Below are 57,671 nucleotides of genomic sequence, written 5' to 3' on the forward strand. Positions count from 1 at the left end.
CGCAAAATCTCAGCCCATCGTTTGGAGGCCTCCTTAAAAGCGTCCTTGTCCGCATACTCCGAACCGGTTCCACCGGCATCGTCGATGACCAAAGCCTTGACCCGCTTGGATCCCATGACCGCACCAAGACCGCCGCGGCCTGCAGCACGAGCGGGATTTCCCTTGGGATCGGTGAACTGAATGGAAGCAGCGAGCCGACAGGTCTCTCCAGCTGGACCAATAAGCATGACCCCGGTTTTCTCACCATGGGTCTTGAACAATTGCTCGGAAACAGAGTAGGTACCACCCCCTTCGAAACCAGAGGCATCCTCAAAGCTGACACCATCTTTGGTGATTTTAATGGTACATAGAGGTGCATCCTTGGCTGGCTTGTCCTCCATGACAATCGCCAGCAGATCAAGCTTGGCCATCTTCAGGGCGATCAGCCCCCCTGAATTGGATTCCTTGATACCACCGGTCAAAGGAGACTTGGCGCCAACCGATATGCGCCCGGAATTGGCCGCAATGGTCCCGGCAAGCAGCCCGGTAGCTACGATCAATTTATTGTCCGGCCCGATGGGATTGCAGGTTGGCGGAATCTCGTTCAGAATCATCCTCGATGTCAGTGCCCTGCCTCCAAGACCTGCATACTCTCCGAGTTCCTGATACTCATACGTCCTTTCCCGCGTGTTGATCCTCAGTATCCGTACCATAGACTACTCCTTTACGTGTATCCCGTTGCCATTGCGGGGATTGCTTGAGGGATGGATCCTCGCAACCGTGTTGTGCAAGAGATCATCCTTTTTGATTTACAGATAATCTCATTTTACTCCGATATAAGGGCATGTAAAGATTTTTCAAAAATAACTAGCGGGGTTTATTGACATATGTCATTATTGACACCCACCCGTTAGTGGTCTCTGTCTTTTTTCGATGACTTGACGCGCATATATTGATCAACGGGCGAATTTGGGGCATCAGGGATGAAAAGGTGTTCAGGCTATCAACTCCGGTCCCGCTCCTGTCCACCCCCTTGCCAGTCACCTCCAGCACCTCCAAGGAATTCATGAATCAATCAAGCATCCTTCTCGAATCAGGCACCAACGAACTCGAACTCGTGGAATTTTATCTTGATGAGACCATTCCGGGGCAATCGTCACCCTATCGGGGGCATTATGGGGTCAATATTGCCAAGGTCCTGGAAATCATCAAGGCGCCGGCCAAGGTCATCGAACTCCCCGATGCCCGACACCCGGCCATAAAAGGCGCTTTCAACCTGCGCTCAAAAGTCATTCCTCTCATCGACCTGCACAAATGGCTGCAAAAGATCCCCCCGGAAAACGAAAACTCCAACGCGATTGTCACGGAATTCAATAAAATCGTGAACGCATTTCTCATTTCCGGGGTCAATCGGATCCACCGGATAGGATGGGATGAGGTAAAACCTCCCGATGATTATTTGGGAAGTTTTTCGAACAACCCCTTCACTGGCGTGGTCCAGATCGATGAAAAGATCATTTTTCTGCTCGATCTGGAAAAAATCATCGATGAACTCAATCCAGAAATGAGTCTCAAGAATAAACCCTTACACAAATTCGAACATACCAATCGATACAGGGCCCTGGTTGCCGATGATTCCTCCGTAATCAGAAACATGCTCAAAAGCTATTTGGAACGGGCTGGTTTTGATGTCGAAACAGTCAACAATGGCCAGGAGGCCTGGGACCGGCTCTTGCAGATCAAGCAGCACGCAGAGGCCGATGGTGTCCGGGCCATCGACATCATCCAGGTCGTTGTCTCGGATATTGAAATGCCCACCATCGACGGTCTGAACCTGACCAAAAGGATCAAATCCGATCCCGTGCTCAAACATCTTCCGGTCCTTCTCTTCTCATCTCTGATCACCGAACGGCTCCGTCACAAGGGCGAAGCCGTCGGGGCCGATGACCAGATTTCAAAACCCGAGATCCAGCAGCTGGCCATGCGTGCCGAACAGCTGATTATCGACTATCAGCAGCGAACCTGAACACCCTTACAACATATGGAACATGGGTATCCAGACCCGGCAGTGAAGACAGGCTGGATACCCAGCTGTCCAGCCCTGCGACAGTTTTCACCCGCACATCCCTGCTCCGGGCTCCGGTTCAGGAATCCAGATCCTTTTAGCAACAATTCCAATATATTCAGTACAGACACCCCGCTCCATCCAGCTGTTTGACCTACCCGGTTCTTTCGCGTATTTATTTATGTTATTTAAATACCTATTCAGCATGTTTTACTGGATATTCTTAATTTTCCCCAGTAGGTAAAAAACATATTGAGCAAGCACTTAAAAAATCGGAACGAGCAGTTCCGACCAAGGAGTCACCACATGTCACTGTTTCCAGAACTCAAAATCGGCGACCTGGTCGCCAAAATCCCCATTATCCAGGGCGGTATGGGGGTTGGAATTTCCCTGTCAGGACTTGCCTCGGCCGTGGCCAAGGAAGGCGGTATCGGGGTCATTGCCTCGGCCATGATCGGAATGTGCGAAAAGGATATCGGATCCGATTATCGCCAGGCCAATATCCGGGCGCTGGCCACTGAAATCCGTAAAGCCCGGGAAAAGACATCGGGAATTATCGGGGTCAACATCATGGTCGCTCTGAACAATTTCGGCGACATGGTCACCACGGCGATCAGGGAAAAGGCGGACCTCATCATTTCCGGGGCGGGTCTTCCCCTGGACCTTCCCAAGTATCTTCCCGAGGGCGCCAAGACCAAACTGGTCCCCATTGTTTCCTCGGGCCGGGCGGCCAAGATCATCTGCAAAAAATGGCTCTCCCGTTTCAAATATTTACCCGACGCCATTGTTGTCGAAGGACCCAAGGCCGGTGGACATCTGGGGTATAAGCTCGAAGAAATCGATGACCCGGCCTACAGCCTGGAAAATACGGTTCCCGACGTCGTCAAGGCCGTCGCCCCCTTCAACACCCCTGAGAAACAGATTCCGGTCATTGCCGCAGGTGGTGTGTATGACGGAGCAGACATCCTCAAGTTTCTCAGACTCGGAGCCTCTGGCGTTCAGATGGGCACCCGGTTCGTGGCCACCCACGAATGTGATGCGGACCTGGCTTTCAAGCAGGCCATGGTCGATGCGGGAGAAGATGATCTTGAAATCATCAAGAGCCCCGTGGGCATGCCCGGAAGAGCCATCAAGAATTCCTTTTTGGAAGACGTCAAAAACGGGATGCGCAAACCCTTTAAATGTCCTTTCCACTGCATTCTCACCTGTGATCACACTAAAAGCCCCTATTGCATTGCCATGGCCCTGGTGAACGCAAAAAAAGGACTGCTCAAACACGGTTTTGCCTTTGCCGGGTCCAATGCCCCCCGGGTCAAAAATATCATTTCCGTACATGAGTTGTTCGAAAACCTGAAACTCGAATTCCAGGAGGCCCTGAAAAACTCCCCAGGTTGTCTAACTGCAGCTTCGTAGTTGTGAGAGACCAGGTATCTCAACCCAATGATACAAAATACAAAAAGCCGGCCCCAGATTCTGGGACCGGCTTTTTGTATTGAGCGTGAATCGGCGGAGCTGTCTTACATCATGCCGCCCATGCCACCCATGCCGCCCATGCCACCGGGCATTGCAGGCATGTCGCCCTTTTCCTCGGGCTTCTCGGCAATGGCTGCCTCTGTGGTCAGGAGCAGGGAAGCCACGGAAGCAGCGTTCTGAAGCGCTGTCCTGGTGACCTTTTTGGGATCGATAACCCCAACCTTGACCAGATCTTCAAATTCGCCCGTGGCGGCGTTGAAACCGAAGTCGTCCTTGCCTTCGCGAACGCTATTGACAATCACGGCGCCTTCAAAACCGGCGTTGAGACAAATCTGGCGGATGGGAGATTCCAGAGCGCGGCGAACAACCTCGACACCGGCGGTCTCGTCATCGTCGGCGGCCTTGACACCGTCGAGTACCTTCTGGGCACGAATCAGGGCGACACCACCACCGGGAACGATACCCTCTTCCACAGCAGCGCGGGTTGCGTTCAGGGCGTCTTCGACACGAGCCTTCTTTTCCTTCATCTCGGTTTCAGTGGCTGCACCGACATTGATCACGGCAACACCACCGACGATCTTTGCCAGACGTTCCTGGAGCTTTTCGCGGTCGTAATCGGAAGTGGTGTCCTCGATCTCGTTGCGAATCTGCTTGACCCGGGCCTTGATGTCCTCAGCCTTGCCGGCACCGTCGACAATGGTGGAGGTTTCCTTGTCAATGACCACACGCTTGGCACTACCAAGATCACTCAGGGTGATGTTTTCCAGCTTGATGCCCAGATCATCAGAAACGACCTGGCCGCCGGTGAGCACGGCAATGTCCTGGAGCATGGCCTTTCTTCTCTCACCAAATCCCGGAGCCTTGATGGCCACGACATTCAGGGTGCCACGCAATTTGTTCACGACCAGGGTGGCCAGGGCTTCGCCTTCGATGTCTTCGCCAATGATGACCAGAGGCTTGCTCATCTTGGCAACCTGCTCCAGAACGGGCAGAAGTTCCTTCATGCTGGAAATCTTCTTCTCGTTGATCAGAATCAGAGGCTCTTCCATCTCGCAGACCATCTTGTCCGGATTGGTCACGAAATAGGGAGACAGGTAACCGCGGTCGAACTGCATGCCCTCGACAACGTCCAGGGTGGTGTCAAAACCCTTGGCTTCTTCAACGGTGATGACCCCTTCCTTGCCGACCTTGTCCATGGCCTCGGCAATGATGTTGCCGATGGTGGCGTCATTATTGGCGGAAATGGTACCAACCTGGGCGATTTCCTTGGGGTCGCGGGTCGGCTTGGCAACCTTGTCCAGCTCGGCAACGACGCTTTCAACGGCCTTGTCGATACCGCGCTTGATGGACATGGGATTACGACCTGCAGCAACCAGCTTGACGCCTTCCTTGAAGATGGACTGGGCCAGAATCGTGGCGGTGGTGGTACCGTCACCAGCGACATCAGAGGTCTTGGAAGCGACTTCCTTGACCAGCTGTGCGCCCATGTTCTCGAACTTGTCTTCCAGCTCGATTTCCTTGGCAACGGTTACGCCATCCTTGGTGATGATGGGAGCGCCAAAGGACTTCTCGATGACTACGTTACGACCCTTGGGGCCGAGGGTGACCTTTACGGCATCGGCCAACTGATCAAGACCAAGCTTGAGACTCTCTCTGGCCTTTTCGTCAAATTTGATGATTTTGGAAGCCATTGTATGTATCTCCTTTGTTGCAATCGAAGTGATAAACTAACTATGAAACAGATGTTCCCATACCTTTGTTCAGCGGTACAGGGGCGACCATTTGTTGCTGTTGGTATCTCGGGCCTATGCCTCGATAACAGCCAGGATGTCGTCTTCACGCATGATCAAGAGTTCTTCGCCCTCGATCTTGATTTCAGTGCCGGCATACTTGTTGAAGATGACCTCATCCCCTTCCTTGACGCCCATGGGGATAGTCTTGCCATCGTCAGCCGTCTTGCCGGGACCGGCGGCCGTGACCTTGCCCTTGATGGGTTTTTCCTTGGCACTGTCCGGGATGATGATGCCACCCTTGGTTACTTCTTCTTCCTCTACCCGTTTTACCAGGATACGGTCGTGAAGTGGTCTGAGTTTCATTGTTTGTTCCTCCAATAGTAGGTTGATTGATAACGAGGTTTGTTAGCACTCGACAAAATCAAGTGCTAACAGAGACGGATTGTAAGCATCGCAAAAGAAATTACAAGGACGATTTGAAAAGATTTTTAGATCTTTCAACGTCACCAAGACCTGTTTACAGGGATCAACAAATTATTGCTAACTATTTTTCGAAAAAACTAAAAAAAGCTCCTTTTTTCTCTTTTTTTTGAACACGGTCCATCCCATCCGACTTTTATTTTTATTTTGACAAAACCGCCATACTTGGGCACGTGAAGACGTTTTGTTGCAGCCGTTGATCCTCCATGATTCCGCCATCGCTCTCCCTTTTGTCTGACAAAATTCGTGCTGCCACAACGTAAACCACGTCTTTTCCCGATATAATGTCCTATCAGTCAGGAGTTATCGTTCATGTTCGACGTAAAATTTGTCCGCGGCCATGTTGACCAAATTACCGAGGCCCTGAATAAAAGGCGCGCCTCCATTGACCTGGCATCCTTTCTCGAAACAGATGCCAGACGCAGGCAACTGCTCGGCGAAGTTGAAGAACTCAAGAGCCGAAGAAACAAGGCCTCTGGGGAAGTCGCCAGGAAAAAACGAAACAAGGAAGATGCCTCGGGACTTCTTGCAGAGCTCTCCGAACTTTCGACCCGGATCAAGGTACTCGACGAGGAACTCAAGGAGGTGGATGGAGCGACCACGGCATTTTTGCTGACCCTTCCCAACATCCCTCACGAGGATGTACCCGTGGGCAGGGACGAAAACGAAAATCGGGAAGAAAAGACCTGGGGTGAGAAACCCGGCTTCTCTTTCACCCCCAGGGAGCATTGGGAAATCGGCACCAATCTCGGCGGGTTGGATTTTCCCCGGGCCGCCAAAATAACGGGCAGCAGGTTTGTCGTCCTCAAAGATTGGGCCGCACGCATGGAACGGGCCCTGACGAGCTTCATGATCGATGTGCATACCCAGGAGCATGGGTATACCGAGATCATGCCCCCGGCGATCATCAACAAAGATTCCCTGCTTGGTACCGGTCAGCTGCCAAAATTCGCTGAAGACCTGTTCAAACTGGAAAACAGCGATTATTATCTTATTCCCACGGCCGAAGTTCCACTGACCAATCTTTTTCGGAATGAAATCCTTGATGAGGCAGATCTCCCCACAGCTCTGACCGCATTTACCCCCTGCTTCCGATCAGAGGCCGGCTCCTACGGCAAGGACACCAAGGGCATCATCCGCCAGCACCAGTTTGACAAGGTGGAGATGGTCAGAATAGCCCATCCGGATCATTCCTATGAAGAATTGGAGCTCCTCCTCTCCCATGCCGAAGCCATCCTCCAGAAACTCGGTCTCCATTATCGGGTGGTTACCCTGTGTACCGGCGATCTGGGATTCTCCGCGGCCAAAACCTATGATATAGAGGTATGGCTCCCGGGTCAGGACACATACAGGGAAATTTCATCCTGCTCCAATTGTGAGGATTTTCAGGCCCGAAGGGCTAATATCCGGTTCAAGGCCAAGGGGAGCAAAAAAAACCGTTTCGTGCATACATTAAACGGTTCCGGTCTGGCCGTCGGACGGACCATGGTGGCCATTCTCGAGAACTATCAACAGGAAGACGGTTCCGTCGTCATCCCGGACATTCTCCGCCCGTACATGGGCGGCATCGATGTCATCTATCCAGGATAATCAATTGTCAGACAACGAAGCACCCAATCCGCCCTCATCCGGCGAAACCATGCACACCAAGATGGAAACAGCTCTCGGAAAAATCAAATATCTAAACGGGGTCCGACTGCAGCGGGCCATTGTGGCCGGAGCCGACTGGGTCGTGGCCATGCAGAAACATCTCGACGCGATCAATGTCTTTCCGGTTCCCGACGGGGATACCGGAAGCAATATGGCCGCGACCATGAAGAGTATTGCCGAACGGGCCAAGGAAAACCTCGACAAATCCCTGCACCGGGTCAGCGATGCCTTGGCCGATTCCGCCCTCATGGGTGCCAAGGGGAATTCCGGCGCCATCCTGGCTCAGTTTTTTCAAGGTCTTTCCGAAGGACTCAAAGGCCACGGCAAGGTTACCACCGAACGTTTCGGCCAGGCCGTGCATGTGGCTGCCCAAAAGGCCCAGGAAGCCATCTCCTCCCCCCGGGAAGGAACCATTCTCACGGTCATCAGGGAATGGTCGGAGAGAGTTCGTGAAAATTGCAAAAAAACAGCGGACTTCGACGAACTGCTCCGAGACTCTCTGGACTGGGCCCAGCAGGCTTTGGATCGTACACCGGAACAGCTGGCCTCTCTGAAAAAAGCCGGTGTCGTGGATGCCGGTGCCCAGGGTTTCGTGTACATGCTCGAAGGCATTGTCAGCTTTCTGGAAAAAGGTGACCTGGCAGCCTCGAAGCTGGATGCCCAGCGCAATGCCGAACTCGATGTCGTCCCCCTGATCGGGGAGGATTTTTTCGATGACCATGAAGACTCCCCTTTCAGATATTGCACAGAATGTTTCGTGGCCGGTGAGAACATCGATATCCCGAAACTGCGCAGCGATCTTGCAACGCTGGGAGACTCCCTGATCGTTGCCGGTTCCTCCTCCAAGGCCAAAGTGCACATCCACACAAACATCCCGGCCAAGGTCTTTGAACTCGCTGCCAGGGAAGGTGAGTTTCGGGAACAAAAAATCGACGACATGAATCAGCAAAACCGTGACGCGCATCGCACAGACGCGGCCAGGGTTGCAGTAGTCGCGGACACGGGGTGCGATATCCCCAAAGAATTATGCGAAAAATACAACATTCATTTCATTCATCACAGCATCCTTTTCGGGGACAGCGAGACCTATCTCGATCAGCTGGGCATCGAACGGGAAAATTTCTACTCCCGGCTTCGGGATTTCAAGACTTCTATCCGAACCTCTCAGCCCACACCCACCCAGTTCAAACGGATATATTCCTTTCTGCTTAAATATTTTGATGCCTGTGTATCCATCCATCTCCCCGCAGCCCACAGCGGAACTATTCACGGAGCCCGCAGGGTGGCATCCGAATTCGATGGCAAGGTGGCCATCGTGGACAGCACGTGTAACTCCATGGCCATGGGGTTGGTGGTTCTCGAGGCGGCCAAGGCAGCCAGTCAGGGCAAAGACCAGCAGGAAGTCGTGCGCATCGCAGAAGATGCCGCCGGCAAGGCCCGGGCCTTCTTCTGCTTCGATACCCTCAAATACCATCTCCGGGGCGGCAGATTGAGCAACTCAGCTGGCAAGATCGCTTCCGCTCTGCAACTCCGCCCGATCATCACCTTCAAAGAGGACGGGGTGGTCAAACTCGGTGGTGTTGGATTCTCCAGATACGGGGTTCGCAAAAAAACCTGGGCAAAGACAAAGAAAGCAGCCATGGGGAAAAACAACCTCCGCTTCTCCGTGGCCCATGCCGATAACCCCGAGCTGGCAGCCTGGTTTGTCAAAAAAATCAGAGAGACCTTTGATACTGGAGATATCCCGATTGTCGAGGCCTCCTATACCCTGACCAGTCATGCCGGCCCAGGAGCGGGCGGGATCGGATTTATCGGCGATTGAAAGCCACGCAGCCTCACAAATTAAAAATGTTTTTTATCCTGTTTTCACCTTGACAGTGAGAAGGCGAATCTATAGAAGCTTTTTTTCGCAACACGGGCCGTTAACTCAGTCGGTAGAGTATCTGCCTTTTAAGCAGAGAGTCGCAAGTTCGAGCCTTGCACGGCCCACCACTCAATGTCCCCATCGTCTAGTGGTCTAGGACGCCGGCCTCTCACGCCGGTAACGCGGGTTCAAACCCCGCTGGGGACGCCATACATGTCAAAGGGTTACAGAACAACATTCTGTAACCCTTTTTGCATTCCAACTATCCTCTTGCAACCACCGGCATCGGCTGCAGCCTAATCGCTCAAGGGAACCTTCCTGCAGATCCATTTCAGTGAGCGGTCGCAGGTCGCTTTGCAACCACACACCGGCCAGGACCTTATTGCGTGAAGCATCCCGGTCGACCGAGCCTCCTTCTTTCGGACGGCGTCCTGCCTTCCCTTCCCCCTCGATCAAAACCACTCAAACGACATAGGTCACCTGCACCCGGCCCGCATCATGGGCACGCTGGAAGGATCTGCTGAAGGTACTGGCCTTCCTGGCCGTCTGCCTGCCCAGATAGACCCGGTCGGGGCGATATCGCCTGACCAATTCCAGAGCTGTGCGTTCCGGAACCGCGGTTTCCGCAACCCGCAGACTCCATTGCACATGCTGGAGACGACACCGGATCAGCCCCTGGGCGAGTTTGCGGTATAGATTGCCTGCAAACCGTTCGCGATGTCCACTGGGGAGGTTGCCCGGGATCAGGCCGACGAACAGCAAAAGACACGGCCCTGCAACTGCCCGGCGGATGACGGCATCGAACAGGGGCGCGGCTCGCTCATCATCCGAGATAAAAACCATGAGGTGCTCTCCGCCCTGCCCGTCACGAGAAGGGAGAAAGGCTATCTGCTCGACGTCGCAACCTTCCCCGTATTCCTGCAGAAGGGCTGCCGCTTCACGGGCTGTGGGACGATCAGAGGGATTGTTGGCCAGGCAGGCCATGGTCAGGTCATAGACAGGGCGTGGGAGTTCATGTGCAAAAGGCATGGGGCCTGGTTTGACAGAGCCGGGGAAGGCCCGTCGAAACAGGAGCTTGGGTGCATCAAACGGCAATGTTCCGGTAAAAAGCAGATACAGGAGCGCACCCACCCCGTACATATCCTGCTCGGGACCATAGGGGTCACCCCGCAGGGATTCGGGAGAGGAGCAGGCGGGTGTGTTGCAGGAAAACAGGGAGTCGGCCCAGAAATCATCCCATTCCTGACAGCAGGCCGCTCCAAAGTCACTGAGCTGAAGGATCGTGTCGCTTATCCGAACACAGGAAGGGGTGAGATTTCTGTGCACAATGCCGGAGTCGTGGAGACAGAGAATGCGGGAGGCAAGCCAGGATGCGGCCCGGAGCCGGGCCGCAGGCGGTCGGTATGCGGCTTTGAGCCAGGTGGTCAGGGAAACACCCTCGGGCATGGGAGAGATCAGTCCGCCCCGCCACTCCTCACACGGCCAGACATAGCCGGGATGCGGCGACAGATCGATAAACCGGGCCTCGTTCTGCCAGCGCAGAAAGGCATGGGTGTCCAGGCCGTAGAATTGTTTGAGCAGGTAAGGCCGTGAACGTCTGCGGCCGAGGTAGTACAGATTGCAGCGTCCCTGATCGAGCTGACCAGTGACAAGGATGGACCGGATGGAGTCCCCCGCCTGAAGAGGGGCCGGAAGGCTTTCCCGAAACGCAACATTTTCCAAGGCGCTCCACATGGTTCCTCCGCTCGGCATGGCCCGACAGGCAGGCACGCAACCGCTGCCTGTCCGGACGAGTCTGATGGTTTACTCCCCCATACCCCAACTCATCCGGCGAGCCAACACCCTAACGATGCAGCCGCAGAAAAACACGGAACCCGCAAGAACCTTGAGAAAAACCTAGAATCCCGACTGACTCTGGATTTCGGCTTCTCGATATCCAAGAAAATCGTTGCGCCTGATAACGGCGTACACCAGGGCCGCCAGGGTTGTGCACGCAAAGGTGCCCACAAGGACCGGAGAGGACCAGTCCACATTCAGCCACCAGTCGCCCGAGGCTTCGCGGACCACGGTCAAGAAGACGCCGGGCCAGCCGTTGACCACCCCGAGGTATTGATAGAGCAGGGTGAAGCCCCAGGTGAGATAGGTGATGGCCCCCAGACCCACGATGAAATGACGGAACATGTTTTTGAACAGCCTGGTATTCATCTCTGCCTCCTATGCGCCGTAGTAGAACCAGCCCACGCCGAGAATGACGATGAGCAGACATTCAAGCACGGTCAGTTTGAACATGAATCCGCTGATCCTGCGCTGGGTCGGATTCATGGTCAGCATGACCTTGTCCATGAACAGCCGCCAGATACGATGCTTCAACCCATTGGATTCGTGCAGTCGATAGTATTCACGCAGGCTGGGCAGCCAGTACTGCATGGTCCTGGCTGCATCTTCTGCAGAGAAGGGGCCGTTCTTTTTGTCCATGCTGAACGACAAACAGGTATTCTGCCCATTCTCACAGGAACGGGCGGCCAGGGTCAGACCGATCTCCGGAAAAACCGCCTTAAAGGTTCCTTTATCGACCGTGAATTCGGGGGTGGTCCTGAATTCGGTTTCCACGAGTACGTCTTCCACGGGAAAACCGGTCCCCTTGTCCTTTTCAATGTGCCAATGCGGGTTAAGACGCATCAGGGTCTTGCTTTCGAGTTTTTTCCAAAAGGATTCATTCCACGGCAGGTTGGTTTCCATCCAGACATTGGCCGGGGGAAGTTCCTTGACGGGCGTGCGGGCCCGCTCTCGACGATCTATAGTCTCAGCTGCATAGGTCATGGCGCCACCACCAGAGGGCATGGCATCTGCGGATGCAGACGCCTGTTTTCGAAACGGTCCTTGAAGCCGGGAGCCTGTTCATGCTGCCAGGCACCCATGATCACCACATCGGCATCCACCTCTCTGGCCGCCTCGGCAAGTACCTCTTCGAGCTTGCCGGCCTTGCTCAGAAAATCGATGTCAACACCCTGAAACTCCTGGCGCAGTCGATCCCAGAGCATGCCGATCTCTCTGGATATCTCACCGGCCACATAGGAACCAAAGGTATTGCGCGTGGTGGAGGTGTTCAGCCAGTCGTCACAGGTCATATCACCCCAGGCCTCGTTGATGATGGACAGGATGGTGACCTTTGCGCCATAGCGATCGGCCCATTCACGGGCAAGGACTTCGGCCTTGCGCGCGCCGGGCGTTCCGTGTGTGGTGAGGAGGATATGCTTCATAACGGGATTTCTTCTTTGTTATTCGTTCGGGAGGGGACGCACGTCCCCTCCCGAACGGTCATGTATGGAGTGGGTTAAACCATCCACTTGGTGAACAGCAGGACCAGGAAGGTTACCACAAGGACCAGGCCCAGAGCGGTAAGGTCCTCATTTTTTTCGGAAGCGAACACGGACAGGGCGCGTTCTTCATTCTGTTCCTGATCGGCATTGTTGACTTCACAATTGATATCGGATTGTGCCATTATCTTTCTCCTTTAATGAAGGACGACGTCTTTGACAAAATACATGACGACAATGAAGGACAGGGTTGCCTTGGCCACACCGGAGATGCCCCCCATGACCAGCGGCCATCCCCCGGCCTGGGCAAGGGACTTGCGGGTGATCTGCATGCCCAGACCGATAAGGCCGTAAGCAAAGAACCAGATCATGCAGTCGGTCAGGGTAACAACGGTCTTGGACTTCTTCTGAACCTGCTTGACAGCGTGCTGAACGGCAGACGTAACGTCTGCGGACAGGGTCAGTTCACCCCCCTTGACTCGGGCAAGGATGGATTCCAGACCACGCATCCGTTCACGGGCGGTCTCGTCGAAAGCCTTCTTGTTGTCGCGATCCGCGAAATTTCCCGCGATCTGATGCTGGTTGACCAGATCGTCAAATGCGGCCTGCTCCTCGGCATTGAGCCCGACGACCTGGGCGTTCTGCAGCACGGTCAACTCCTCGGGAGTAACCTCGGTACGCTGGTTATAGCTGAAATCGAGGTACTTGCCCTTGTAGTGATCCGCAGGGGAGAAGACACCGAAAGAGGACATGATGAAAAGCAGCAGAAATCCGAGGATGAAGACGGGAAACTTGTCGATGACCACTTCCTTGAAGGTCAGCTTCTGACCGGATTGCCTGCCGAACCAGGTGGCCAGCAGCAGAACGATGACAGGCAGAAACAGAACGCGGGTGATGTTAAAAATTTCACCGACCTTCAGGGTTTTGATGTCCACGGCATTGAATGCCAGACAGGCGGCCGCGACCTGGGCGGAGTTCAGAATACCGGTGCCGGCCCAGGCACCGAACTGGGTGGCGTTCATACCCGCCAGCTTGCCGATGGTCGGGAAGGCAAACATGCACAGGATGCCAAAACCGAGAATGGTACCAATGGTATAGGCCATCTCGGAACACTTGGCCTTGACAACCGGGGCACAGGCAACCGTGGCAGAAACACCGCACACGCCCATGCCTGCGGAAAGGACACCGGTCATGGACTTGGGCTGTTTGAAGATCTTGCCCAGAAAGAGGACGAAAAATACGGTTCCCAGAACAAAGAATCCGATCATCCAGACGGAAACCATGCCCAGCTTGGCCAGTTCGGCAAAGGAGTACCGCGCACCGAGCAGGATGACCCCCATCTTGAGGACGAAACGGGCTGTTTTAACCCCGGAAGCAGCAAACTTGGGGATGCCCCAGCTGTTGGTGATGATGATTCCGACGATGATACCCAGAACCACATAGTTCAGGTTCAAGACCTTGTGGATCTTGAATCCGAGAACCGGAACCAGGGCGGAACTCATCATGGTGATCAGCGGTTCGGCAAACCAGCGGATCCCCATGGCCAGAGCCAGGATGAATAAAACACCGGGAATGGTCTCCAGCACGAAGACATCGAATTTTCCCATAGGCTTGTTCATGCGCGACTGCCTGAGCAGCGCGGTAATCACGCCGAGACCACCGCCGATAAAGGCGAGGCTCTCCATCAGATCGATGGCCTTGTGGACCTTGAACGTGGTCAAAAGACCGGTAAGTACGCCCGAAGAGACGAGCAGGCCAAAGAACAACAGTATACCACTGATGATCCAGGTGGGTGTGTTGTCGGGACGTCCGACACTAACATTTGACATGATTCAACCTCTCCTTATTTGGGTTTACATGTGTGTTGTCGAACCCCTAAAAGGCAAACCATGTGCCAAAACGATCAAACCACCTATCTATTCGATATAACGACAACTAATTTTTACGCCACCCGTGCAGGCTGCCAACTCCGGTTAGCACCCTGCCATCCGCGGTTGGCATGTCCCTGCCTGGATCCATGATTGGCTTTAACGATAAAAATGCGGTATCCACGTTTTTCCGTTGCCTGCGACGCAGGCTGAAACATTATGCCCGCAAGGGTCTACTCGCCCGGAGTACGCACTGTGTTTGGACCAAAAAATGTACAGGCAAAGTTTGTATGGGGGCTTGGCCTCATTGTCCTGCTTCTCGGCGTGTTTTTCGCCTCGAGCCTTCATTTTCATCTCAGTTCCCTTCTGGAGAGCCAGGTCAGGGATCGGGCGGATCTGGTCTTTCGCCAGGTTTCAAGCGTGCAGCAATACGTACGTGAAACATTGCGTCCCACCCTCTACAAGGAACTGCCCGACGGTGAATTCATCATCGAGGCCATGTCATCGTCCTATATCTCCCGGGCGATCATGGACCGGCTGAACATGCCCCATGCCGAGTATCACTACCGTCGTGTGGCGGAGAACGCACGCAACCCCCTGTTCGAGATCAATGCCGATGAAAAAGAGTTGCTGACCTACTTCCGCACGCAACCCGGCAAAAAATACTGGCAGGGCTATCGCAAGGTTGAAGGCAAGGAGTTTTTCGTCAAGGCCAGACCGGTGATATTCAAGGAATCCTGCCTGACCTGTCATGGAAACCCCGAGGATTCCCCTGCTGTCCTGCTTGAACGCTACGGCACGCAACGGGGCTTTGGTCACATCAAGGATCAGGTGGCCGGGCTCGTTGTCGTCGGGGTTCCTGTCGAAGGGGCCATAGGCAAAATCCGGAATGCAACCAAGGGCTATGTCGCTCTGTACGGCTTAGGCATGCTGTTCTTCTTCGGCCTGATCCAGATATTCTTCAATCGGCTGATAACAACCAACCTGCAGCGACTGACCAATAAATTCCGAACGCTTTTTCAGAAGGATGCGGAACTTGGCACCCTGGAGAAACTCGATAACGTGGATGAAATCGAAGAGATGGTTCAGGGGCTTGAGGAGCTTGGCGATCATATCCATGAGATACACAACCAATTACGGCAGCATTCTGAAAACCTGGAATACATGGTGGAAACCCGCACCAGTGAACTGAAGATCGAGGCCGAGGAGCGACGCGCCGATGTGGGGCTGTTTGTCCAATTGCTCGACGGACTCAACAAGAGCAACACGCGGCGCGAGATGTGGCGTTACTCCCTGCCGATCATCGTCAAGAGATTCAGGGCCAGAAGCGGCAGCTTCATCTGCATGGTGGCCTCCCAGTCCTACTACACGTGGCCCGAAAATACACCCAAACCCGGTCTCCCTGACAACTGGAAGGAAATCCTCACCGAATTCAATCCCTATTTCGAACCGGGCAAGGCGTTTATTCCCGTGGGTGCCTCCCAAACATCGTCCGAAGGCATTCTCTGCCTGACCTGGGATGAAGGTTCTCGAATCTCCTCCCAGGATCGCGATATCCTCCGCGCCCTGGGCCAGCAATTGGGCATTGCCATGGAAAACCTAAACGCCCTGCACAACCTGCTCTGGCAAAAGGACATGCTCCAGGCCGTTGTCGAGGGGATCGGCGATCCTCTCCTGCTCATGGACGGTTCCGGCAACGTTGTCCTGGCCAATGAAGGGGCCCGCAGGCTCTCTGAATCCTTTGGCGGTTCCGTGACCGATGAGGGCTGTGCCGCATTGTTCACACAGAACGGATTCTTTGAGAGCTGCCCGCTTCAACTGGCCCTGGAATCGGGAACTTCCGCAGCCCGCGAGGTGCAAACCGAAGATGGCAGATTCTTTTCCGTCAATGTATTTCCCGTGGCCGAGGGTACGCCCGGCGAGGGTCGTGCCGTTGTGTACATCCGCGATGTGACCCAGGACAAGCAGATGCTCACCTCCATGCAGCAGAGTGAAAAACTGGCCACTGTGGGACAGCTGGCCGCAGGCCTGGCCCATGAGATCAACAATCCCCTCGGGGTGATCAGATGTTACGCCGAACTCCTCAAGGGCAATGCAGCAGACCAGGAGCAGATGCGTGATGTAAATGTGATCATCAAACATGCAGCTCAGGCTGAAAACGTGCTCCAGGATCTGCTCAACTTTGCGCGTCCCAAGAAAACTGTGCCTGTCATGCTCGACATCGGCCAGGCCATGGAAAACGCGCTCAGCGTATTTCGCGTTCAGGCGGAAAAAAAAGGGGTCAAACTGGAGTCGATCATTGATGGCTCTCTTCCCGCCATTCTGGCCAACGAACAGGCCGTGGAACAGATTTTCGCCAACCTGCTCAAAAACGCCCTGGATGCCGTGCCCCAGGACAAGGGACGGATAACCGTATCTGCCCATTTTGAACCCGGTGAGGACAGCATCCGTATCTGTGTGGCCGACAATGGTCCCGGTATTTCAAAAAAGCATAGAAAAAAATTGTTCGACCCCTTTTTTTCCACCAAGGAGGTTGGCATGGGCACCGGCCTCGGACTGGCCGTGGTCTATGGCCTGGTCCAGGAACTGGGCGGAACCATTACCATTGAAAACACCGGCGGGGCCATGTTCGTCATTGTCCTGCCCGTCACCAGGGGTGAGCAGAATGGAGGTACCGTTTGAAAAATCCCGTTGGTATCCTGATTGTCGATGATGAAAAGGATTTCGCCGTGGGCCTTGCCCGTCTGCTTGGCCGCGAATATCCTGATGAACGTATCGTTGCCGCCCTGTCGGGTGATGAGGCCCTGGATTTTCTGCGTAACGGCGGGTTCGGGCTCATGCTCACGGACCTGAACATGCCCGGCAAGGATGGTGTGACCCTGCTGCGGGAAGCCAAGGAGGAATTCCCTGATCTCAGCGTGGTCATGCTCACGGCCTATGGCACGGTCGAGACGGCCGTGGATGCCCTCAAGATCGGCGCCTACGACTTTCTGACCAAGCCGGTCGAGCCCGCCAAGCTGTTTCAGGTGGTGGAACGCGGCCTGGAACGCAGCCGCCTTCTGGTTGAAAACGCACGCCTGCAGGAAGTGATCGCCCAGCAATGCGGCGCCCATGAATTGGTCGGTGAAAGCAAGACCATCCAACGGCTCAAGGAAACCCTGGCTGCTGTAGCCCTGTCCGATTACACCGTGCTCATCCGCGGAGAATCAGGTACCGGCAAGGAGCTGGTGGCCCGGACCATCCACAAATTGAGCAGCCGCAAGAAACGTCCCATGCTCACGGTGAACTGCCCGGCCATACCCGACCAATTGCTCGAAAGCGAATTGTTCGGTCATGTCAAAGGTGCCTTCACCGGCGCCGACCGCGACCGCAAGGGTATTTTTGTAACCGCAGACGGTGGAACCCTCCTGCTGGACGAAATCGGTGATATCTCTCCCGCCATCCAGACAAAACTTCTGCGCGCCCTGCAGGATGGAGAGGTTCGTCCCGTGGGGTCGAGCAAGTCTGTTTCGGTGAATGTCCGCATCCTGGCCTCAACCAACCAACCCCTCGAGGACAAGATCAAGGACAACAGCTTCCGCGAAGACCTCTACTACCGGCTGAACGTACTCAACCTTACGGTGCCGACTCTGCGCGAACGAAAGGAAGATGTCGTCATCCTGGCACATCACTTTCTGGAAACCGCCTGCAAAGAGATGCGGATCGCATCCAAGAAACTCACTCCCGAGGCTGTGGCGTTTCTGACCACCAAGAAGTGGCCGGGTAATGTCCGTGAGCTGCAGAATTTCATCCGCAGGCTGGCAGTCTTTTCTTCTTCCGAGATCATCGATTTGGCCCACATCCGGCTGGTCGAGGGACTCGATGAGCCCCCCGGCGGACAGGCCCAGAGTTTAACGCCGTATAAAGACGCCAAGGAAAAGGTGACCGATACCTTCACCCGGGCCTATGTGGAGGAACTCCTCGTCCTGGCACAGGGCAATGTCTCCGAAGCCGCCCGACTAAGCGGTCTTTCCCGGGTGGCCCTGCAGAAAATCATCAAGCGGTTGAGCATACATGTCCCCGTGTTCCGATAACCGACGCGCACACGGCCACTGCTGAAAATTTGCCGTTGCAGCGCCCCAAAGCAAAACGCCCCGTGACAAAGAACCGTCACGGGGCGTTTTGTTGGAATCCTGCGAAGGATCAACCCAGATCAAAGAGTCTGATCACCTTGACCTCAAAATAATATTCATCCGACGTCCGACGGGACCTGCCTTCCTACCACAGCCTGACCGTACCTTTGTGTCTATGTGGCATCGACTCCCGGCTGTATTCGAATTGCCAATCCGTTTTCATCGCTGTCTATGACCACCTCGCTTCCTTCGAGCAGATGACCTCCGATGATTTCCTTGGCCAGGGGGGTCTCGATATGCGCCTGAAGATAGCGGTGCAGGGGCCGGGCCCCGTAGACCGGATCATAGGCCTCGGTGGCGATGAATTCCCTGGCATGGTCCGTGAGCTCGAGACGGATCTTGCGTTCTTCGAGCCGACCCTGAAGATCCTCCAGGAGCAGGCTGATGATCTGTTTGATCTCCTCCTTGAGAAGCGGCTTGAAAAGCACGATCTCGTCCACCCGGTTCAGGAATTCAGGCCGGAAATGACCACGAAGGGTCGTAAGAACCTGGTCCCTGATCCCGTCGGCCAGTTCCCCTTCCGGGGTGATCCCCTCGAGAAGGATGGTTGATCCCATGTTCGAGGTCATGATGATGATCGTATTCTTGAAATCCACGGTTCGCCCGTGGCTGTCGGTCAACCTCCCATCGTCCAGGATCTGAAGCAGGACGTTGAACACGTCGGGATGGGCCTTTTCGATCTCGTCGAACAGCACCACGCTGTAGGGTTTGCGCCGGACCGCCTCGGCGAGCTGTCCGCCCTCGTCATAGCCCACATAGCCCGGAGGGGCCCCAATGAGCCGGGCCACGGTGTGCTTTTCCATATATTCGGACATATCCAGCCGAACCATGTTCTCCACCGTGTCGAACAGGGTCCGGGCCAGGGTTTTGGAAAGCTCGGTCTTGCCCACCCCGGTGGGGCCGAGAAACATGAACGAGCCGATGGGACGGTTGGGATCCTTGAGTCCCGCCCGGGCGCGAAGCACAGCGTCGGCCACCGCGTCCACGGCCTCGTCCTGCCCGATGACCCGCTTATGCAGGATACCGGGTAGCTTGAGCAGCTTCTCCCGCTCACCCTCGACCAGTTTGTCCACCGGGATATGGGTCCACTTGGCCACGATCTGGGCGATATCGTCGGGCCCGACCTCTTCCTTGAGAAGCCGCGTGCCTTCCTTACCCTGGGCAGCACCGTCGCTCTCCGCAAGCTGCCTGGTCAGCTGGGCGAGCCGGCCGTATTCCAATTCAGCGGCCCGGTTCAAATCGTAATTGCGCTTGGCCTCGTCAATGGCCAGCCGGGTCTGTTCGATTTCACGCTTCAGGTCCTTGAGCCCGTTGATGCTGCTTTTTTCCTTTTCCCACTGGGTCATGAGCACGCTCTGACGCTCGCGAATCTCGGCAAGCTCCTTTTCCAGACGTTCCAACCGCTCCCTGGAAGCCGCGTCGGTCTCCCGTTTCAGGGCTTCGCGCTCGATCTCCAGCTGCATCATCTTCCGGTTGACCTCGTCGAGCTCCGTGGGCAGGGAATCGATCTCCGTGCGGATCATGGCCGCGGCCTCGTCCACCAGATCGATGGCCTTGTCCGGAAGATGGCGGTCGGTAATATACCGGTTGGACAATGCAACCGCATTGACCAGGGCGCTGTCACTGATACGCACCCCGTGATGGACCTCGAACCGCTCCTTGAGCCCGCGCAGAATGGAGACGGCATCTTCCACGGACGGTTCCTCGACCAAAACCGGCTGGAAACGCCGTTCCAGAGCCGGATCCTTTTCAATATATTTGCGGTATTCATCGATGGTTGTCGCGCCGATACAATGCAGTTCGCCCCGGGCGAGCATGGGCTTCAAGAGATTGCCCGCGTCCATGGCCCCTTCGGCCTTGCCCGCCCCGACAATGGTATGGATCTCGTCGATGAACAGAATGATCCTGCCTTCGGATTTCTGGACCTCCTTGAGCACGGCCTTGAGCCGTTCCTCGAACTCTCCCCGGTATTTGGCGCCGGCGATAAGCGACCCCATATCCAGGGCAAACAAGGTCTTGTCCTTGAGTCCCTCGGGAACGTCCTGCTTGAGGATGCGCTGGGCCAGCCCCTCCACGATGGCGGTCTTGCCCACCCCGGCCTCACCGATGAGCACGGGATTGTTCTTGGTCCGCCGGGAGAGAATCCGGATACATCTGCGGATCTCGCCGTCGCGGCCGATGACCGGATCGAGCTTCCCCTGCTTGGCCTCTTCCACAAGATCCCGGCCATACTTCTTAAGGGCATCATAGGTCTCCTCGGGATTGGCCGATGTCACTCGCTGATTGCCCCGTACCTCGGTCATGGTCTGGAGGATCTTGTCCTTGTCGATCTTGAATTGGGCGTTGAGTTTACCAATGGGCGTATGCGTCCCCTCGTCCAAAAGGGCGAGAAAAACATGCTCCACACTGACGTACTCGTCCTTCATCTTCCCGGCCAGATCCAGGGCCTTTAAAAGTACGGCGTTGACCCGCTGGCTGACATAGATGTTCCCGGGCGCCCCTCCGGGAGTCGAAACCTTGGGACGTCGTCCGAGTTCCTGCTCCACCGCCTTGGCATAGGCAGCGGGATCGTATCCCGCCTTTTCCAGAAGCGCGCCCACGAGTCCCTGTTCCTGGGTGACAAGGGAAAGGAGCAGGTGCTCGGCATCCACCTCCTGATGGCCGAAACGGATGGCAATGTTCTGAGCCTGGGAAATGGCTTCCTGGGACTTCTGGGTGAATTTATTCAAATCCATAGTATGTACCTCCCTTGCTGGGGTGCACGGCATATCGTTTTTTTCAGGTTCTCTGTGAACCGATCATACTCAGCGGGTCTGCCTCGCTCGTTGGAGTTCCTGCTCCAGAAATTCGATCCGTTGCAGCAGATCGACGATAATGGTCACCCCCGCAGCGGTCAGGCCGAAATCCCTGTACAACCGGGCGGCCTTGCTGATGCGGGGAATATCCCGGGTCTGGAAAAGATACTCGTTCTGGGCGGTCCGTTCGGCGCAGACCCAATCGCTTTCAACAAATTCCTTCAGGACATCGGGAAGGATGCTGGTCGTTTCCACAAACTCCTCCCAGCAGACCTTGGATGATTGCGCCGGGACCTCGGCCCCGGGACGGGGGGTGATGGTTGTATCAGTCATGTTCTCCCTAACCTCCGGATCATGAAATGGATCGGCAAACCGCAATAAAAAGCATCCGTGCGTCGAGTTGGTTATGTATCGTCATCCTCTGGGAGTGAAACTCGATGTTTCAGCGATCTGTTCCCAGAGGGTGCGTTCCTTTTCTGAAATGGTTTTGGGACTCTTGATGACCACCTGGACCATCTGGTCCCCCTGCGAGGCTCCGCTTCCAAGCCCCTTGCCCTTGATCCGCATCTTCTGCCCGCTGCTGATGCCCGCGGGGATGTTCATTTCCACGGCACCGTCCAGGGTGGGCACCCGCAGTTTCGTGCCCAGCACCGCCTCCCAGGGGGTCAGGGACAATTCATGGATGATGGTTTTTCCATCCACCTTGTAGTGTGGATGACGGGCCAGCCTGATCTTCAGATACAGATCGCCGGCCGGGCCTCCTCCCCTTCCGGGATTGCCCTGACCGGAAAGACGGATCTTGGAACCATCCTTGACGCCCTTGGGAATATTTACATCCAGGGTCTTGGTCCGCATCTGGGGCATTCCGCCGGGGGTTGGAACCTGCTCCTGCAGCGATATGGACTTTCTGCCCCCGTGATAGGCCTCTTCCAGACCGAGCTCGATCTCCACCTCGGCATCGCGTCCCTTGCGGGACATACCACCCCCCGAGCCAAAAGGTCCTCCGGAAAAACCGCCCCCCGGTCCCTGCCGGGTGAACCGGGCGCCCTGACCGGAAAAACCACCTCCTACCCCGCCGAAGATGGTCTCGAAAAAGTCGCTGAACCCGGAATCACCAAACCCCTGGCCGCCGCCGAAATGAACGTTGTCAAATCCCGGAGGCGGTTGAAAATTCTGCCCCTCCTTCCAGTTGGGTCCCAGGGAATCATAGAGTTTCCTTTTTTCAGGATCCTTGAGCACGTCATGGGCCTCATTGATTTCCTTGAACTTTTTTTCAGCTTCGCTGTCGTTGGGATTCAAATCAGGATGATATTTTCGGGCCTGCTTCTTGAAGGCCTTGGAAATCTCCTCCTTGGATGCGGTTTTGGAAACCCCGAGCAGCTTGTAGTAATCTTTATATTCAACACCCATATCCGGTTTCTCCTTGCTGGTTTTCCACGTGCGCCGTCCTGGCCGCAGGGACATCGAACCCGTGCGGTGCGTGAAGGTTATCGGTTACAAACAACCATGGTCATATGGACCACCGCCTGCACGACTGCCCATTGGCAGACGTATGATAGGTAACAATGCTGGAGTCATAGTCAAGATTCTGACAGAAATATTTTCACCAGCATACAGAAATTTTCCCTGCCACCTCCCACATGTGGTGAACGAAAGATTCGCACCCCAGGGCGCATCATATATCGGCGCGATCTCTTGCCCGATCGATGCACTAAAAGGCTACGGACAGGAAAAACAACCCAGAAAATCCTCCGACCCCAACCAGGGATCATACCCCAGAACAGCCTGGTAGAGCGGACGGCCGAAATAACATTCGAGCTCGGTCATCCCTGTTCTGGTCTTTTGGACAAGGGTCTCTCGGAAGCTGAGATCATAGGAACATATATCAAGAATTTCCCGGCGTACAGAGGGAGTGTCCATATCGTTGGTACGAACGACCGCATCGACAAGATGCAATCCGCACCGGGCTTCATGCTCCCTGATCAATTCGGCCAGCCCCGATTTTTCAGGGACCAGATGGGCCCGGGTCAGTCGATCATCCCGGTTCATGAGTTCCTCGATGGGACCCGTATCCCAGCATGTCAGGATACGACATTCCACAGGACGATTTCTGTAGATCTGACACCCCCTGATGGCGGGATCGTAAAAAAGGCATTCCCAGCTTCCTTGTTTGCCCCGGATCTTGAGCAGTTCCTCTTCAAGGGGAACCAGAGATTCTCTGGCCTGATCAAAGACAAACTCCCCTTTGCGAAAACAGACCAGATCCCCTGGATCAAGAACCCCCTCGTCAATCAACCCCTTGTCCTCGAGATGCAGGCCAGGGCCCCCTTTCCTGCAGCAGGTCCCACACCTGACACATTTTTTTTTGATCATCGGCACACGCCCTTCTCCTTGCTCATAACGCACTCTCCACGCTTCTACCGGCAAACGCCCGCTCGCGCACAACCGCAAGACAGACCTGTTCTCATCCAACCGCCTGAAATATCATGGCTGGCCTGCCCCGTTCCGGTCGATTTGACTGTCTGACCGAGCCAGGCATCGTTCATCAAGCCGTTGCCAGACATCGTCGGGAACATCTTGCTTAACGGAGCAACGGCTTGATGGTACGAGGCCGATGAGGGAGTTTCAAACCGACCGGAACGGGGCAGGCCAGCCATGAGAACGAATCACCCCCGCATACAGCGCAAGGCACACTTGTCCGCACGCATCCAACAGCATGAACTATCGAGGCAGGTCTGCTCCGTGTCGGGCGGATCGACTGTTTGACCGAGCCAGGCATCGTTCATCAGGGTGTTGCCAGACATCCTCCGGAACCCCCCAGCCTGTATAAAGCAACACCCTGATGGTACGAGGCCGGCAAGGGAGTTTCGAGCCGCCCGACACGGAGCAGACCTGCCCTGGGAACACCCATCCACCGTGTACAGCGAATCCGACCTTGACGGCCGGGATTTTTTTGCGCACCAAGTAGATCCATTTTCCATCCCATTATATGTACGAGAAAGAGCCATGCCCGCATTCAGTTTTGATCCTATCGGAACGATCCATTCCCCGCATACGAACCTCGAGGGGATGCCCATTCAGCCCACAGGGGCCGCGAATATGGAAGGAACCGTCCATATTCTGGACGAATTTGTCGCCGGACTCAAGGACCTCGAGGGATTTTCCCACATCATCCTGATCTATGCCTTTCATGGAAGCACAGGTTTCAACCTCGAGGTGACCCCGTTCATGGACACGGTTCCCCGGGGCCTTTTCGCCACCCGTGCTCCCCGCCGACCCAATCCCATCGGACTCTCCGTGGTCCAGCTCGTTGGACGGCATGAGGGAATTCTGACCATTCGCGGCGTGGACATCCTCGACGGCACCCCGCTGCTGGACATCAAGCCCTTTGTCCCCAAATTCGACAGTCCCGAGGTGACGGCCACGGGCTGGCTCGAGACCAATGCCCCCAAGGCGGAAAAACTTCGCTCGGATGAAAGGTTCACGTAAGCCCTGCCGCCGCCAGCACGGCACATCTGCTCCCATGCAGGTACCTGAAATATGATGGCCGGCTCACCCCGTTCTGAACGGTTTGACTGTCTGACCGAACCAGGCATCGTTCATCAAACCGTTGCCTGACATCGTCCGGGACATTTTGCGTACATGGAGCAACGACTTGATGGTACGAGGCCGGTGAGGGAATTTCAAACGTCCGGAACGGGGTGAGCCAGCCATGGGAACACCTAAGCCCCGCCGCCGCCAAAGGGATATATTGACTTTGACTGGTGCCGCGGCTATGCATCTACTTTTATCAAAGCGCAAGCATCCTCTGTTGAGGCTGCGCGACCATCACCACTGCAAACACAGGTAGCATTCATGGCCAAAGAAGAAGCAATTGAAGTTGAAGGCGTTGTCGAAGAAGCACTCCCCAATGCCATGTTCCAGATCAAGCTGGACAGCGGGCACAACATCCTGGGACATATTTCCGGTAAAATGCGCAAGTATTATATCCGCATCCTTCCCGGCGACCGGGTCAAGGTGGAGCTCTCCCCCTACGACCTGACCCGCGGCAGGATCACCTACCGGTTCAAATAGCTGTACGGCCTTGTCGTTTTTTGAAGGATAGTCACGATTCGGGACTATCCTTTTTTTGCTTTGCAAGAACGTGGTCGGACAATGATCCGTCCCTGCACCCCTTGCATCCAGCCCGGCTGAAAAGGAGCCCTCCCTATGGCGGAAATCGATCTCCACACACATTCCACGGCCTCGGACGGCACGTTCACCCCGACCGACCTGGTCCGTCATGCCCGTGATCTGGGACTCAAGGCCATCGCCCTGACGGATCACGACACCACCAACGGTCTGAAAGAGGCCGTGGCGGCAGGAGAAAAATACGGTGTGGAGGTCATCCCCGGATGCGAGCTGAGCGTCACCTTTGAGCCGGGATTCATGCACATCGTCGGACTCTGGGTATCCCCGGATGCCGTGCATCTGAACACGGTGCTCAAGAATCTCCGGGACAAGCGGGCCACACGCAATGAACGGATCATTGCCAAGCTGAACCATCTCGGCATCGAGATCACCTACCAGGAGATTCTCGATCTGGCAGGGGATGCCACGGTGGGCCGTCCACATTTTGCCCAGGTGCTGATGCAAAAGGGTATTGTTTCGTCTGTCAAACATGCCTTTGAGCGCTTCCTCGGATCGACCGGATCCGCCTATGTGCCCAAGGACAAGCTGACTCCCGAACAGGCCATCGATGCCTTGCACAAAGAACAGGCCACCATCATCCTGGCCCATCCCTATTCCCTGGAGCTCTCCGGTGAGGCCGAAGCCGCCGAGATCAAGCGCCTTGCCAACCTCGGCATTGACGGGCTCGAGGCGTATTATTCCCTGCACTCTCCCAGCCAGACAAAAAAATATCTCGATCTCTGCAAACGGTTCGACCTGCTGCCGAGCACCTCGTCGGATTTCCACGGCTCGGTCAAACCGGATATCGAATTGGGTGTGGGCAGGGGCAATCTCCAGGGGCCGTATGCCATTCTTCAGGCGTTCAAGGAACGTCGAAAAGATAAAGGATATAGGATATAAAAGGAAGGGCGTAGTCCACAGTGCGCAGGGCACAGTACGCAGTACGCAGTGCGCAGTACGCAGTGCACAGTACGCAGTACGCAGGGCACAGGGAAATACGACCTCTATCGGATCCGGATATAGTAGTATCTTACTCTTGAAAATCTGCCATAAAAAACAAGAAAAAATTCTCTAACCGTTTGAACTTAAAACCTAAAACCTAAAACCTAAAACTTAAAACTGCGGCTTGGCCGCATCAGTATCCTCTGTCTTAAATCATACATCCTCTACCCCATCCTTTCCTCCATGCCGTCATCTCTCCCTCTGCCCGAACTCCTGGCCCCGGCCGGTAATTACGAAAAGCTGGAAACAGCCGTGGCCTATGGGGCCGATGCCGTGTATCTTGGCGGAACATCCCTCAACCTGCGGGCCAAGTCACAGGGATTTTCAGCCCGCAACCTGCCCCGGGCCCTCGACTTCGCCCATGCCAACGGGGTACGGGTTTACTATTGCCTGAATATCCTGGCCTGGGAGAAGCATCTTCCACGAGTGGCAGATACCCTTAAACACCTGGCAGAGCTTCCGGTGGACGGCCTGATCATCGCCGATCCGGGGATCATCCGGCTGGCCCAAAAGATCGCCCCGCACATCCCCATCCATCTGAGCACCCAGGCGAACACCTCCAATAGCGCTTCCGCCCTGTTCTGGAAGGACATCGGGGTGAGCCGGGTCAATCTGGCCCGGGAACTCGGCGCCTCAGCCATTCGCGATGTTGCCGGCCAGGTGGACGGGCTCGAACTGGAGCTCTTTGTCCACGGCGCCATGTGCATGGCCATTTCCGGCCGGTGCCTTTTGAGCGCCCATCTGAACGAACGGTCCGCCAATCTGGGGCTGTGCACCCACCCCTGCCGCTTCGACTACAAGACCGTGGCCATTCGGGTGGACGAACAAACCCGCCCGGGAGAAGGGCTCTGGGAGATCACCCAGGACGAAGAGTATTCCCAGATCCTGAGCGCCCAGGATCTCTGTCTGATCAAATACCTGCCCTGGTTCGTCAAAAACCGGATCACCTCCCTGAAAATCGAGGGACGGATGAAGACCTCGGCCTACCTCTGCCGGGTCGTGGACACCTACCGCACCGGTCTCAACGACCTGGCCGCAAAAAATTTCCGGCCCCATCTCTATCTGGACCACCTCTTCCGCACAGCGACCCGCCCCTTGAGCTCCGGCTTTTTCTGCCCCAGACGCAAAATATTCTTCACCCCCGAGGCTCAACCAGAAAAGACCGTTCTGGCCCGGATCATCCGGCAGATCGGTGCTGATTCCTGGGAGATAGCCGTTAAAAACCAGTGGGATGTCACCCGGCCCGTGGCCATTCTCGCCCCGGGATTGAAGCGGCCTGTTCTCTCCCCGGATCTGTTTCGCGTGGAAAAAGAAACCGGGGAGGCCGTGACCACGGCCAACCCCGGTCTGAACTACGTACTCCGGACCGATCACCCGGACCTCGCCCCCCACCTCTTTCTGGAACAATGCCCCAACGACCGGGCAACAAACTGATCACCCCTTTTGCTTTCTCGCTGCCGTACGCACCCTGTACAGCCGCTCGGTAAACCCGCCGTCCCGGGTAAAGTCCCGGGCCAGCCGCTCGACCTGCCGGTCAAGAAGATAGCAGGCCAGGTTCAGAAGGCTCAGGGCAGCGTTGGCCACCAGACAGGAATAGGGCAACACGGACTCACACGGACTGGCACCGACAGACACGGACTCGGGTCTTGCCATGTCCGTGGCAGTCCGTGTTCGTCCGTGCCTGTCCGTGTTGCCACCAGCCCGCCTTTCCGCCCTCACCCATTGCTGCACGTCATTCAAACTCGCACATCGCCTCGCCTTGAACCGCACCAGCGCCGGGTGCCCTGCCGGCAATTGCGGCAGTCCCCGCTGACGCAAAAAATCCTCGTAATCGAGCCGCAACTCCTCGAGGCTGGCTCGGGCCACATTGGTCAGCTTGAGCTCCATCTTCCTGGATGTTCCCGAAGCCTGGGAGCCTTCAGCGATATTCTGCACCCCGGAGCGGGCCGCCTGAACCATCTGGTCACGGGTCCTGCTGAAGCGATCCACATAGAGCTCACAAAAACGCACCGTGACATCATAGGCCAGCTGGGCAATCTGAAAACTCTTCAGGTTGCGGTACCCACCGTGCTTGGGGATAAGGTCCTCGTGAAAAGGCATGGTTTTGTTCCTTTTTGTAATGGACTGACACGGACTGACAGGGATTACACGGACTCACACGGACAATCACAGACTCACACAAAGCCGTGTCGCCCAAGTGTCCGTGCAGGTCCGTGTCAGTCCGTGTCAGTCCGTGTCAGTCCGTGTAATCATCCTTCCAACCCGGCAAAAAACAGCTCCCAGAAGGGATCCTTGTCCGGCTCCTTAAGCACCTGTCTGGTACCGTTACGGACAAGCGTGTTTTCCTTCAAGCCGGCGTCAAACCTTCCCAGAACCATGCTTTCTATGCCTGCCTTGCGCCACTCGCCTTGCACCGTGGCCACGGCTTTGGGCTCGACAGCGGCCAGCAGGGTTCCCTCGCTGATAGCCTGCCAGGGGTCGAAATCCAGGGCTCTGGCCAGGGCGGCGATGTCTTCGGGCAGTTCAATAGCATCGAAATTCACGTCCACCGGTATCCCCGAGGCGGCAGACATTTCCCAGAGTCCTCCCAGGACCCCGCCCTCGGTGGCATCGTGCATGGCGTGTACGCCCCCGGCCTGAAAGGCCGTAAGGGCGTCCTTGACCACGGTGATCTGATCGACCCGGCCTTTCAGGGAAGCGAGCATGTCTGCGGAAAGCTCCCGGGCCAGCCGATCCTGATACACGATGGCAAGCAGGGCCGCGGCCTCGATGCACGGCCCCTTGGTCATCAGGATCGTATCGCCGTCTCTGGACCCGCCCGGTGAGATCCATGCGTCCCTGTCTGCCGTTCCCCAGACGGTCACCCCGCCGATTGTCGGCACGGTCACGGCCCCGTACCATCCGGTATGACCGCCCACGATGGCGATGCCGAGCTCTTTGGCAGCACGGGAGATGCTGGTGATGATGGTTCGCGCGTCCGGCTCGGGAGTGTTGGGGGGAAGCAGCAGGGTGTAGGTCATGAATTCCGGCCTGATTCCCGTAACCGCCACGTCGCTGGCCCCGATATGCACGGTGAACCACCCCATGATATCCAGGGGCAATCCCGGGGCGGGAAAGATGGGGTCTTCGGCAATGGCCATGACCCGGCCGTCGCCGGTTTGAAGAACGGCCGCGTCCAGCCCCGGACCCGGACCGACCAGCACCCGATCGCTCGGGGCACCCAGGGCACCCTGCACCAGGGCATCCAACCGGGAAGGGTTCGGCTTGCCCACCAGATTACTCACGATGCACCGGCCTGCCGAGTTCGGCCTCCACATCGGCCACCTTGCCCTCCAGCCGATCCACGCTCCCCTTGCGATCGTCGATGGTGATGGAGGTGATCACCCGGCCCGCCTGTTCCATCATCAGATTGTGGCATTGCATGATCACCCGCATGACCTCGTCCTGATCTCCCTCGATGGTCGTCTGCATGGTCCCGAGTTTGTACTTCAGGCCGGATGTGTCGATCACATCGACAACCGCCGCGATATGTTTCCTGAATTCTCCGCCTACCCCCACGGGCAACACTGAAAAACCTGCGAGCATGGCTGACCTCCTTGTTGATTGATACGGTGGGTATACAACACCTTCACGTTTCCTTTCCCTCTTCATGGGACCGCAACGGTTTATCATCCGCAAACAGGGCTGGCAATTGGTTGGTCGCCTGGAACACGCCACAGTCGTTCTCGTCCAAGCACCAGAACTTTCATGGTCGGCTCACCCCGTTCCGGTCGGTTTGACTGTCTGACCGAGCCAGGCCTCGTTCACCAGGCCGTTGCCTGACATCGCCCAGAACGTACTGTTTTCATTGAGCAACGGGCTGGGGTTACGAGGCCGGCGAGGGAGTTTCAAGCCAATCGGAACGGGGTGAGCCGACCGTGAGAACACATCACGCTTGGCGCCTGAAACAGGAAAAGCCCGCCAACAGGGCGGGCTTTTCAATCACCAGGGGAGGTGGGAGGAATTATCGCTTCATCTGAATCAGGACATTGAGCATCTCATCGGTTGTCGTAATGGTCTTGCTGTTGGCCTGGTACCCCTTCTGGGTGGTGATCATGCTCACAAACTCGGTGGCCAGATCCACATTGGACTGCTCCAGGGAATTGGAGGCAATGGCCCCCTTGCCGCTGGCATTGGCCAGCCCGGTGAGCGGCGGTCCGGAGGAGCGGGTCTCGGAGAAGAGGTTGCCGCCCTCGCGGTACAGGGAATACTGATCATTGAAGTCGGCCAGGGTCAGGGCGTAGAGTTCCAGAACCTGCCCGTTGGAATAGCTGCCGGTCAGAATCCCGTCCCGATCCACGGACACCCCCTGGAGAAACCCGGCCGTATAGCCGTCCTGGGACTGGAACAGGGTGGTCGATCCCGTGTTGTAGGAGGTGGTCGCCAGGGCGGAGCGAGAGGCGTTCATGCTCGGAAGATTATCCCACGCCCAGACACCACTTTCCCTGTCACCTTCGGCCGGTGCGGGGAAAGATCCGCCGCCGCCGATTTCACCAGCATTATCAGGAACGGTACCCGAAGATGCTCCCCATTCCGTGGTTGAATTCTTGATTCCAAAATTGATCTCGATATTCTTGGACTCTTCTTGGGTTGCGGCCGAGGCATCGTCCTCCTGCAGGAAATTGGCAGTGCAGATAGGATAGCCGTTGGAAGAAAATTCCGCTGGGGTCCAGTTCTCAAGATCCTTGAGATCCGCAGGAACCCTTCCGTTCAGATCTTCCGGCAGGGTGAACGCGGAACTGTTGGTCAGTTCACCGGCGGCATTGAAGGTCAGGGTGCCGATCATCACGACCCCGGCGGCCTTGGTTCCTGCAAGCGGATAATTGGTATCGTCAGCCGGATCCGGGGTTGCATTCGAATCGACCAGCGTCCTACCATCTTCGGCAGGCGGAATGGTGACTATGTACTCCCAGAGCTGCTTGCCGCCCGCATTGGCGGTAACCTCGGGGTCCTTCACCGGATCGAAATACACGGTCATGTTATGTGCGGTGCCATTCTGATCATAGGTCTTGATGGTCGACTGGTAACTGTACATGCTGTCACCAATAGGCTCATCTGCTGTAGCGTCCCAATTGGCAAACATGGCGAACATGGGATCGGAATCGTAGGTGGTGGTGGCCGGAGTATCCCCTTCAATTCTATGTGTGGACTTGTCTGTACTCTGGGAATCCAGATTGGTCATGATATCGACCTTGGAGGTCGCCTGGGGCGGGGACTGGAAATTGTCCAGCACGATATCCGTGGGCACACCCTCGATTCTGGCGGAAGAATTTTCCGTGGAAGTAGCTGTGGCCGCAATGGGATTATTGTCGTTCTGCACCTTCCATCCCTGGACCGCATACCCGTGGGGGTCGGTCAGTCTGCCGTCGGCGTCGAACCGGAAATTTCCGGCCCGGGTATAATACTGGACACCTTCGCCCGGAGGGGAGACCACGAAAAAGCCCTTGCCTCCTATGGCCAGGTCCGTGGCCTCGGTGGTTGTTTCAAGGGACCCCTGGGCAAAATCGGCCATGACCGTTCCCACCTGCACACCGCGACCGATCTGGCCGGTGCCGGCGGCCGTTGTGGTGGCCTGGCTCATGGCATCCTCGAAATGGAGCCGTGAGCCCTTGAAGCCCACCGTGCTGACATTGGCGATGTTGTTGCCGATGACGGTCATGGATTCGCCGTGGGCCTTGAGACCGCTGGTTCCCGAATAAAGCGCTGCTGACAATCCCATAATTTCCTCCTTTTCCCTGATCGCCCATGCCGTACAGATCCATGGTCGATCCGGTCCTCCGGGGGTTACCCTTTGGACGCTATATTATTCTTCCCCTGATTCATTCTCTGCACTCTGTCCTGATGAGTCCTGAACCATGGCCACTTCGCGAACATCGAGGATGTTCACGGTCCGGCCATCGGACAGGTTGAGCATGGTCTGTCCGTCCACCGACTCCACACTGGATACGATGCCGGCAACCTCTGTATTGGTCAGAACAGGCTGGCCATTGGCCCCTTCGGCGGCAAAGGTCACCCTGTAGGTGCCGTCGGGCTGCTTCTGGCCGTCATAGTCGATTCCGTCCCAATTAAAGGCATAGGTTCCCGCCTGCCTGGCACCGACCTCTTCCGAGTCGATCATGTTTCCATCCGAATCAAAGATGTTGATGGTCATCCGCACCGCAGGATCTTCAATGGTATAATAGAGCGATGATGACTGATCCTCGCTCTTGCTGATCGTGCTGCCGGCAGAGACGACACCCTTGCCGATATAGTTCACGCCGCTGAGCATGTCCTGAGAGCTGTTGTCGACCAGTGTATCGATCCCCTTGGAAATGTTGGTCATCTGTTCCAGGTTGGAAAACTGGGCCAGCTGGGAAATAAACTGGGTATCTTCCATGGGCTTGAGAGGATCCTGGTTTTCAAGCTGGGTGACCAGAAGCTGCAAAAAAGCGTCCTTGCCCAGCTCGGATGCGTCCCCAGTGGCCTGAGCCGATGCGGCCTGATCCCGCTCGTAGGCTCCCAAAATATTCCCTGCTGTCTGTATACCTGACATGATGACCTCGTGTTATGCGAAAAAATCAATTCCTCTGGGGGAAATATTTGCCCCATGATCCAGTATTTGCATTTCACGGGCCAAACCATCTCCTTCCCCGCGCAACGAGCGCCAGCGCAATTCCCGCATATTGGCCTCGAACTGCTCCTGGGACTGGTTGTGTTCAGAGCCGCCGTTCCATTGATTCGGTCGATCATGCGAAGGCATCTGGTTCTGGACCTCCAGCTTGACCACGCGAAGCCCCTGCTTTTCAAGATGTTCCTTGAGCTGAACCATCTGCTCGCCCAGAACGCGCGAGGTGTCTTCGTGGCTGGTCCGTAAAACCGCATTGACCTCCTTGCCCCTCACCTGAAGGATGACATTGACTGCCCCCAGGTGGGCCGGATTGAGCTGCAGCGTGAGCTGCTTCTTTCCCTGCCCGAGATTGGTAAAGGCCCCGCGCTGAACCTGATCCAGGATATTTCGGGAGACACTCCGACGATCCGTTGCAACCTCCTCACCCCGCATATCCATATCCAGAATGGTCCGGGAAAACATGTTCTCCGAACGGACACTGGTCTCACCGGCCTGTGGCCCCTGGCCCTTGTTCCCTGCCGAGGCACCGCCATCCTTGTCCTTGAACCCCATCATGTCCTTGAATTGTTCCGAGTCCCTGGACACAAGCCGCCCGTCTCCCTTTTCAGAACCCCTGGCGTTCACCAGACGGGACTGTTCCATATCGTTGTGTTCTTCCGGGGTATGCTGCAGCGAAGAGACATTCTGGTGCAGTTCGGAACCCTTGGCGGTCCGCGATGCAGCCTCATCACCACTTCCCGGCTGGGCCACGCTTTTCTGGTTGAGCATGGCGCGCAGATCAGACCATGGATCGGCTTTCCCCGCTTTGGTCGAAGCCTGTTCGGCCTGGGGAACAGGCTCTTCCTGGCCCTGATTGTTCGTGGCGGAAAGGGCTTCCCCGGCCGTTTGCCCGGCGAGATGTTCCCTGCCCGATGTCTTTGGAAGCCGGTCAAGGGTTTTGGCGAGCAGCTCCCGCAAAAGGTTCACATCTTCCTTGGTCATCCCGAGCGATTTCATCTGCGCGAGAACCCGCGCGGATGACGCATCATTGGCATCCAGCTTCTCGAGCAATGCGCGGAGCCTGCTTAACAGCTCCGTGTTGCCAAGAAGCAACTCGCTGACCCGGGAAGGGTCTGCATGGGAGGACGAGCCCGCCTGACTCGCCGCAGGGATCCCCTCTTCCTTGGCAAGCAAAGCGAGCAGCCGCTGGAGCATCCGGGCCTGATCCCTGGTGATTGCAACGGGTCCGGTCCCCTGTGAACCGTTCGTGTTCGAGCTTCCAGACTCCGTAAGCAGGGCAAGAAGCTGCATCAGGGATTGCAGGGCCTTGTCTTTGACCGTTTCTGATGGCCCGTCATGCGAAGCCTGCTCGGTGACCGTTTCTGTTTGCCCGTCATCAGAAGCATGTTCTTTGCCTTCCACGGCAATCTTCTGGTCCGTTTCCGTGCCCTCTTCCTCATTCTGGTCAGCAGGTCGATCCGCGACAGGGGAAAAATTTTCCCGGTCTCCATCCGAATCGGCGGGTTCTTTGTGTTCGTTGTGTTGCGAAGATGCAGCAGGCGGAGCCTTGCGATCCGCTCCGTCATCCGAGGCAAGGCACTGGGAAAAACAGGACTCAAACTCTGTATCGGCCCCGTTTTCGTAGCCTCCATTCATGTCCGATGAGCCGAAAAACGGTTGGCCTTTCGTCTCCATCAGGGGGGAAAAAATGTGCATACACTACCTCCTTGAAGGGCATATCTACAAAAGCCGTTCCAGAAGTGGTGCACTGGCGATACAAAGGGTATGGGGGAGGGATTATTCGAGCAGGGAGATGATCCGCTCGAAAAGGGCGAGAACGTCCAAATGGGACGCGCGGGAGAAATCGTTGTTTTCCAGAACGAGCCTGGCAAAACGAAGGCAGGGGGCCAGCGCGGGCAGGGAGGGGTGATCGAAACAATCATCCGCGCCTGCAGGGCCGTGCGCACACTGAGCGGCCACCTTCCGGCACAGGACAAGGAGTCCGGCACGCATCTTTGCCGTCAGGATGGGAAATGCGGTGACGAAGACCGCAGCCTCTTTTGTGGCCGTGGCCTCGTTGCACCCCCCGAAGTGCCACTTCCACAGATAATGCCAGAACCGATCCAGGGCCTGCCTGGACGAGGGGGACGGGGAAACTGATCCCACCGGATCGAGCCAGTACAATCCCTGACGACGCGAAGAACGCATCAGCTCCAGGCCGGTGAAGGTCATCTTTTCGAGATTGTGCGCCCGATGGCGGATCACCTCATCCACCAATCGAACGATCTTGGAGGCGGCAAATACCTGCGTACACCTGGGCTCCCCGAACCGGCACGACCAGCATCCTGAACAGCTCATGGTCGTTCTGAGAACATAATGCCCTCCCTGATAGGGTCCGGTTTCCCAGGGATTGACCGGGCCCATGGAGAGATTCAGGGTCTGCAGGCCGGTCCATGCGGCAAGATGCATGGGGCCGGTATCCGGGGTGATCATCAGCTGCAGGGTCTGACCGATGCGGGCCAATTGAGCCAGGGAGGTCGTGCCCGCAAGGTTCAATACGGGGACGTCGAGGCGGGCGGCCACCTGACGCCCGAGCTCCCGTTCTCCAGGGCCTCCGAGCAGGACGGGGCGCACCCCCCTGGCCAGGAGTCCCTGGGCCAGTTCGGTCCAAAAGGAGGCAACGGGACGCTTTTCTTCCTGGCTGGCCCCGAGAAAGATGCCCACCTTGGGATTGTCCGGGGACAATTGCCTGGGCGCAGGCCAGGTCGTGGCCCGAAGATCGCCCAGGGGGATGACATCGAGGGCGTTTAATTCAGCCCAGTGAAAGGTGTTGTGCCTGTTGGAATTGACCAGAGAGGCCCTGTATAATTGCCAGTTTCCCTGGATGTACATATGATCCTGGGTATCCAGAAAGGGGCCGATCTTCTCCTCGGCCCGAACCTTGCCGGCCAGAAAGGCCCCTTCACGCCGATGGCTTACATTGATGACCAGGCTGTAGTCCTGTTGCAGAATCCGGTTGTGGTCCGAAGAAGGAACATACCTGACAGAAGGCCCCAATACTGCGAGATCTTTATAAAACCGCGCTTCAGCCACCACAACGATCTCCTGTCCCGGAAACCGCCGCTGCAACCACAGGAGCAGGGGAAAGGTGAGGATGAGATCGCCCATGCGCAGCATCTGGATGACAAGAATCGGTTTCATAAAAGGGCCTGAAAATCCTGCTCAAAGCCGCACTGACAGGTATATGGAAAAAGGTGGCAGTGCGCGGTCACGATCCGTACCGCCCACGCATCACCCTGAAAATGACCTCGATGCGATGCTCATAGGTGTGCTCGGCCAGGACCCGCCTGCGGGCCCTGGCCGCAACCTTGTTGCGGGCGGTATCGTGATGCAGATAAAACCGGACCAGATCCCTGATTTCCCCGGGATCGTGAAAACAGATCACCTCGCTGCCGGGATCGAAAAGGTCCTCGATCTGCCTGCGGTGGTCGGTAAGCAGAAACTGCCCGCAGGCCGGAACATCGAAGACCCGCTGGTTGACCGCGCCTTTCATCTGCAGACTCGTGCAATTGAAATTGATGGTCGAACAGGGATAGAAAAAGGGAAGTTCCTTGTAGTAGTTCAACCCCGGATGGTACCGCCATTGGTTTCCCGGCCTGCCCAGCAACCGGTGCCAGCCCCTGTCCCCGACGATCAAGGGAGAGAACGAAAGGATCTGCTGCACACAGGAGAGCCGGTATTCCAGGGTCGCCTGCCAGGTGACCAGGGTCTCGTAGGCCAGACGCTCTTCCATGTTTGAAAGTCCGTGCAGCTCTCCGGCCAGCTCCGGATAGGCACGGGCCAGAAACGATTCCACGCTGGACGCCTCCTCCGGGCCGAATCCCTGGGCCACCTTGTGAAACATCTTTTTCAGCCGGGCAGGAAAATCGAACAGCCTGAGCTTGTCCTCCACCTTGGAGACCATGGAATTGCCCACAAAGGAAACATCCGATCGCCAGCGGGAACGATCATCCGGACAGGACCGCGGAAGGAACCGGTGCGCATCCGTAGCCAGGGGGAGGTAATGGACATCCTCAAATCCCCGATCGTTAAGCGTGGAGACATTGTCCGCGTCCCAGGTGAAGATGGTTGTCAACGGCGAGGACAGATCCTTGTAATGATAGAGGATGAGATGGGGATTATCCACGAACCACGAGGCCAGAGGAATGCGCATCTTTTCCAGGAGTCCGGTGAGTACCCCTTCACGATCCACGCCAAGGTGGTTGATCGTCAGCACGAAATCGGGCTGAAAGGAGATAACCGCCTTTAAGATATCCTCGACGAATTCCTGGCAGCCGACCTCTTCGTCCGGAAGGACGACCAATCTGTAGGGCACACCCATCCGGTCGCACACGCTCGTGAATTCGCCGATGAGAAAATATCCGCTGGTCAAAAGAAGAACCCGGGGCGTGTCGGAGACAAATCGGGGATATCGGGTTTTGGCCCAGAAATCCTCCTTGCTGCCCCCTTCCAGGGTTTGCGCCATAGTCCCGTAATACCCGGGATCAAGCCGTTTGTAGGCCGGATGCACCAGGGGCACCAACGGCGGATGATCCTTATGGTCCATCTGCCATCTGGTCAGGATGTTCAGGGCGTCTGTACCATTGTCGGCGTCGATCCAGAGGATTTGTTCCTGGTCGGCAAAGCGCGCTTTGAGCCCGGTTGCCTCGTATATGGGTTTTTCCTTGTCCACGATGGCGAAGGGGCCTTCCCAGGTTTGTACCAGGGTTTCCAGGGCAAATCCCATCCCGCTGCCAAGCAGAACCGGGAGGCAGGGGGGAACGAGCCCGGCCTCATCGATCATCCGCTGCTCGAGCCGCCTGCCGTATTTTCCCACCAGATGCCGGGACCTGCCCTGGATCTCGAGAACGACATCGACCACCTCATTTCCCTGGAAAAGAGGCTGCACCGTATAGGTTGTGTCATCTGCGTGCTGCATGATTTTTTCCATCACGAATCCTGCCGACCGGGAGCATCAGCGCCCGGCAAACCGCTTTCCACATGAATCAATGTTTGATGTCGGGATGCTTGAAATAAAACTCCACACGTCGATTGATCTTCCTGTTTGCCTCGCTCGTATTGGGAACAAGAGGCCGGGTATCTGCATAGCCAACAGCCTTGAGACGAAACGGCGAGATGGAACTGTGCTCGAGCAGGTAGCGAACCGCGGATGCTGCTCGGGCCGAGGAAAGCTCCCAATTGGAGGGATAGGTCGAGGAGGTCGGGACAATATCGTCGGTATGTCCGCGTACGATCAGATCAAAATTGTGGTCCCTCAGAACCGTTGTCACCTTGTCCAGAACCGGCACAGCCTCCCTGGTCAGCACGGCTGAGCCGGATTCGAACATGACACCGCTGCTGATGCGCATGAGCAACCCGGAATCTTCGGGCTTGAGATCCACATTCTTTTTGAGACTCTCATCCTCCTGCAGGGCCGATTGCATGGCCGCGTTCAATCCCAGAACATCCTTGTTCTGCTGGCTCATGGGGATGCCGTCGCGCTCGTATTTGGAGGGCGAAAAAGCAATGTAGGTGTCCTGCTTCCGTTTGACCTGCACACCAAAGGCATCCTTGACCGATCCCATCATGTCCTGGAATTTTTGAATGTCCATGTTGGCAAAGGAGAGCAGAAGGACGAAAAAGGTCAGCAAAAGAGACATGAGGTCGGCAAAGGTGGACATCCATGCCGGTGCCCCCTCTTCGCACGGCTGGTCGTCGAGGCACTTTCGGGGAAGCGGAAGACCCTTTTTGTTGTCGCTGTTCACTATGTTCCGTTCTCCCTCAGCACGGGAGCCAGATAGGCCTCGAGCTTGTCGCTGACAATCCTGGGGTTGTCGCCGTTAAGAATGGAAATGACCCCTTCGACTATTATCTCCCTGTACAAGGTGTCTTCTGCGGAGCGCTCCCCGAGTTTGGTCGCTATGGGCAGAAAAACGACATTGGCCAGAACCGCACCGTAAAAGGTCGTCAGCAAGGCTATGGCCATGGCCGGGCCGATGGACGAGGGATCGTCCAGATTCTGAAGCATGTTCACCAGACCGACCAGGGTCCCGATCATTCCAAAGGCCGGGGACATGGCACCCATGGATTTGAAAATCCCCTGTCCCTGGCGATGTCGCTGCTTCATGAAATTGATCTCTGTTTCCATGACCGAACGGACAAGATGCTCCTCTGTGCCGTCCGCCACCATGAGTATCCCTTTTTTGAGAAAGGGGTCGTTTACATCGGCCCTTTCAAGGGCCACCAGACTCTGCTTGCGTGCCAGTTCGGCAAGCTCCACAATCGTGGCAACAAGTTCGAGGGGTTTGGCCGGTTTGGCAAAAAAGGCCTTCATCATCACCCGAAAGGCCCTGAAAACCGTGGACATGGGGTACATGACAAAGGTCACGGCAACCGTACCGCCGATGACAATACAGACAGAAGGGATATCGATGAAAGCTCCCAGACTCCCGCCCAGAAACATGGCCGTGACGATCAATCCGAAACAGGCCGCAATACCCAGCAGTGTTCCTATATCCATACGAATTATTATTTATATTGTAAGAAGGGCAGGCTTGCCGGACCGCAGTTGCAATCCTTTTCAGAGCAAGCTTGTAAAATGTTTTCAAAGCTCGAGGCACCCTTGCCGCGAACCATGTATCACAACGCATCCCAATCAGGGCAAACTCAAAAACTTCGAAAAGATCTGCCCGGGAACGCGCGAAGCGTTCGTTTTCACGAGCTCAGGACAAAGAGGGAGGGACAATCGATACGCCGAAACAGAGCGTGGATCAGCCTGGGAGATATCATCTGTCCAGGGCCGGTGAGCTATGACACAGTTCATGGTCCTTGAAAAAGAAGCAAACATCCTGCAAGGGCTCTTCAACCCGGTAATGGGCAGGACCGATGCTTATATCCACACCCGGCAGCACCTCGCCCGGAACGACCAGCCGGGCCGCTGGATTGAAAGAAGATTCAATGGCCTTCCATACGTTGCGGTATCGATCCATGAGTTGATCCAAACTTTCAGCCAGGGTCTCCTGATCCGCGGGTTTTTCGGAATCGTTTTTTTCGGCAGGGGTCATTTGATCCAGAACAGCTTTGATTCCGGCGATCTTCCTGCCCAGCAGTTTGCCCTTGCGCAGCAAACCCGGATCAAACCCCATGATAAAACTGGTCCTTCCCCCCATGCCGCATCCAACCCGTTCCTGAACAAACACGGATCCCCGGGAATAGACATTTCCTCCGTAAAAACGCCCCTTGATCACGATGAGCCTGGGGGCCAGCAGATCGCTGTGATAGCAGGCTCCCTGGATGAGGATGTCACGTCCTGAACAAAGGATCGCGTTTTCACAAAACCCCACCTTGATGGTCCCCTTGGACCGGATGTCGGCCTTCTTGGACCCCTTGATGCCGCCGTCCACCTGCAGGGCATGGTTGGCCATCACCTTGGCACCGTTTACATTCCCGTAGACCCGAACATTTTCCCCGGTGACCTCGAACCCCGAGCGTACGGTGCCGTGAACGATAATATCGTTCACGAATCGGATATTGCCTGTGTGATAATCCACATCTCCCCGAATATTGAGGACCTTTTTGACGTTGATGGTTCCGTCGAGATAAAAAACATATCCATTGGCCCCGGCCAGGAGGCGGTCTGGATCTTCCGGATCCACCCGGCAATTATGGCCCATGGGGAACTTCTTGTGCTCGTGAACGAACCTGGCATCGTATGCACTCTCTTTTCCGGGAGGAATTTCCTTCCAATTCGCCAGGACATCTCCTTGAAGCACGTTCTGCACATAACCGAGCTTGCGATGATCCACACCGCCCCCTTCAAGTGCCAGGGGGGACAACTTTTGATGATCAAAATCCGGATCAAAATGGTGGTTGAGAAAATAGGACATAGTCACCATCCTCGCTCGAAAACATTGGCAAACATCGGTTCCACACGGCAGACCGTGACCTTAAAAGCCAGCCGGGGAGCCACCACAATTCACGGCTGCCGGATCATGTCTTGGAATATTCTCCCGGAAAAAGCTCCCTGCTGTCCAGGGAGAGGGTCACCGGTCCCCAATTGACCAGCTCCACATCCATTTCCGCGCCAAAGATGCCGGTTGCCAGATCAGGGCAGAGGCGTTTCAGATCCTCGGCAAACCGGTTGAAAAGGGGTTCGGCAATCTCCGGGCGAAGGGCACCGGAAAAGGAGGGGCGGCGTCCCTTTGTGCAATCGCCAAACAGGGTGAACTGAGAGACAAGCAGGATGTTTTCTCCACCATCGAGTAAGGAGCGATCAAAATGGGCCTTGTCACCCGGAAAAATACGCAGGTTGACGATTTTATTCAAAAACCCCTTCCAGACCCGTGAACCGACCAGCTCGGGACCATCCTCCGCACCCAGCCCCAAGAGGACGACCATCCCCGAATCAATGGCCCCGACTTCGCTCCCCTTCACACATACCCGCGCCCGGTGGACCCGCTGAATGATCGCCCTCATGAGCGCGTCTCCGTTCCGGATGTCTGGCCCCGATCCTCACACCCCTCGTAAAAGGCCATGGAGCTGTCCTTTTCCGCAACCATGGTCCAACAGAGACGAACAGGTGTGTCCTGCAGACGTTCGCTCAAACCATCGAAGATATATCTGGCCAATTCTTCCGAGGTGGGATTACGAACGGCAAAATAGGGAAGTTCGTTCAGACAGGTATGATCGAGGCCCTCGAGCACCTCTTTCAGGTGATTCTTGAGCTCCTTGAAATCCATGAGATATCCGATTTTCGGGTCCAGCCGGGTACCCGAAACCTCGGCCTCGACGGTAAAATTATGGCCGTGCAACGCCTCGCACTTGCCCTGATAGTGCCTGAGCTGATGCGCCGCGCTGAAGTCCAGGCGTACCCGAAGACGCCAGCGTCCATTATGGGTCATAGAAACTCAACTCCTTGATCGTTGTGTGATACGAGGGGGTATCTGATTTTTCAAAGACGGCTCAGGCTGTCGAATCCTAAAAAATAGTTGTCACTTTTCCGGGATTCTCCTGTCTCCTTTCTTTTCCTCCTGCTCGTTCCGGTTTGGGCGAACACAAGGTTCGCCCCTTGGACATTCGCCTTTCCCGTCAGCTTTGCATAAGGTCTGCTCACCTCGCAAGCTCGCTAAGCATTCACTTTAGCGTTGCATAAGGTCTGCTAACCTCGCAAGCTCGCTAAGCATTCACTTTTCCTGCCTTTCCTGCGCACTGCGCCCTGCCTACTGCGCACTTTTTTCCGCGTCCCTTTCCCGAACAACCCCGGCCCGCCAGGTCTCGATCTCTTTCCAGAATATGGGATCCGTACTGACCTGAAAGGCGGGCCCCAGGCGGACGGTGCACAAAAAACCGTTTATCTCCAAAGAGAGATGAACCGGATTGTCCCCGGGATATCTGGCCAGGATCTCCTTGAGCCCGTTGACAAAATCCTGCCCCGCCACCCGGGGATGGGCCACATGGATACAGACAGCGGCAATCCCTTCCTTGACCGCTGCGCACAGCGGCTTGAAGGAGACCGCCCGCAACTTGAGAACACTTCCTTCCTCTTCCCGGGCCTGATCCCGATCATCCTTGATGACCACGCCTTCGAGAAGCAAGGGCTCGTCTTTGTCGAGTTCTTCACGAAACTGGTGAAAAACCTCCGGGAAAACGATCACCTCGCCCATACCCGTCAGGTCCTCGACCTGGCAAAAGGCCATCTTGTCACCCTTTTTGGTCAGGATATCCTTTCGCCCGGTGACGATCACGGCCACACGTCCCTCGCTGCCTACCGAGGATTCCCTGAGCCGTTCCAGGGTGGCATAACTGTGACGATGGATCTCCTCCCGGTACGGTGCCAGGGGATGGCCCACCAGGTAGAAGCCAAAGGCCTCCTTTTCCATCTGAAATTTTTCCTCGTCCGGATATTCAGCGAGTCCGGCCTCCTCGATATCCATGCCCAGCCCGGTCAGGCTGCAGGCCGCATCCGTCACCATGCTCATGAAGGAGAGCTGTCCCCCGGTGGTGTTTTTGGAGGATCGCTGGGCCATGGCCATGACCCGTTCCATCCCGGCCATTATCGATCGCCGGGTACATCCGAGGGCATCCATGGCCCCGCTCTTGGCCAGACTCTCGATAACCTTCTTGTTCACCTTGCGCATGTTCACCCGTTGGCAGAAATCGAGCAGGCTGAGGAAATCGCCTCCAGCCTGACGTTCCGCGACAATGGACGCAACAGCGTTTGCGCCGACCCCCTTGATTCCGGACAGGCCGAAACGGACCTGCTCGCCCTCGACCGTGAACTGATTCTCACTCTTGTTGACGTCAGGGGGCAGGACCGGAATATCCATTTCCCGGCAGTTGTTCACATGGGCCATGACCTTGTCCGTGTTGTTCACCTCCGAGGTGATCATGGCGGCCATGAACTCGGCCGGATAATGGGCCTTCAGATAGGCGGTCTGATAGGAGATCAGGGCGTAGGCCGCACTGTGGGACTTGTTGAACCCGTATCCGGCGAACTTCTCCATGAGATCGAAGATGTATTCGGCGGCCTCGTCCGGGATGTCGTTTTCCCGGGTTCCCTGGAGAAAACGGGTCCGCTGTTTGGCCATGACCGCTGGATCCTTTTTGCCCATGGCCCGGCGCAGGATGTCACCTTCGCCCAGGGAGTAGTTGGCCAGGTCCGAGGCGATCTTCATGACCTGTTCCTGATAGAGGATCACCCCGTAGGTGTCCTCGAGAATGGGCTGGAGTACGGGTTCCAGGCTGGGATAGGGATATTCGACCTTTTCCTCGCCGTGCTTCCGGCGCACAAAGAGATCGACCATCCCGCTCTCCAGGGGGCCGGGACGGTACAGGGCCAAAAGGGCGATGATGTCCTCGAAACAGCTCGGTCGCATGCTCCGAAGGACATTTTTCATCCCCGAGCTTTCCAGCTGAAAGACCCCGTCGCTGTCCCCCCGGCAGAGGAGCTCAAAGGACTGGGGATCGTCCAGGGGGAGCTTTTCCACATCAGGGACCGTCTTGCCGTTCTTCTCGATCAGCTTCAGGGCGTCGTCGATCACGGTCAGGGTCTTGAGACCCAGAAAGTCGAACTTGATCAGCCCGGCCACCTCGACCTTCTTCTTGTCGAACTGGGTGATCACCTCCCCCTTCTTGCCTCGAAAGAGCGGGAGATATTCGGTCATGGGCTTCTGGGAGATGACCAGTCCGGCCGCATGGGTGGAGGCATGGCGGGCCAACCCCTCGAGGCGCTTGCAGATAGTGAGCAGCTTGTCCACCCGGGCGTCGGCCTGCATCAGCTTGCCCAGATCGGGCTCCTGTTCCAGGGCCTTTTGAAGGGTCATGCCGAGATCGTCGGGAATGAGTTTGGCGATCTTGTCCACTTCCTTGAGGGGGATATCCAGAACCCGTCCCACATCCCGAACCACGCCCTTGGCCTTCATGGTCCCCATGGCCACGATCTGGGCCACATGATCCTTGCCGTATTTCTCGCTGACGTAGCGGATGACCTCTTCCCGGCGGTTGTAGCAGAAATCCACATCAATATCAGGCATGGATTCGCGTTCGACATTGAGAAACCGTTCGAAAAAAAGATGATACCTGATGGGATCCAGGTCGGTGATCTTCAGGGACCAGGCCACGATGCTCCCGGCTGCCGAACCCCGTCCCGGGCCCACGGGAATCCCCTTCTCCTTGGCCCAATTGATGAAATCCTGGACAATGAGAAAATAGGCGGGAAATCCCTTCTCGATGATCACATCGAGCTCCTGGTCCATGCGGGCGTGATAGACCGTTTCGTCCACCTCATAGGGCAGCTGATCCAGACGCTGCCGGAGTCCCTCTCTGGAGAGTTTGACAAACTCCTCGTCCAGGGTCCTCCCCTCGGGAACATCGTAGACCGGAAAATAATGCTGGTTCAGGGTCAGATCGAGATTGCAGCTCTCGGCAATGCGCGCGGCATTCTCCAAGGCCTCGGGGCAGTCCTTGAACTCGTGCTCCATGACCTCGGGAGATTTGTAGTAAAAGGCGTCCGTATCGAACTTGAGCCGTTTGGTGTCGCTGGCCAGCTTGCCCGTGCCCACGCAGAGCAGGATATCGTGGGCCTCGGCATCTTCCTTGTAAAGATAATGACAATCGTTGGTGGCCAGCAGGGGAAGCCTGGTGGCCTCGGCCAGCTCCTTCAGCTGTTCGTTGACCCGCTCCTGCTCCTTGAGCCCGTTGACCATGAGTTCGAGATAGAAACGATCCGGATAGATGGAGGCATATTCCCTGGCCACGGCCAGGGCCTCATCCATGCCCTTGTTCCGCAGGGCCTGGGGTACCTCGCCCTGGAGACAGGCTGACGAGGCAATGATCCCCTCGCTGCACTGGATCAATTTTTCCTTGTCCACCCGCGGTTTGTAATAAAACCCCTCCAGAAAACTGTCGGAAACGAGTTTGACCAGATTCTTGTATCCCTGATTGTTCTGGGCCAGAAGCAGGAGATGGTATCTGGTCCGGGTATCCTTGTCCTTCATCTTCCCCGGGGTGACATAGACCTCGCACCCGATGATCGGCTTGATCCCGAACTTCTTGGCCATCTGATAAAAGGCCAGGGCCCCGAACAGGTTACCGTGATCAGAGATGGCGGCCGAGGAAAAACCAAAATCAACGGCCTGGGTACACAGATCCTTGATCCGGATACCACCGTCGAGCAGGGAATATTCAGTATGACAATGAAGATGGGTAAAGTCTGACATGAGGAGGGGGTTTGAGGGGTTTAAGCCTGATCACCGCACAGGGTGATACGCAAACTTTTTTCCTAGAGAACAACCGTACCAAAGGCAAGAACACAGAAAAAAGCGAAAAGGGCGGAATCCGCCCGTAACCAAACGAATTCCGCCATGATTTCAGCATGCTGTTTCCCCTCGACATCACATCGAGCGGACAATCTATCCTTACAAACTGCGCTCTTGGCACCTATCCTTTCCTGCGCACTGCCCCCTGCGCACTCACAACCTACATATCCTTTGCCACCATTCGGGTGAGCCGCAGCAGCTGGTTGGAGAACCCGGCCTCGTTATCGTACCAAAGCAGAAGTTTGAGCATGGTCCCGTCCATGACCGTTGTGCACAGGGAATCGACCACCCCGCCATGGACGCTTCCGTTGTAATCAATGGAGACCAGGGGTTCATCGCTGTATCCCAGGGGACCGTTCATGGGACCTTCGGATGCGGCCTTGAGGGCCTTGTTGACCTCTTCGACACTGGTCGCCTTGTCCAGCTCGCAGACAAAATCCACCAGAGAGGAGTTGGAAGTGGGAACCCGCACGGCCATGCCGTCCAGCTTGCCGGCAAGGGCGGGGATAACCTTGGTCACGGCCTTGGCCGCGCCGGTGGTCGTGGGGATCATGGACAGGGCAGCGGCCCGGGCCCGGCGGAGATCCTTGTGGGTGCCGTCCAGAATGCGCTGGCTCATGGTATAGGAATGAATGGTGGTCATCAGCCCGTGCTTGATCCCAAAGGTGTCGTGGATGACCTTGGCAGCCGGGGCGAGGCAATTGGTGGTGCAGGAGGCATTGGAGATGACCTTGTGGGAGGAATCGTATTCCTCCTGGTTGACCCCCATGACCACGGTCACGTCCGCACCCTTGGCCGGGGCGCTGACAATGACCTTTTTGGCGCCGGCAGCCAGGTGTTTCTCGCAGTTCTCGCGATCCTTGAAGATACCGGTGGTCTCGAGAAGGATGTCCACATCGTATTTTCCCCAATCCCAGTCGGCCGGGGCATTGCGCTCGATGGCCACCTGCCTGCCCTCGAGCAGGAATCCCTGATCATTGGCCTTCACGGCCCCGGCAAAGGTTCCGTGCACCGAGTCATAGCGCAGCAGATGGGCCAGATCGCTGTTGGTTCCCCGATGTCCGTTGACAACGACCAGTTCGAAATCCTGATCCCCGGCCAGAAGCCTGGCCATGTACCGGCCAATCCGACCAAACCCGTTCAATCCAATCCTGATAGCCATTACGTTTCTCCTTTGTTCTTGAGCCAAATCGTCTCACGGTTTGTTCCAGACCCCCGACCTCGCAGCCGGGCACTCCGGTTCGCCAATCGTTCCATCAGTCGTCAAACATGCGCATAGTCCAAAAAGAATATACAAACAACCAGCATGCAAACATCGTGAAGATGCCGGTCATCCAGCCCACTTACAGGGTACAGCGTGCTCGAAGGATCACTCCCGGCCGGGAGTCAGACCCGTTGCCGCCGGCTGAGCCGGGTTGCTCCACGTTTGCTTTCGTCACATAGCATGGCTATATTGTGGACTTTTTTTAGTCAATACGCGGCAGTTTCCTACGGACAGCGAGCCTGCCATGAGAATACATCAACCCTGGACTCTTCCCACAGGGAAAAACTGTTTTCGCCCCAATCTCTGAAACAGCCGGGCTGGTTTGTCCCGTTTGGGGCGGCCCGACTGTCTGACCGAGCCAGGCATCGTTCATCAAGCCGTTGCCTGACATCATGCCGAAATTGTAACCATTACTGAGCAACGGCTTGATGGTACGAGGCCGGCGAGGGAGTTTCGAGCCGCCCCAAACGGGACAAACCAGCACGGCGGCCCCAGCTCCAAGGCTGGACAGACCACTGCGAACCGATTAGCCAGCAGATCCCACGGTGGGGATCTTTGAGGACCAGCCCTTCACAACCACGTCACGGCATGACATTGTTGACCGTGTTGACCATGATGACCCAACTGACCACAATGACTGAAATGACCACACAATCTGAACAAACACCTACCGTCGCCGTGATCGGCGGGGGGCTGGCCGGAAGCGAGGCCGCCTTCCACCTGGCAAAGGGTGGTATTTCCACCACGCTTTTCGAGATGAAACCCGCCCGCTTCTCCCCGGCCCACCAGCACGAGGGCCTGGCCGAACTGGTCTGTTCCAATTCCCTGCGCTCCACCGACCCGGAAAGCGGCATCGGACTGCTCAAAATGGAGATGGAACAATTGGACAGCCTGATCATGCAGGCCGCCCGCACCACCGCCATCCCCGCGGGCAAGGCCCTGGCCGTGGACCGGGAACGCTTTTCACAGGAGATCACCCGGCAACTGGAGGGATTGGAACAGCTGACCATTATCCGCCAGGAGATCACCTCCCTGGACGATCCTCTTCTCGAGCCCTTTTCCAGGGTGATCATCGCTGCCGGACCCCTGGCCTCGGACCCCCTGACCCGAAGCCTCATGGCGGCCACCGGGGAAAACGACCTCTATTTCTACGATGCCATCGCCCCCATCGTGGCCACGGACTCCATCGATATGGACAAGGCCTTCTGGGGATCCCGGTATCATCCCGAGGAAAAGGACTATCTCAATTGTCCGTTGAATGAAGAGGAGTACACGGCCTTTGTCCAGGCCCTGAAGGAGGGAACCCGGGTCAACCCCCGGGAGTTTGAAAAGACGATCCATTTCGAGGGGTGTCTGCCCATCGAGACCATGGCCGACCGGGGGGAGCAGACCCTGGCCTTCGGTCCCCTGAAACCCGTGGGCCTGATCGATCCGCGCACCGGCAGACAGCCTTTTGCCTGTGTCCAGCTCCGGGCGGAGAACAGGGACAAGACCGCCATGAATATGGTCGGATTCCAGACCAAACTCACCTATCCGGAGCAGAAACGGATCTTCTCCATGATCCCCGGGCTGGAACACGCGGAATTCGAGCGCATGGGTTCCATCCACAGAAACACCTTTGTCAACGCGCCCAAGGTGCTCACCCCGCATCTGGAGCTGAAAGACAGGCCCGGTTTCTTTCTGGCCGGACAGATCACCGGGGTGGAAGGGTATCTGGAATCAGGGGCCACCGGCCTGTGGCTCGGTCTGTTTTTGAGCAAAAAGATCACCTCCCTTCCTCCGGCCACCACCGCCCTGGGAGCCCTTCTGCACCATGTGCAGACCCCGGCCAAAAAATTCCAGCCCTCCAATATCAATTTTGGTCTCATGCCCGGCCTGAACCGCAAGGCCAGAAAAAAAGACCGCAAAACACTCTATGCCGCCCGAGCGGTTCAGGCTTTCGCCAAGTGGCTCCGACAGACATCCCTGTCCTAAACCACGCACTCCCGCACTACAGATCACGCTGTCGGCTGCAGTCCGACCGTTTTCCCGCATGGTATCCGCCAGGCGCACCCGGCATGTCCCTCCCGGACATCCCGGGTGCGCTTGATTTTCCTTCCTACTTCTCCTTCTCCCGCTGGATATCCACCAGTTCATAAAAGACAAAGGCCACGAGCACGGTCCACCCGACAAAATGAAAGAAGATGTTCCCGGCAAGGGAAAGACTGCTTTCAATGGAGTTGAGTACCGCGCTGATCAGAAAAACCGTGCTCACCAGCATGAGCACTCCAAGGACATGGTTGCCAATCCGCATGAATCTGTTTTCCAGCTCACGGTAGCTGAACGAGGTCCAGATCTGGCTCAATGTGGCCCAGATAATGGGAATGGCCACAAAATACACGAGCAGATTGTCCTCTTCGGGAAGTCGAAAATCCAGATAGAACTCGAAAAACCATACCCCTGCCACCAGGATAAAAATATCCCGCAGTACGACAAAAACAAACATAGCAAATCACCTGGTAAAAAAATTCAAAACAAGCTATGGACCAAAAAGCTCCCATGAGCCTCTCCACCTTTGCACCTGCCATTACTCGACAGTCATGTTTTGTGCTTTTTTTTCAACTCGGTCGACAAAAAATGCTCCACAAGAGGAGCCAAGGCAAATTTGTTCTTGTCCAAGTACCTGGAATAGGGTGGCCGGCTTGCCCCGTTCCGGGCGGTTTGACTGTCTGACCGAGCCAGGCATCGTTCATCAAGCCGTTGCCGGACTTTTTGCCGAAAAACCATGTTCTTATGGAGCAACGGCTTGATGGTACGAGGCCCGCGAGGGAGTTTCAAAGCGCCCGGAATGGGGCAAGCCGGCCATGAGAACAAATCAGCCCTGCAAGAGGATCATTTCACCCTTGACAGGGCAACGGGATTACGACTAGCAATGGTACTACCATTTAGCAAGAAAAAACAATTCAATTCTTAGTCTTCAATATTTTATTCCATAATTTCAGGGTAATGAAAAACAAATTTTTCATCTCCTGACCAACCATCGCCTTAAAAGTAGGACCAATAATGTCTGAAGCCATCAAACTTTTGTTCACTCCGGTCCAGGCCGGACGGGCCAGTGAAGATATCGCCCTGCAGGTCGAAGCGGCCATTATGGACGGAAAGATCCTTCCCGGCGAAAAGCTGCCCAGCGAACGCGACATGCAGACCCAGTTCAAGACCGGTCGGGGTGTTGTGCGCGAGGCCCAGAAGATCCTGAAACAAAAAGGACTCATTGAAATCAAAAAGGGCTCCAAGGGCGGGGCATTCATCAAACAGATCGAAGTGGACAGCGTCAGCGAGTCCTTCACCCTTTTCCTAAAGCAAAAAAATATCGACCCGGAATCATTGATAGAATTTCGTGAAAGTCTGGACAGAACCATCACCGCCCTGGCCGTTGCCCGGGGAACCAGAGAAGAGAAAATGGCCCTGGTGGAAAAGACCCTGGAGCTCGAGGCCTATGTCGCCAACGACAATCCGGACATGCCGACCATTGCCGAACTTGACCGGGCCCTGAACATCCAATTCGCCCGGATGACCAAAAATCCCGTCTTCGAGTGGGTCATGTACGCCATCCAAAAGGGGTTCAGCTCGTACGACTACGCCCTCTACGATGACCCGGACTACCGGGAAATGACCGTATCCAACTGGAAGGAAACGGCCCGACATATCGCCGAAGGAGAACCACTCAAGGCCCTGACTTATGTTGGAAATCATTATCTGATGCTACTGCGATGTGTTCAGGAAAAAAACGGGGCCCTGCCCAATCGGAAAAACTTTTTGGAAATCCCCAGATTGAACAACCATACACAAACATAAGAGGAGCGACCATGCCCACTGAAAATTATGATTACATCATTGTCGGCGGCGGATCGGCAGGCAGTGTTCTGGCCAACAGACTCAGCGCCAATCCCAAGAACAAGGTCCTGGTTCTGGAGGCCGGGCATCCGGATTACAAATTGGATTTTCGCATCCACATGCCCGCTGCCCTGACCTACCCCCTGCAGGGCAAGACCTATAATTGGTGGTATGAATCCGAACCCGAGCCGCACATGCACAACCGAAGAATATATCAGCCTCGGGGCAAGGTTCTTGGTGGATCCAGCTGCATCAACGGGATGATCTACATCCGGGGCAATGCCATGGATTATGAAAAATGGGGCCAGAACGAGGGATTGGAAAATTGGGACTATGCCCATTGCCTCCCCTATTTCAAGCGCTTCGAATGCCACCAGTCCGGTGCAACCCAGTATCAGGGAACCTCCGGCCCCCTCTATCTGACCACCCCCGAATGCGCCAACCCCCTGTTCAACGCCCTGTTCGACGGGGTGCAGGAAGCCGGCTATCCTTTGACTGAGGATGTCAACGGATATCAGCAGGAAGGCTTCTCCCATTTCGACGCCACCATCTACCGCTCCCGGCGCTGGAACGCTGCCCGGGCCTATGTCCATCCGGTCAAGAAGCGGCGCAATCTGACCATCAGATGCCGGACCAAGGCCACCAGAATTCTGTTCGGCGGAAAAAAGGCCATCGGCGTGGAATACGCCAGGGGCAAAAAACTCCGTAAGGCCTATGGCGGCGAGATCATCTGCTGCGGGGGATCCATCAACACCCCGCAACTGCTGCAGCTCTCCGGAATAGGCAATGGTGACGAACTGAACGCCCTGGGCCTCGACGTGGTCCACAATCTTCCCGGAGTGGGCGAAAATCTTCAGGATCATTTGGAACTCTATGTCCAATATGCCTGCCAGAAGCCGGTGAGCATGTACCCGGCCCTCAAATGGTACAACCAGCCCTGGATCGGTCTCAAATGGCTCTTCGGACAGACCGGTGAGGCGGCAACCAACCACTTCGAGGCCGGCGGATTCATCCGCAGCAACGATGAGGTGGAGTACCCCAATCTCCAATTCCACTTTCTGCCCATCGCCATCAGATACGACGGCACCGCGCCTGCGGCCGGGCACGGATTCCAGCTCCATGTCGGTCCCATGTACTCGGACGCCCGGGGCCACGTGAAGATCAGATCCACTGATCCCGGCGACTATCCCGAGATCGTGTTCAACTATCTGTCCACGGACAAGGACAAAAAAGAGTGGGTCGAGGCCATCCGCTGCTCCCGGAACATCATCAGCCAGAAGGCCTTTGACGAATTCCGGGGCGAGGAGCTCGCTCCGGGCGCTGACAAGCAGAGCGACGAGGAAATTCTCGATTTCGTGGCCCGGGAAGGGGAAAGCGCCTATCATCCCTGCAGCACATGCAAAATGGGCTACGATGACATGAGCGTTGTGGACGCCGATCTCAAGGTGCATGGCGTGGAAAACCTGCGGGTGGTGGACGCGTCCATCATGCCCGAAATCACCAACGGGAATATCTATGCCCCGGTCATGATGATCGCTGAAAAGGCCGCGGACATCATTCTGGGCAACACCCCGGAACGCCCGCTCGATGCGGGATTCTACAAAGCGAAATAAACGGAGGTTCTTTGATGATCACAAAGAAGATGTACATAAACGGCACATGGACCGAATCGATCTCCGGCGAGCGGATCGGCATACTCAACCCCTGCAGCGGGGAGACCATCGCCTCTGTGCCCACGGGCAACCGCGAAGACGCCCGATTGGCCATCAAGGCCGCCAGAAAGGCCTTTGAGGACGAATCCTGGGCCGGACTGACCGCCACGGCACGCGCAGAAATGATCTACAAGCTGGCCGATCTGATCAAACGGGATGTGGAAGAACTGGCCCGGCTGGAAACCCTGAACACGGGCAAGACCGTGGAGGAAAGCCGCTGGGACATGGATGAGATAGCCGGCATTTTCCGCTATTACGCCGGTCTGGCGGACAAGGATGCCGGCGAGGTCATCAGTTCGCCCTTTGCCAACACCTCGAGCATGGCCATCCGCGAACCCGTGGGTGTCTGCGGCCAGATATCCCCCTGGAACTACCCCCTTTTGCAGGCGGCCTGGAAACTGGCCCCGGCCCTGGCGGCCGGATGCACCGTGGTCATGAAGCCAAGCGAGATCACCCCGCTGACGGCCATCAAGACGGCCGAACTGGTCGAAGAGGCCGGCTTTCCGGCCGGGGTGGTCAACGTGGTTCTGGGTCCCGGTTCCAGCGTGGGTGCGGAATTGTCCGAAAATCCCGATGTGGATCTGATCTCCTTTACCGGAGGCATCGATACGGGCAAGCGGATCATCAAGGCGGCCAGCGGGAACGTGAAAAAACTCGCCCTGGAACTCGGGGGGAAGAATCCGAACATCATCTTTGCGGATGCGGATTTCGACACCGCCCTGGACTATGCCCTCAACGGGGTCTTTTTCCACGCCGGACAGATCTGCTCCGCAGGGGCGCGCATCCTGGTGCAGGAAGAGATCCACGACCGTTTTGTGGACGCCCTCAAAGAACGCATGTCCCGGATCGTCATCGGTGACGGCTTTGGCAAAGATACCCAGATGGGGCCGGTCATCTCGGCCGAACATCTGGCATCCATTGAACAGTACGTATCCATTGCCACAGAGGAAGGGGCCAATCTGATTCTGGGCGGAAAACGCCCGGACGATCCCGAGCTGCAATCCGGCTTCTACTACCTGCCCACCCTGTTCACCGGCTGCACCGCGGATATGCGCATCGTCCGGGAAGAGGTCTTCGGGCCGGTCATCAGCGTGGAGAAATTCACCACCGAAGAAGAGGCCATCCACCTGGCCAACGATACGGTCTATGGGCTTTCCGCCGGTTTCTGGACCCGGGATCCGGACCGCATCTACCGCGTCTCCAGGGCCCTCAGATTCGGAACGGTCTGGATCAACGACTTCAACATCTACTTTACCCAGGCCCCCTGGGGCGGGTACAAGCAGTCCGGAATGGGACGCGAACTGGGAAAAACCGGTCTGGAAGAGTATACGGAAATCAAACACATCTACCAGAACCACGCCACCAAGCCGATGAACTGGTTCGGTTGCTGAACACCACCCGGCCAGGGATGGGGTCGACCACGTCCCTGGCCGGCTTCCAGCGATCCATATACCCTGTAAACACGTTTTTTCCGGACATCATTGCCATTTTTTTCTGCGGTCCAAGATAGCCGAGATGCCCGGACCCTATTCTCAAACCAAGGAGGTCGTATGTTTACCAATGCCAAACTACAACTCATGGGGATCATTGTATGTGCTTTTGCCATGGTCCTTCCCGGATCGGTCATGGCTGAGACCAAAAAACCGATCAAGATCGCCAGCGTCAGCTGGACCGGCGTTACCGTGAAAACCGAACTCGCCGTCAAGATTCTCAACAGCCTGGGCTATGAGGCAGAAAATCTCATGGTCTCCGTGCCCATCGCCTACAAGGCCATGGCCTCGGGCGAGGCGGAGTTCTTCCTGGGCAATTGGATGCCCACCCAGGAAACCATGGCCAATGAATATTTCAAACAGGGCACGGTCATCAAGTCCGTGGCCAATATGGTCGATGCCAAGTACACCCTGGCGGTACCGTCCTATTGCTATGAAGCCGGGCTTCGGGATTTCAACGATATCCACAAGTTTGCGGACAAGCTGGAGAACAGAATTTACGGGATCGAGGAAGGAAACGACGGCAACCAGGTCATCTTGAAGATGATCAACAACAACATGCACAATCTGGGTGACTTTGAACTCATCCCGTCCAGCGCGGCCGGAATGCTCTCACAGGTCCAGTCCTTTGTCCGGGACAAAAAATGGATCGTCTTCCTGGGCTGGTCCCCGCATTACATGAACAAGGTCATTGACATGAAATACCTCTCGGGAAGCAACGGGGAGACCTTTGGCCCCAACGACGGAACCGCGACAGTCTACACCAACTATCGCAAGGGATTCGACAAGGAATACCCCAATGTGACCGCATTTCTCGAACAATTCACCTTCCCCATCTCCATGATGAACGAGATCATGACCATGATGTTCAAGGACGACAATCTGCAGCCCGCCGAGGCAGGTATGATGTGGGTCAAAGCACATCCCGAGATATACCGGAAATGGCTCGACGGTATCACCACGGTGGACGGCAAACCCGCCCTGCCCGCCTTTGAAGCCGCGCTGAGGTAACATTCAGGCTGGAATGACGCTGGAAGGCACACAAGACCCGCCTTGTCCGTTTTCGGGCAAGGCGGGTTTTGTGTGCGTTTCTCTGATCCTCTGCCCCTTGAGCGAAGCGGCAGTAGGGTCTGTTGGCGTTGCGGGTGCCAACCCGCATTGGATGATCAACCGGGAAATGCAATCCCCCAGGATGATCCCGACGAAGGAGCATTGACGGGTGTGCCAGCCCCGCCCCTGGAATCAACCACCACGAAATCTCCGTATCCTGCAGGAAGGACCAGAGACGGGATGAGATTGCGGTCCATGGATTGAACCTCCTTGCGAACATACGAGCCCAACTCGCTAATATGTACCCTGCCGTCTCGGGAGGTGTCGGCAAAAAGCCCGGCCCCGAGTCCCTTGAACAGGGCGTAGGCGAACGGGGAACAAGGGATGCCCGGATAGTCCAAGCCCGTCTGCTGACCTCCCCGGGTGGCCGAGAGCATGGCAACCCCGAGATCCCTCGCCCTGCGCATGATCCTGGTCATATTGAGGGGGCCGCTGTGGGCCAGATCGCAAAGCACGAAGGGTCGCGCCTTGAGTTCGGCGAGACGTTGCAAAATGGTTTCGATCTCAAGAACACTTTCTTTCTGGAATCCGCCCTGTCCATCTGAACGGGCATCCCGTGGCAGAAAAACCACTCGATCCTCCGGTGTCGTCACCCCTTGTCCCACCAGCATGACCACCACGGTATCGTCAGGCCCGGCCTTTTCCAGACCGGCCAGGGCATCCTCGATATGTTTTCCCGTCGGCGACTTGCCGTGATCGTCACTGACCAATGTCTCCTGCACCTCCCCGTACCCCTTGCCCCTGAAGGCCTTGAAGGTCCGACCGACCATGTTCACATCGGTGGGGGGCATGGACAGATTCATGGGTGCCACGGTATCGAGCGTCCCCACCCCCACTCCAAGATAATAGAGATCGCCCGGGGATGATCGGGCCGGGTCCGCCTCCCCGGCTACCGTCGCCTGGATCTCGGCAACAGAATGTGCCCCCTGCGTTCCCACGGCAACAAGACCAATGGTGTTCTTTCCGGAAGCAAGGGTCACAGGAAGGTTGTTGCGGCCACGAGCGAACCTTTGTGTAGTATCGGTGATCACTCCGTATCCATTGATCCGGACCCTGATCCTATCCAGAGGATCCTCCCGGGTATCCAGGGAAAAGAGAAGCGAGGTCCTGGGAGATTGGAGAACAGCTCCGTCCCTGGGAGTGAGGATCTCGATTTCCGGAGGACGATGGCGGTTCAAAAATGCCGCCGAGATCAAAGGTGCGTCCTTTTCAGCCACCTCTGGACCTTGAACGCCAACAATCAACGTGGATCTCAGAATATCCGGCCGATAGAGCGAATGTCCGAAAGATACCACCGGTACCGCCTCGGGGATACCATCTCCTTGCACCGGCAGCAGACACCGAAGCAGCGACTCTCCCAGGGGCGAGCAATCAAGATATCCCGTCGGGGTCCAGGCAATCCATTCGAGATCGTCTGTAGCGAGTATCGTGGCCAGCAGTTCACCGGTCTTGAGGTTCCAGAGCCGTACGGTCTGATCCAGGGAACCCGAAACAAGCCGGGTCCCGTCAGCAGAAACGGCCAGACAGGTCACCGCTCCGGTATGTCCCTTGAACTCGAGAACCTTTTCTCGATCACGAATCCGGTACATACTCAGAGAGCCATACCCGCCGCCACTGATCACACAGCTTCCATCCGGGGTGAGGGAGGCCGCGCAATGTTCCTTTCCATCCTCATAGTTTCTCAGAATCTGAATCAAACAGAAATCCTGATCATAAACCTCCAGGAGACTTCCAGAACTCTCGGCTCCAACCCGGCGGACCATGCGATATCGACCAACCTGCTCAATGGACCCGTTTGCCGCCGAAGGGATCCTGGTCGGAAGCAAACCGGGATAACCGTTCTCCTGAAAACGCAATACAAGACCTTCAGGTTGCGCCGGGGAATCGTCCATGCGGGCCGGCATCCCTGAAGGGGTCGTTTCGGTGGTCCAGAAAATCCGATCCCCCTTGGCTCCGAAAGCAACCGATACAATGGACTTTCCCTTCCCGGCGAATCGGTGAACAACCCTTGTCTGCCGCGTATCCCACAGATAGACGATGCGGTCCTCCCCCGCCGTGGCAGCAAGCGAGGTGCCCGGAACAAACACCCCGCAGTCCACCCCTTTGAAATGTTCGAGAAACAATGTCTGCATACGACCGGATTCCCGATTGAGGATCATGCACCGGGCATTTCCC

The 57,671-nt window shown here is 56.2% G+C and carries 45 protein-coding genes and 2 tRNA genes (2 of these 47 cut by a window edge); 17 read left to right on the forward strand and 30 right to left on the reverse strand.

Translation table 11 applies throughout. The annotated features are described in order from the left end of the window. On the reverse strand, positions 1-692 hold the start of the coding sequence (locus ACTVJH_RS02300; RefSeq protein WP_455987058.1) for an aldehyde ferredoxin oxidoreductase family protein. Its footprint begins 1,042 nt before the window's first position; only the first 692 of its 1,734 coding nucleotides appear in the window; it begins with the start codon at positions 690-692; its stop codon lies off the left edge, out of view. Between the two features lie 353 nt (positions 693-1,045). On the opposite strand from ACTVJH_RS02300, the gene ACTVJH_RS02305 reads away from it, so the two are divergent. Further along, positions 1,046-2,005 (forward strand): chemotaxis protein CheW, encoded by a 960-nt coding sequence (locus ACTVJH_RS02305; protein ID WP_455987060.1) that lies wholly within the window; start codon positions 1,046-1,048, stop codon positions 2,003-2,005. 345 nt (positions 2,006-2,350) lie between these two features. Then, positions 2,351-3,457, forward strand: coding sequence for an NAD(P)H-dependent flavin oxidoreductase (locus tag ACTVJH_RS02310; RefSeq protein WP_455987062.1), 1,107 nt, complete (start codon positions 2,351-2,353; stop codon positions 3,455-3,457). Positions 3,458-3,561: 104 nt separating this feature from the next. On the opposite strand, the gene groL is transcribed toward ACTVJH_RS02310, so the two are convergent. Beyond that, positions 3,562-5,208: a chaperonin GroEL gene (gene groL / locus ACTVJH_RS02315; RefSeq protein ID WP_455987064.1), complete on the reverse strand. Its 1,647-nt coding sequence runs from the start codon at positions 5,206-5,208 to the stop codon at positions 3,562-3,564. A 114-nt stretch (positions 5,209-5,322) separates the two neighbouring features. Next, positions 5,323-5,613: a co-chaperone GroES gene (gene groES / locus ACTVJH_RS02320; protein ID WP_455987066.1), complete on the reverse strand. Its 291-nt coding sequence runs from the start codon at positions 5,611-5,613 to the stop codon at positions 5,323-5,325. A gap of 429 nt (positions 5,614-6,042) precedes the next feature. Between groES and serS the strand changes: the two genes are divergently transcribed. The 4 genes from serS (at position 6,043) to ACTVJH_RS02340 (ending at position 9,454) form a co-directional block, all read left to right on the forward strand. Further along, positions 6,043-7,320, forward strand: coding sequence for a serine--tRNA ligase (serS, locus tag ACTVJH_RS02325; RefSeq protein ID WP_455987068.1), 1,278 nt, complete (start codon positions 6,043-6,045; stop codon positions 7,318-7,320). 4 nt (positions 7,321-7,324) lie between these two features. After that, the gene (locus ACTVJH_RS02330; protein WP_455987070.1) at positions 7,325-9,202 is read left to right on the forward strand and encodes a DegV family protein; all 1,878 of its coding nucleotides are present in this window, start codon (positions 7,325-7,327) and stop codon (positions 9,200-9,202) included. A 94-nt stretch (positions 9,203-9,296) separates the two neighbouring features. Further along, positions 9,297-9,372 (forward strand) — tRNA-Lys (locus ACTVJH_RS02335). Between the two features lie 6 nt (positions 9,373-9,378). Further along, positions 9,379-9,454, forward strand: a tRNA-Glu gene (locus ACTVJH_RS02340). Between the two features lie 252 nt (positions 9,455-9,706). Here ACTVJH_RS02340 and ACTVJH_RS02345 read toward each other — a convergent pair. From ACTVJH_RS02345 to ACTVJH_RS02370, 6 genes are all read right to left on the reverse strand, one after another. Beyond that, a complete protein-coding gene (locus tag ACTVJH_RS02345; protein ID WP_455987072.1) occupies positions 9,707-10,978 on the reverse strand; it encodes a protein kinase domain-containing protein in 1,272 nt (423 codons plus the stop codon). A gap of 162 nt (positions 10,979-11,140) precedes the next feature. Next, entirely contained in the window at positions 11,141-11,449 is a 309-nt protein-coding gene (locus tag ACTVJH_RS02350) for a hypothetical protein (protein ID WP_455987074.1), read from the reverse strand. Between the two features lie 9 nt (positions 11,450-11,458). Beyond that, a complete protein-coding gene (locus ACTVJH_RS02355; protein WP_455987076.1) occupies positions 11,459-12,085 on the reverse strand; it encodes a hypothetical protein in 627 nt (208 codons plus the stop codon). Next, positions 12,061-12,504: a universal stress protein gene (locus tag ACTVJH_RS02360; protein WP_455987078.1), complete on the reverse strand. Its 444-nt coding sequence runs from the start codon at positions 12,502-12,504 to the stop codon at positions 12,061-12,063. Before ACTVJH_RS02360 ends, ACTVJH_RS02355 begins: the two co-directional genes overlap by 25 nt. 74 nt (positions 12,505-12,578) lie before the next feature. Beyond that, positions 12,579-12,746, reverse strand: coding sequence for a hypothetical protein (locus ACTVJH_RS02365; protein WP_455987080.1), 168 nt, complete (start codon positions 12,744-12,746; stop codon positions 12,579-12,581). Between the two features lie 12 nt (positions 12,747-12,758). Further along, positions 12,759-14,390, reverse strand: coding sequence for a YeiH family protein (locus tag ACTVJH_RS02370; protein WP_455987082.1), 1,632 nt, complete (start codon positions 14,388-14,390; stop codon positions 12,759-12,761). 294 nt (positions 14,391-14,684) lie between these two features. On the opposite strand from ACTVJH_RS02370, the gene ACTVJH_RS02375 reads away from it, so the two are divergent. Further along, positions 14,685-17,111 (forward strand): c-type heme family protein, encoded by a 2,427-nt coding sequence (locus ACTVJH_RS02375; protein ID WP_455987084.1) that lies wholly within the window; start codon positions 14,685-14,687, stop codon positions 17,109-17,111. After that, a complete protein-coding gene (locus tag ACTVJH_RS02380) occupies positions 17,108-18,502 on the forward strand; it encodes a sigma-54-dependent transcriptional regulator (RefSeq protein WP_455987086.1) in 1,395 nt (464 codons plus the stop codon). Before ACTVJH_RS02375 ends, ACTVJH_RS02380 begins: the two co-directional genes overlap by 4 nt. Before the next feature lie 212 nt (positions 18,503-18,714). Here ACTVJH_RS02380 and clpB read toward each other — a convergent pair whose 3' ends face one another. The 4 genes from clpB to ACTVJH_RS02400 all read right to left on the reverse strand — a co-directional run bounded on the left by clpB (position 18,715) and on the right by ACTVJH_RS02400 (position 23,769). Then, positions 18,715-21,336: an ATP-dependent chaperone ClpB gene (gene clpB, locus ACTVJH_RS02385; RefSeq protein ID WP_455987088.1), complete on the reverse strand. Its 2,622-nt coding sequence runs from the start codon at positions 21,334-21,336 to the stop codon at positions 18,715-18,717. 69 nt (positions 21,337-21,405) lie between these two features. Then, positions 21,406-21,729 carry a chaperone modulator CbpM gene (locus ACTVJH_RS02390; RefSeq protein ID WP_455987090.1) on the reverse strand — a complete coding sequence of 108 codons (324 nt, stop codon included), beginning with the start codon at positions 21,727-21,729 and terminating at the stop codon, positions 21,406-21,408. Positions 21,730-21,810: 81 nt separating this feature from the next. Continuing rightward, a complete protein-coding gene (locus ACTVJH_RS02395) occupies positions 21,811-22,806 on the reverse strand; it encodes a DnaJ C-terminal domain-containing protein (RefSeq protein WP_455987092.1) in 996 nt (331 codons plus the stop codon). Positions 22,807-23,115: 309 nt separating this feature from the next. Further along, complete coding sequence (locus tag ACTVJH_RS02400; protein WP_455987196.1) at positions 23,116-23,769, reverse strand: YkgJ family cysteine cluster protein; 654 nt, start codon at positions 23,767-23,769, stop codon at positions 23,116-23,118. Between the two features lie 633 nt (positions 23,770-24,402). Between ACTVJH_RS02400 and tsaA the strand changes: the two genes are divergently transcribed. The 4 genes from tsaA (at position 24,403) to ACTVJH_RS02420 (ending at position 28,002) form a co-directional block, all read left to right on the forward strand. Further along, a complete protein-coding gene (tsaA, locus tag ACTVJH_RS02405) occupies positions 24,403-24,885 on the forward strand; it encodes a tRNA (N6-threonylcarbamoyladenosine(37)-N6)-methyltransferase TrmO (protein ID WP_455987094.1) in 483 nt (160 codons plus the stop codon). A 366-nt stretch (positions 24,886-25,251) separates the two neighbouring features. Continuing rightward, a complete protein-coding gene (gene infA / locus ACTVJH_RS02410; protein ID WP_455987096.1) occupies positions 25,252-25,470 on the forward strand; it encodes a translation initiation factor IF-1 in 219 nt (72 codons plus the stop codon). Positions 25,471-25,605: 135 nt separating this feature from the next. Then, on the forward strand, positions 25,606-26,466 hold the full coding sequence (locus ACTVJH_RS02415; RefSeq protein ID WP_455987098.1) for a PHP domain-containing protein: 861 nt from the start codon (positions 25,606-25,608) through the stop codon (positions 26,464-26,466). A gap of 285 nt (positions 26,467-26,751) precedes the next feature. Next, the gene (locus ACTVJH_RS02420; protein ID WP_455987100.1) at positions 26,752-28,002 is read left to right on the forward strand and encodes a peptidase U32 family protein; all 1,251 of its coding nucleotides are present in this window, start codon (positions 26,752-26,754) and stop codon (positions 28,000-28,002) included. Here ACTVJH_RS02420 and ACTVJH_RS02425 read toward each other — a convergent pair whose 3' ends face one another. From ACTVJH_RS02425 to gap, 15 genes are all read right to left on the reverse strand, one after another. After that, positions 28,003-28,668 carry a four helix bundle suffix domain-containing protein gene (locus ACTVJH_RS02425; protein ID WP_455987102.1) on the reverse strand — a complete coding sequence of 222 codons (666 nt, stop codon included), beginning with the start codon at positions 28,666-28,668 and terminating at the stop codon, positions 28,003-28,005. Between the two features lie 149 nt (positions 28,669-28,817). Next, positions 28,818-29,852, reverse strand: a complete 1,035-nt coding sequence (locus ACTVJH_RS02430; RefSeq protein WP_455987104.1) for an AIR synthase family protein — start codon at positions 29,850-29,852, stop codon at positions 28,818-28,820. Then, positions 29,845-30,153 (reverse strand): MTH1187 family thiamine-binding protein, encoded by a 309-nt coding sequence (locus ACTVJH_RS02435; protein WP_455987106.1) that lies wholly within the window; start codon positions 30,151-30,153, stop codon positions 29,845-29,847. The genes ACTVJH_RS02430 and ACTVJH_RS02435 overlap by 8 nt, the downstream gene beginning before the upstream one ends. A gap of 418 nt (positions 30,154-30,571) precedes the next feature. Next, positions 30,572-32,326, reverse strand: a complete 1,755-nt coding sequence (locus ACTVJH_RS02440; protein ID WP_455987108.1) for a flagellar hook protein FlgE — start codon at positions 32,324-32,326, stop codon at positions 30,572-30,574. 84 nt (positions 32,327-32,410) lie between these two features. Then, positions 32,411-33,139, reverse strand: a complete 729-nt coding sequence (locus ACTVJH_RS02445; protein ID WP_455987110.1) for a flagellar hook assembly protein FlgD — start codon at positions 33,137-33,139, stop codon at positions 32,411-32,413. 12 nt (positions 33,140-33,151) lie between these two features. Further along, on the reverse strand, positions 33,152-34,909 hold the full coding sequence (locus ACTVJH_RS02450; protein WP_455987112.1) for a flagellar hook-length control protein FliK: 1,758 nt from the start codon (positions 34,907-34,909) through the stop codon (positions 33,152-33,154). An 81-nt stretch (positions 34,910-34,990) separates the two neighbouring features. Beyond that, positions 34,991-36,394, reverse strand: a complete 1,404-nt coding sequence (locus ACTVJH_RS02455) for a glycosyltransferase family 9 protein (RefSeq protein ID WP_455987114.1) — start codon at positions 36,392-36,394, stop codon at positions 34,991-34,993. Positions 36,395-36,461: 67 nt separating this feature from the next. Beyond that, entirely contained in the window at positions 36,462-38,171 is a 1,710-nt protein-coding gene (locus tag ACTVJH_RS02460) for a CgeB family protein (protein ID WP_455987116.1), read from the reverse strand. A 67-nt stretch (positions 38,172-38,238) separates the two neighbouring features. Beyond that, positions 38,239-38,997, reverse strand: coding sequence for a flagellar motor protein MotB (locus ACTVJH_RS02465; protein WP_455987118.1), 759 nt, complete (start codon positions 38,995-38,997; stop codon positions 38,239-38,241). Then, positions 38,997-39,752 carry a motility protein A gene (locus ACTVJH_RS02470; RefSeq protein ID WP_455987120.1) on the reverse strand — a complete coding sequence of 252 codons (756 nt, stop codon included), beginning with the start codon at positions 39,750-39,752 and terminating at the stop codon, positions 38,997-38,999. The genes ACTVJH_RS02465 and ACTVJH_RS02470 overlap by 1 nt, the downstream gene beginning before the upstream one ends. A 265-nt stretch (positions 39,753-40,017) precedes the next feature. Then, on the reverse strand, positions 40,018-41,118 hold the full coding sequence (locus ACTVJH_RS02475; protein WP_455987122.1) for a FapA family protein: 1,101 nt from the start codon (positions 41,116-41,118) through the stop codon (positions 40,018-40,020). Between the two features lie 103 nt (positions 41,119-41,221). Next, entirely contained in the window at positions 41,222-41,707 is a 486-nt protein-coding gene (gene dtd / locus ACTVJH_RS02480; RefSeq protein WP_455987124.1) for a D-aminoacyl-tRNA deacylase, read from the reverse strand. Then, positions 41,704-42,132: a 6-carboxytetrahydropterin synthase QueD gene (queD, locus tag ACTVJH_RS02485; RefSeq protein ID WP_455987126.1), complete on the reverse strand. Its 429-nt coding sequence runs from the start codon at positions 42,130-42,132 to the stop codon at positions 41,704-41,706. Before queD ends, dtd begins: the two co-directional genes overlap by 4 nt. Positions 42,133-42,450: 318 nt before the next feature. After that, positions 42,451-45,948, reverse strand: coding sequence for a DNA polymerase III subunit alpha (gene dnaE / locus ACTVJH_RS02490; RefSeq protein ID WP_455987128.1), 3,498 nt, complete (start codon positions 45,946-45,948; stop codon positions 42,451-42,453). A 259-nt stretch (positions 45,949-46,207) separates the two neighbouring features. Next, on the reverse strand, positions 46,208-47,209 hold the full coding sequence (gene gap, locus ACTVJH_RS02495; RefSeq protein ID WP_455987130.1) for a type I glyceraldehyde-3-phosphate dehydrogenase: 1,002 nt from the start codon (positions 47,207-47,209) through the stop codon (positions 46,208-46,210). Positions 47,210-47,953: 744 nt separating this feature from the next. Between gap and trmFO the strand changes: the two genes are divergently transcribed. Next, entirely contained in the window at positions 47,954-49,285 is a 1,332-nt protein-coding gene (trmFO, locus tag ACTVJH_RS02500; RefSeq protein WP_455987198.1) for a methylenetetrahydrofolate--tRNA-(uracil(54)-C(5))-methyltransferase (FADH(2)-oxidizing) TrmFO, read from the forward strand. A gap of 124 nt (positions 49,286-49,409) precedes the next feature. Here the strand turns inward: trmFO and ACTVJH_RS02505 are convergent, their stop codons facing one another. Continuing rightward, positions 49,410-49,796 carry a hypothetical protein gene (locus ACTVJH_RS02505; RefSeq protein ID WP_455987132.1) on the reverse strand — a complete coding sequence of 129 codons (387 nt, stop codon included), beginning with the start codon at positions 49,794-49,796 and terminating at the stop codon, positions 49,410-49,412. 557 nt (positions 49,797-50,353) lie between these two features. On the opposite strand from ACTVJH_RS02505, the gene ACTVJH_RS02510 reads away from it, so the two are divergent. The 4 genes from ACTVJH_RS02510 to ACTVJH_RS02525 all read left to right on the forward strand — a co-directional run bounded on the left by ACTVJH_RS02510 (position 50,354) and on the right by ACTVJH_RS02525 (position 55,397). Further along, complete coding sequence (locus ACTVJH_RS02510) at positions 50,354-51,145, forward strand: FadR/GntR family transcriptional regulator (protein WP_455987134.1); 792 nt, start codon at positions 50,354-50,356, stop codon at positions 51,143-51,145. An 11-nt stretch (positions 51,146-51,156) separates the two neighbouring features. Beyond that, entirely contained in the window at positions 51,157-52,797 is a 1,641-nt protein-coding gene (gene betA, locus ACTVJH_RS02515) for a choline dehydrogenase (RefSeq protein ID WP_455987136.1), read from the forward strand. A gap of 14 nt (positions 52,798-52,811) precedes the next feature. Beyond that, the gene (betB, locus tag ACTVJH_RS02520) at positions 52,812-54,287 is read left to right on the forward strand and encodes a betaine-aldehyde dehydrogenase (protein ID WP_455987138.1); all 1,476 of its coding nucleotides are present in this window, start codon (positions 52,812-52,814) and stop codon (positions 54,285-54,287) included. A gap of 159 nt (positions 54,288-54,446) precedes the next feature. Continuing rightward, positions 54,447-55,397 (forward strand): ABC transporter substrate-binding protein, encoded by a 951-nt coding sequence (locus ACTVJH_RS02525; protein WP_455987139.1) that lies wholly within the window; start codon positions 54,447-54,449, stop codon positions 55,395-55,397. A 155-nt stretch (positions 55,398-55,552) separates the two neighbouring features. On the opposite strand, the gene ACTVJH_RS02530 is transcribed toward ACTVJH_RS02525, so the two are convergent. Next, positions 55,553-57,671: the 3' portion of a WD40 domain-containing protein gene (locus ACTVJH_RS02530; RefSeq protein WP_455987141.1), read on the reverse strand. The gene runs 878 nt beyond the window's last position; the window shows 2,119 of its 2,997 coding nt (coding positions 879-2,997); its start codon lies beyond the right edge, outside the window; it ends in the stop codon at positions 55,553-55,555.

This window comes from Desulfoplanes sp. PS50, from assembly GCF_053851535.1.

Bases quoted from the DNA above. Each gene is read 5' to 3' on its own strand.
- ACTVJH_RS02390 (WP_455987090.1), bottom strand. From the start codon at position 21,729: ATGACTGATACAACCATCACCCCCCGTCCCGGGGCCGAGGTCCCGGCG.
- ACTVJH_RS02475 (WP_455987122.1), bottom strand. From the start codon at position 41,118: ATGTCCTATTTTCTCAACCACCATTTTGATCCGGATTTTGATCATCAA.
- serS (WP_455987068.1), top strand. From the start codon at position 6,043: ATGTTCGACGTAAAATTTGTCCGCGGCCATGTTGACCAAATTACCGAG.
- ACTVJH_RS02305 (WP_455987060.1), top strand. From the start codon at position 1,046: ATGAATCAATCAAGCATCCTTCTCGAATCAGGCACCAACGAACTCGAA.
- dtd (WP_455987124.1), bottom strand. From the start codon at position 41,707: ATGAGGGCGATCATTCAGCGGGTCCACCGGGCGCGGGTATGTGTGAAG.
- ACTVJH_RS02510 (WP_455987134.1), top strand. From the start codon at position 50,354: ATGTCTGAAGCCATCAAACTTTTGTTCACTCCGGTCCAGGCCGGACGG.
- dnaE (WP_455987128.1), bottom strand. From the start codon at position 45,948: ATGTCAGACTTTACCCATCTTCATTGTCATACTGAATATTCCCTGCTC.
- trmFO (WP_455987198.1), top strand. From the start codon at position 47,954: ATGACCACACAATCTGAACAAACACCTACCGTCGCCGTGATCGGCGGG.
- ACTVJH_RS02400 (WP_455987196.1), bottom strand. From the start codon at position 23,769: ATGATCAAAAAAAAATGTGTCAGGTGTGGGACCTGCTGCAGGAAAGGG.
- ACTVJH_RS02450 (WP_455987112.1), bottom strand. From the start codon at position 34,909: ATGCACATTTTTTCCCCCCTGATGGAGACGAAAGGCCAACCGTTTTTC.
- ACTVJH_RS02345 (WP_455987072.1), bottom strand. From the start codon at position 10,978: ATGTGGAGCGCCTTGGAAAATGTTGCGTTTCGGGAAAGCCTTCCGGCC.
- betB (WP_455987138.1), top strand. From the start codon at position 52,812: ATGATCACAAAGAAGATGTACATAAACGGCACATGGACCGAATCGATC.
- ACTVJH_RS02365 (WP_455987080.1), bottom strand. From the start codon at position 12,746: ATGGCACAATCCGATATCAATTGTGAAGTCAACAATGCCGATCAGGAA.
- queD (WP_455987126.1), bottom strand. From the start codon at position 42,132: ATGACCCATAATGGACGCTGGCGTCTTCGGGTACGCCTGGACTTCAGC.
- ACTVJH_RS02425 (WP_455987102.1), bottom strand. From the start codon at position 28,668: ATGCCTTTTCACGAGGACCTTATCCCCAAGCACGGTGGGTACCGCAAC.
- ACTVJH_RS02395 (WP_455987092.1), bottom strand. From the start codon at position 22,806: ATGGGTGTTGAATATAAAGATTACTACAAGCTGCTCGGGGTTTCCAAA.
- tsaA (WP_455987094.1), top strand. From the start codon at position 24,403: ATGCCCGCATTCAGTTTTGATCCTATCGGAACGATCCATTCCCCGCAT.
- ACTVJH_RS02505 (WP_455987132.1), bottom strand. From the start codon at position 49,796: ATGTTTGTTTTTGTCGTACTGCGGGATATTTTTATCCTGGTGGCAGGG.
- betA (WP_455987136.1), top strand. From the start codon at position 51,157: ATGCCCACTGAAAATTATGATTACATCATTGTCGGCGGCGGATCGGCA.
- ACTVJH_RS02435 (WP_455987106.1), bottom strand. From the start codon at position 30,153: ATGCTCGCAGGTTTTTCAGTGTTGCCCGTGGGGGTAGGCGGAGAATTC.
- ACTVJH_RS02355 (WP_455987076.1), bottom strand. From the start codon at position 12,085: ATGCCCTCTGGTGGTGGCGCCATGACCTATGCAGCTGAGACTATAGAT.
- groES (WP_455987066.1), bottom strand. From the start codon at position 5,613: ATGAAACTCAGACCACTTCACGACCGTATCCTGGTAAAACGGGTAGAG.
- infA (WP_455987096.1), top strand. From the start codon at position 25,252: ATGGCCAAAGAAGAAGCAATTGAAGTTGAAGGCGTTGTCGAAGAAGCA.
- ACTVJH_RS02440 (WP_455987108.1), bottom strand. From the start codon at position 32,326: ATGGGATTGTCAGCAGCGCTTTATTCGGGAACCAGCGGTCTCAAGGCC.
- ACTVJH_RS02350 (WP_455987074.1), bottom strand. From the start codon at position 11,449: ATGAATACCAGGCTGTTCAAAAACATGTTCCGTCATTTCATCGTGGGT.
- ACTVJH_RS02360 (WP_455987078.1), bottom strand. From the start codon at position 12,504: ATGAAGCATATCCTCCTCACCACACACGGAACGCCCGGCGCGCGCAAG.
- groL (WP_455987064.1), bottom strand. From the start codon at position 5,208: ATGGCTTCCAAAATCATCAAATTTGACGAAAAGGCCAGAGAGAGTCTC.
- ACTVJH_RS02445 (WP_455987110.1), bottom strand. From the start codon at position 33,139: ATGTCAGGTATACAGACAGCAGGGAATATTTTGGGAGCCTACGAGCGG.
- clpB (WP_455987088.1), bottom strand. From the start codon at position 21,336: ATGGATTTGAATAAATTCACCCAGAAGTCCCAGGAAGCCATTTCCCAG.
- ACTVJH_RS02525 (WP_455987139.1), top strand. From the start codon at position 54,447: ATGTTTACCAATGCCAAACTACAACTCATGGGGATCATTGTATGTGCT.
- ACTVJH_RS02370 (WP_455987082.1), bottom strand. From the start codon at position 14,390: ATGTCAAATGTTAGTGTCGGACGTCCCGACAACACACCCACCTGGATC.
- ACTVJH_RS02460 (WP_455987116.1), bottom strand. From the start codon at position 38,171: ATGCAGCACGCAGATGACACAACCTATACGGTGCAGCCTCTTTTCCAG.
- ACTVJH_RS02455 (WP_455987114.1), bottom strand. From the start codon at position 36,394: ATGAAACCGATTCTTGTCATCCAGATGCTGCGCATGGGCGATCTCATC.
- ACTVJH_RS02415 (WP_455987098.1), top strand. From the start codon at position 25,606: ATGGCGGAAATCGATCTCCACACACATTCCACGGCCTCGGACGGCACG.
- ACTVJH_RS02420 (WP_455987100.1), top strand. From the start codon at position 26,752: ATGCCGTCATCTCTCCCTCTGCCCGAACTCCTGGCCCCGGCCGGTAAT.
- ACTVJH_RS02310 (WP_455987062.1), top strand. From the start codon at position 2,351: ATGTCACTGTTTCCAGAACTCAAAATCGGCGACCTGGTCGCCAAAATC.
- gap (WP_455987130.1), bottom strand. From the start codon at position 47,209: ATGGCTATCAGGATTGGATTGAACGGGTTTGGTCGGATTGGCCGGTAC.
- ACTVJH_RS02470 (WP_455987120.1), bottom strand. From the start codon at position 39,752: ATGGATATAGGAACACTGCTGGGTATTGCGGCCTGTTTCGGATTGATC.